This window comes from bacterium (assembly GCA_013360215.1).
Taxonomy (GTDB): domain Bacteria; phylum CLD3; class CLD3; order SB21; family SB21; genus JABWCP01.
The window spans coordinates 1-57,671 of the sequence record JABWCP010000003.1 but is presented as its reverse complement, the minus strand read 5'-3'; the positions used below and the strand labels follow the sequence as shown (position 1 = coordinate 57,671).

Here is a 57,671-nt window from a genome sequence, read left to right as displayed (position 1 = left end):
ATCAGTTTACGGATTTCAGGGTCAACGATCTTGTCTCGTATCATAGCGGGAGTAAGACTTCCGATAGGTTTTCTAACTGTGTAAAAATGTTCGTCTCCGAATGGAGATTTTCTTTTCCCATATACGGTTTCTTCGTGAAGCGTACCCCGAGCGGACACACCTTGTCCGGTAAATTTTTTCCCATCTTTAACTATTTTTTTCTTAGTTGTAGATAACAAACGATGTCTGTTCTTGTGAGAAACAAGTATGCTTTCGACACTTTGTTTAGCCTCATCAAGAAAACCTTTCCATGGTTCAGGAAAATTATGATTTTCATGGCTTTTTCGATACTTATTCCAAGATCGAAGTTCTTGAAAATGTGAATTTTTACTGCACGCGATAACGATAGCATCTACAGCATGATGTCTGTGATCATCGCGGCTTTTCTTATTTTCTGACGGATTCAAAATAGAATTCATACCCCAGTAGTGTCGCAATTCTGCCGTCAAGGGGCCTTTGGTAACCAATATGTTTTTGCATACATGACTAAGGTATTGTTTGGCTTCACGGCTGATATAACGCGTATCATTAAGCTGGCGGGCTATAAAATCATCCGGAGCGGCCATTTCTTCACGAATAAATCGTTTATATTTATACATTGGGAGTAAGTCATACGCTCTACGCTTAACTTCATCCCATTTTTCGAGGTTCTTCCCGTAATACTGATATGGCGTTAGATCGCCCTTATTTCTATTTTCATTGGCCTCACATAAGGTCTTATTGGCCATAGAGTCATCTAAAGAAACACTCCACGGAATAATATGTTCAATCTGAAACTTGTTCCCAAAAAGATCGGTAACGCTTATTTCTTTACCCGTATAAGGGCATTGTTTTTTGCATTCTTCCCATAGCGCATATTTTTGAATATTGTCACGAGATGGTAGTTCACCTAGTTTTTCAAGCTCAAGCTTGATCCTAGTATTTTCTCTTTCTCGTTGTTTGTTTTCAAAACGCATCTCGTCACGTTTTTTCTTTGGGTTTTTCAAATCACGAGCTAGTTCAATCCGGATTTCGGAGGGTCTTCCATATTGCTTAATAATGTGATTAACAAGATTACGTAGCTCATATAATGCTTGTTGAACGAGTGGATTGCGAAGGTTTTTAGGCTGGGGCAACTCTTCTAATTCAGGCTTTCTCAAAACCTCATCATCACTGTGATGATAAAGTTTTTTTAATTGGGTCGGAGAGAGTGAGAATCTTTTGATCAAATAAGTTATTATTAGCTCGTTTAGCCTTTCGTCGGTATTGGACTCTTTAAGATTGTTGATTTCTTCTATTACTTTATTTTTAGATTCTTCGCTCAATTCATCCCACAATAGCCCAAGGGCGTTTTTTATGCCGCCGAACAAAACAGCTGTCGAATAAATAAAGCCGATGCGTAGGAAGGGCAAAATATTGTTGAGCGCTTTGCGACTAAGGTTGGCATAATCATCTTTAAGATGTATTTTGGAAAGCTTTTCAAGCTGTTCATCTGACAAGCCAAGCACCTTTGCTCGATCGGACCATCTGTGAGAATTGGAATTTGTTTCTCCTTTAAGCCATTCATTTTCTTTGGCAATAAATAAGTTATGCCAAATAGTTTCTTTATCATCTTCAGTCATGGCATTCCATAATTTGTTTCCAAAGACCTTGATCAGCCCGGCATGTGTGGGGTTTGCCGGTACGGTGTGATCGGGTACGTAGTTATATCTATATAACCTCTTCTTATCAATTTTGTTGAGTATTTTTTTGAATTCGAAAGCTTTTTCGGAAGTATTGATAACATCTAAGATAGCGAGTCGCTCTTCTGTTGAAAAATTGATGATTTCACCGTTAGAGTTCCAGCGCTGTATCGAATTAATAAATTGCCATGCGCGAAATTCTTCAAAAGGAAGCGCACTGGAGGGGCAGCGTGGTTTCTTTTTTTCAAGCGTACACTTGCCGATAAGAAATTTCTGCGATCTTAGTGGGCGTTGGAAGAACAAAATCCCCTTTTCAGGATGTCCTATCGTATCACGAAGTTCATTATTTAAGGCGGTGGGATAATACTTTGATTGAGCTTCCCATACGATCTGAAATTCGTGAATATACATATCACGGGTTGTATAACGATTACGTATCCTTTTCAGTTGATTGTAAGGTTTCTTGTCAGGAACCAATGAGGCAAGGTAATTCCCAAGGGTTCCATGTTTTGCTATGAAATCACTTGTTTCATTGATACCCGTTTTTCCGATTTTTTCATCTCCGTCAAATATGCTTCCTTCATTTTTATCATTGGCCGTTTTTCGACTGCTTTTGAAGCCTCGGCGTTGCGAAAGGTGATATAAGATTCTGCCTATTTCGTGAAGTGATAATTTTTCCTTTAACGCTCGCGACCTGAGTTCGTATGGATTTAGCGCATGCCAATCGGTTAACGTATCGCCATTTGGACACAATTCATTAGCAATCAACGCTTTTTTAAGTATTGATTTCCGCATCTTTGTTCTGAAATTATTTCGACGCGCTTGGCGGGCTAGTCTTCGTGATTCATTTTTTGACACTTCAGAACCCTTAGTATCCCTATTGATGCCCTCCGGAAAGATACGAACACCGGTTTTTATGATTTGCTTATGTTCGTTATCAACTAAGGCCCATCCGATGGAATTAGTGCCTAAATCCAACCCAAGAGTTTTTCCCATTTTTTCCTCCATAGAGTATTGACAAACGACGAATCTGATATTATCTTAGTTTGTGATCAAATCACACCTTTGAAATCTTTTCACAATAAGGCTATATGCCGCAGATGAAAAGTCTTGGGCTCTGCCTGCGAAAGCAGTAGAGCCTTTTTTATTTTATTGACGAATTGATTCCTCTCCGTTTCGATTAAGAGATTTCTTCACTCGGAGATATTTTACTGAGAGACCTATTAATGTATATCGTGAAATCGGGCTATGCAAGTAAATCGTGCGCGATTTATACCAATTGAAAATAAGGGATTTATTTAATCACTAAAAGAAAATTGGATAATTAAAACCGGGTTTTTTTTATTGGCTGTCGTTTCTATACTACGTCGTATATAACTCTAAGGCCTTTTTTTGTCAGAAATTGACATAAAATTCAAACTATCGTGGTGTATTTTTTAATAAATACGATGCGAGATTTTTAATTGAGAGAAATAAAAAAGCCATGCATAACAGTATTATGCATGGCTTTGGGGTGCCGAAGGAGAGACTCGAACTCTCACTGGGTTTGAGCCCAACTGGATTTTGAGTCCAGCGCGTCTACCAATTCCACCACTTCGGCGTTTTATCGTTTCAAAAAACGTGGCATGAATATAGCCAGTTTTCCATTTTTTGCAACAGATTTTTTATGTTTTACGTCGAGTCCATTTATAGCGACATCCAGTTGCGTGAAAATGCCGAACGCATTTCCGAACACATCATACAGGGTATATGGAATTACCTGTTTTTGCGTATGGATGATCTGACGACCGTGGAGGGGCATAAAATTCGCATTTTAGACAAAGGGCGATGGCACAGCGGCAGTGGGCCGGACTTTCGTCAGGCGACTTTGCGCATCGGTGATACGATATTGTGCGGCGATGTAGAAATTCACTGGCAAACCACAGACTGGCTCAAACACGGCCATGAACGCGATCCGGCTTATTTTCGAGTGATCTTACATGTCGTGTACCGTCACGATAAAGATCTGCACCAAGGGGCACCATACACGCTGGAAATCAAAGATCAACTGAGCGATACTTTGAAAACGCTGACGGAAAAGGTAATGCTATTGGATGCGGATCAGGATACTCTTTTTTGCAGTGACTTTGTGTCGTCCATCGAACCTGAATTTGTAACGCAATGGGTGCAGGAAAATGGTGCGCATCGGCTGCGCCGGAAAACCGAGCAACTCAAAAACTTACAAAAAGAAAAACAGTGGCCGGATGAGCAGCTTCTCTACTATGCTCTGTGTGATGCGATGGGCTTTACAAAGAACAGGCTTCCTTTTTGTATGTTAGCCGAACGTGTGCCTTATGATGTAGTGTATGCTTCGGCAAGTGGTGTAGATTCATCGGTCGCGCTGATGCGTGTGCAAGCGCTGCTGATCGGTGCGGCGGGTTTGCTTCCGGATGAGGCGACAATGTCAGCCGATCCCAAGTTGTGGCCTTATGCAGGGCGATTATGGGATTTGTGGTTGGCCTTATCTTCGCAGTACCAAATTACTCCGTTGCATGCCGAGGTTTGGATACGCGACCGGCTTCGCCCGAAAAATTACCCTCTTCCGCGCATGGCCGCTCTTGCGGGATTGCTTGTAACTCATCTCAAAGACGGTTTGAGTGCTGCTGTGGTACGACTATTTTCTCAATGCGACACGCCGCCAGTAATTCTCAAAAACTTACATCGTATTCTAAAAGTCCGTGCCTACGGTTATTGGGGGGAACACATTTGGTGGAATGTCCAAACGAGCCGCGCGTATTCCGATCTGATCGGAAAGCAACGCGCATACGAGATCATCGTCAATGCGATCGTTCCGTACGTCACGCTGTACGCACAACGCCGAGGGGATAAACAACTGCATGATACCGTCATGACGTGTATGAAAACGTGGGCATCGTACGAACACAATCATATCATCGGCTGGATGAGGAAACGCTTACCGGGCATGCCGGATCGGATCAATGCCGAATATGCGCAAGGGCTGATCGAACTGCATAAAAAGTGCCGTGTGCGCAATTGCAGTGATTGCCGCATATTCCAACGCATGGTGTATTCGGATTTTATTTAGCGTGCAGTTTCAGATCGTATTTATAGCGATCCACGAGAATGCGTTTGATATACGTTTCCGTTTCAAAAATCTCCACCACTTCCGGCATGATGTCAGGTTCCTCGTTGTTAAACGCTTTCATCCAAAACGTGGCGCGATGCGGCCCCGCGTTGTATGCGCCCAATACAGCCGGTATATAATTTTTATACATATCGGCAAGTTGCCGGAGATAGTGGGATCCGAGGTGAATGCTGACGTCCGGTTCATGCAAAGACGAAGGTTGAAAGTCGGGCATACCGGTTTCTGCCGCCAGCGCTTTGCCCGTAAACGGCATGATTTGCATCAAACCGATCGCGCGAGCGGGGGACAATGCGTACGTGCGGAAAGCGCTTTCTGATTTGATCAATGCAAAGATCAGAGTTTCGTCCAGACGATAGGCTGTCGCATGATGCCTAACCAACGGACGATAGTACAGCGGATAAAACATGCGCACGTCGTCATTGTATATTTTATAATAGCTGCGGTATTTCTTTTTCAGAGCAACATTGACATCCACGGCCAGATCGTATGCGTGCAGGCTTTCCAAATAATCACGAAATTTTTCACCCCGATCGCGGCGGGTGATGTAGTCATTCACCAGCGGCTCGGCTTCCTGTTCCCCCCACGCCACTTCACCGATTCTAATAGCCATCGCTACGCGGTCCAATCTCGGATCATTACCGATATCGGGGATGCTTACGGGGTGGAATAATTTTTTGGTCTTGTTGCCGCTATCGGTCGTATCGGTAAAATAAAAAGCGCGCAGGTCATGCGAAGTCAAACGCATGTGTGCTAATGTGGTATAGTATTCATCCCCTTTGGTGTGCGTAATACTTTCGTACAACGCTTTCGCTTTTTGTATGTCATTTTTTTTGGCGTACGCGCGGGCGATCCAGTATTGTGCGCGTGTTTTTTGAGACGGCGTACTGCGCATATATTTTTCCCAATAAACGATCGCGCTGTCATACGTCCCGGCGACATACCAATTGAGCCCTTCGCGAAAGCGCGATGCGACGGCATAGTGCGAACGTTGGGAGGCGTTTTGATATACGGAACGGTATCCGTCGTTGACTTCACCGATCGCGGCGGAATCGAAGTGTATCGCACGGTTGTTGGCCATTTCAAAACGAATATACGACGACCATGCATCGTTGAGTTTTCCGTGCTGCAAGTATTGGCCGTACGCGTGAATGGATCGTTCGATTTCATCCGCATAACGTGCTGCGCGACCCATCTGAAAAAGCGCTTCCGCAGACGCATGATCCGACCATAGATTGGCAAAACGCGGCAACGCCAAGTCGTACTTTCCTTGAGCGAAATAAATGCGCGCCGTCATAAAATCTATTTCTTTATGAGCGAAATCATCTATATACCATGTCCTTAAAGCGGCGATCATATTGAGCGCTTCGGTATGATGACCTTGCATCATGCGCACCTGCAATGCATTGATCAAGTCATCTACAGGGGGAGGATTGTTTTTGGATGGATAAAAACTAAATAATTGCGGCCAAGCCTCGTATGCCTCTTGTGAGTAAGGGTATTCGTTTTGTAAACGACGTAAAATCGCCTGCGCCTGTTCGTTTTCACGATTGCGTATAAAAAAACGTGCTTCTCTTTGCAGGAGATCGGGTTCCCACTGCATTTGCAATTTCGGATAATCCGACAGAATGCGCCGCAGATCCGCCATCGTCGGTTTCCATGCCCCGTCATCTTTTTGAATATCAGTACTCTTCAGCAGGAGATAATACCCATGCGGAATAAGAGCGGACTTGGGGAAACGGCGCAACAACTGGCGTGCAACCGACCCGGCTTGATTCGTACTATCTACAGCCAAATATAATTCACCGAGAGATAAGAGCGCAAAGTCGCCAAACGCCGAGTCGGTCGCGGTATGTGAAAAATATTGGATGGCCTTTTCCATCTGGCGAAGACCGCGATACGTTTTGGCCAATTTGTACTGAAAAACAAATTGACGATACAATGAAGGCTCGATTTCCCCGGCAAAAACAAAATGGCGTAATGCCGATGCATATTCACGCTGCTCTAAAAGTTCAGAGGCTCTTTGAAGGTAAAAAGACACATCGGCCGCGGAGAGATCATCCGTCTCGGAAACTTTTAAGGAATGGCCATGCTGTGCCATAACGGGTAATACCATTCCCAAAAGACTGATTCCTATAACCCATCGCATGGGTTGTAATATATATTGTGTGGTCATACAAAAAAGTAGATGTTCGCGAACTTTAATTCAATGCGAAAGCGGTAAACAGTCCATGTTATGATGACAAATAAAGAGGTGAATTAAATTGCACAAATAACCTAAATATTCTATTTTGCGCCACTATTTAGGAGTATTGTATGAAGCGTATTTTGTCGGCCATTGCAGGTTTTTGTTATCGTCACTCTACGTCCGTTCTTATAGCCGTCGGGCTTATAACTGTTGTCTCTACATATTACATGATGCAGATCAAAATAAGCACTAATAATTTTGATCTGTTGCCGCAAAATTCCAAACTCATCAAAGAATTTTGGGAAGTCAACGAAGATTTTGGTGCGCAGGAAACACATATCCTGCTTATCGAAACCAACGATTCATTGCCCGCCGAGCCGGAAATCATCAAAGATTACGCCGAGCGGTTGGATGCGGCCTTTATGGCATCGGGATTGGTCAAACAAGTCAATTACCGGATCACGGACGATCAAAAATCGTTTGTCGAAGATTTTTTTATTCGCAATGCGTTGCTCTATCTTTCACCGCAGGATTTGGATTCGGTCGTGCGACGCTTAGATGATGCCAATATCGAAAAAGCCATTCTCAACGCTAAAAATATACTCAATGCGCCGATTCCGCCGGATCCTTTGCTGAAGCGTGTTTTACGCGAAGATCCGCTGCTTTTGTCCGAACTGTTCGTGCCGTATATCGAAAAAATGTTGGGCCCTCAAAATGCCTCGTTAATTCGAGAAAAAGAGAGCTACTACATGTCCAAAGACAAACGTACGCTGCTCATGTTCGTCAAACCGGACGGCGTAGCGAATGACACGAAATTTTGCGAAACGATCGTAGGACGCAGCCGCGAAATTACCGATTCGCTTATCGTAGCGATGGGTGATAACGGTAAAAAACTCTCCGTGACTTTGGGCGGTAACTATGTTTCGTCCCTCGCCAACGCCAATGCCGTCAAACAAGGTCTGATCAGCAGTTCGTTTATTGTGATATTATTAATTCTTGTACTCTTCTTTTTTTTCTTTGGTAATTTTCGTTCGCTGGCGTTTATCATGATACCGATACTTGCCGGTGTGACGTGGGTATTTTGTTTTGCCGATCTGATGTTTGAAAAAGTCAATATCATCACGGCGGCAGCCGGTGCGATGTTATTGGGGCTTGGGGTAGATTATGCGATACATATCTATAATCGCTTTGTCGAACAGGAAACGCATGAACGCCATAATACGGTTGAAAAAAATCTGGATATCACGTTTCGCGAAACCGGTACCAGTGTTTTTTACGGTGCTGTCAGTACGGCATTTGTTTTTATCGTACTCATGGTTACTGAATTCCGCGGATTGTATGAACTGGGTTTTCTCGGCGGGGTAGGCATCCTGATACTTTTTGTTGCGGTTGTGATTGTCATGCCGGCAGAGATCAAGCTTCGTAAACGTAAAAATCCGCGTGTGAATTACCTTCAAGGCGCGTTCAGCAAATTGCTTGGATTCAATTCACGGTTTGTTCTCCAACATCCGAAATACATCGCTACAGGCGCACTGATCATAACGATATTTATGATCGGCGTTTTAACCGGAGTCGTACCCAGTAAAGATGAAGGCCTTGGCGTCACATTTGACGATAACATCGAAAATATCCGCAGTAAAAACGATGTTGATCTTCAGATGATCCGGCGCTTGGAACAAAAATTCGGCTCGCACTTTAAGCCGATCAGCGTTGTCGTTTCGGCGACTTCGGATGATGCGTTGATCGCCCGTTTGCATAAGCTCAATGCCAAATTGGACGAATTGACGGCCAAAGGCATGATCAAAGAATACAACTCCATGCTGCGTTATATTCCCTCCATCGAGCAGCAGAAGCATAACCTTGAGGCCATTCGCAATCTGGACGTCGAGAGTATTCTCTTTAAAATCCGGTTGGAGATGAATAAAAACGGACTTCGGATGAATTATTTCCGTCTCGACCGTTTGCGCGATATGTTGCAGGTGCGTGAGCCTATCACGATACGCAACTTCGAAGACGAAGGCTTTAATGAAATCATGAAACATTTTTACGTGGAACGTAACGGCGTAAAAAAAGTGGTCACCCAAGTTGATTTTACAGGTCAGTCGTATGAAATCGATATCGTCAATCAATTTGTGGATGAGTTTAATCGCGACGAACAGATTCGTAATGAAAACGTTATCATTACGGGTATCCGCGTTGTGACGGCTGAATTTCTCACCCTCGTAAAAAAGGATTTTCAAATTGCCGTGATTGTTTCTTTGACCGCGATATTGCTTTTAGTGATTGTGCATTATCGCAAATTTCGCGCGGTACTCGTATGCATGGTTCCACTTACATTTTCATTGCTCACGATCATGGGTGTGATGCGGCTCATGGGCATCAAGATCAATTTTGTCAATATGATCACGCTCCCGCTTTTGATCGGGAGCGGCGTGGACTACGGTATTTATATTATTTCGCGGTATCTTGAAGATCACAGCCACGATGTGTATGCGGCCATTCACGAAACCGGCCAATCACTTTTTCTGAGTGCGGCGACTACAGTGATCGGTTTTGGTTCATTGATTTTCGTGGACAACCGCGGGTTGGCCAGCCTGGGTTATATGTGTTCGTTTGGTATTATTATCTGTTCCGCTTCGTCCCTGATTATCCTGCCGGCGTTATTGCGTCTGTGGGGTAAAAAAATATGGAAGGAAGCGCGTGAGGAAGAATCGCCGAATAAGGACACGATGATCAAAAAAGTAACAGCGGCGCATGCGCCGGAAAAAAAATGACACGCATTTTGATTGTTATGCTGGTGTTTGTCGGTTGCACGCCTCAACCGATCTATCGTGCCGTGAAAGCCGATGGGCAAAAGACGTCGGTGAAAGCGTCTGAAACGCATATGCCGACCGCATCGGTAAGTGACTCATCCGCGACCGGTGCAAAGAAGGAACCGGCAAACATCGAAGAAGCGATGATGGCAGAGATCAAAACTTGGATAGGTACGCCTTATCGTTTTGGTATGGAAAAAAAATCAGAGGGTACGGATTGTTCAGGATTTGTCGGCGCGGTTTTCAGAAAAGTTCGTCAGATCGAATTGCCGCGGCAAGCTGCGGACATGTATGCCAAAGGAACACCGATCACACGCAATGAATTACGATTTGGCGACTTGGTTTTTTTTCAAAATACCTATAAAGGTGCCGTCGGCGCTTCGCATGTAGGTATCTATGTCGGAAATAACCAAATCGCTCACGCTAGTACGACGGTCGGCGTAACGATTTCATCGCTGGATGAGTCGTACTATGAGAAGCATTATTTGGGATGCCGCAGGATTTCGCAATGATTTTGAAATTGATTTGAAGTGACTACGTAGATGTCGGTCAGAAAATAGTGAACGCATCTTAAATTCGCTTTAGCCGTTTTACCCGGTCTTTAATTTCAGGCCTTCGGTTTGAGAAGTTGATTGAGCACGCGGGATAGATCGTTGATGAAATAGGGTTTGGGCAGAATGCCTTGGAAACCGTAGCGTGTATGATCAGCCATGACAGGATCATTGGAATAGCCGCTGGAAACAATGCCACAGACAGCCGGATCGATGGACAAAATCCGCGCCATCGCATCTTTACCACCTAACCCTCCTGGAATTGTGAGATCCATAATAACCGCGTCAAAAGTCTTATTGCGTGCGCGTGCATCTTCATACAACGCGACGGCTTCTTCGCCCGATTTGGCGGAGACCGCATCAAATCCCAAGTGGTTGAGCATATTGGAAGCCATTTCACGAATAGACTCTTCGTCGTCCATGACCAAAATGCGGCCATTGGATAAAAGCGCCTGCGGCTCCTGCGGGCGTGGCTGCTGAACGGCAAACTTGGATGCCGGGAGATATAGCGTAAACGTCGTACCCACGTTGACTTTGGAGTCCACCGTGATCGCACCGTCGTGATTTTTGATGATCGAGTACGACGTCGCAAGACCCAAACCGTTGCCGGTTTGTTTGGTGGTAAAATAGGGATCAAATATGCGTTGCAAATGTTCTTCGGAAATTCCGCAGCCGTTGTCTTCGATAGCGATTTTGAGGTAAGAGCCGGGCTTGAGTTGCATACCTTCATGGTGAGACTGGATGGCATGGTTTTGTGCAAGAATACGGATAATGCCGCCATTGGGCATGGCTTGACGCGCATTGATGATCAAGTTATTGAGCACTTGGCTGATCTGACCGGCATCCACATCGGAAGGATACAGATTATCCTGAATGAAAAATTCGCAACGGACATTGGAACCGGCCGACGAAAATTGCGCGGATTCCCGTAACAGATCGGCGATATTGGCGGTTTTTTTGACCGGCGCGCCGCCTTTGGAAAATGTGAGAAGTTGTTGCGTCAGTTCTTTCGCGCGCTCGGATGCACGTTCGGCGCGGCTCAAAAGTTCCTGAGCCTTATCTTTTTGTGCGGCCGCGATCTTAACTTTAGCCAAAGAAATATTTCCCATAATGGCCGAAAGAATATTATTGAAATCGTGCGCAATACCGCCGGCCAGCACGCCGATTGATTCGATTTTGCGGGACTTCAACAGTTCCTGTTCCATTTTGATGCGGTCGGTGATATCGGAAAAAACCATCACGACACCCTGCATCGCACCGCTCATATCGCGGATCGGTGAAGCGCCGGCTAAAATAGAACGCGGTGACTGATCGCCGGCAACTTTATAGGTAAATTCGGACGAGACGAAGGCTTGCTGCTCGTTCAAAACGACATCCACCGGATGCACTGCTTTGTTATCTGCGGTTTCAGATAGAAGAGGAAAAACGGATTTGACCGTTTGACCGCGTGTGGTCGAAAGTGAAGTTCCCAAAATACGTTCCGCGCTGGGATTCATTAGCATAATACGCCCTTCCGTGTTCGTGGTGATCACGCCGTCACCGAGCGCTTGCAACGTTACCAAAAGTCGTTCTTTCTCTTCGGAGAGTGCGCGTTCCGTCAGTTTACGATCGGTCACATCGCGGGCGTTCATGACGATCGCACGTACGTGCGGTTCTTTCAAAAGATTTTTTGCGGTACATTCATTCCATCGCCAGGAACCATCTTTGTGCATGGCACGGTATTCGGCGATTAGCGAAGTGCCGGGTGCCTCGATCAATTGTTCAAATACTTCGGCGATGTGGTCTTGATCTTCGGGATGGATGGAATCAAAAATATTTTGCCCGACCGCTTCGGCATCGTCGTATCCTAAAACGGAGTGCACGCTGAACTTGATTTGTCCTTCAGCGTCGATCAGCGTGATCGCATCGGAATTATTTTCGATCAAGGCGCGGAATAATTCGTCTTTTTCGCGCAACGCCGCTTCGGAACGCAGCCATTCGGTGATATCACGGTAATTAAAAACGATCGCATTGACATTGGGGTCGTGCAGCATGTTTTTTGCAAGCCCTTCGATCCAAATGTAGTTTCCGTCTTTGTGGCGAATGCGCATTTCGGTATAAGGCGCCATGCCTTCTTTGGCCTGGACTTGCTGAAAATACTCTAACGCCTCGGCGCGATCCTGCGGATGAATGAAGTCAAAAAAATTCTGACTGACAAATTCGCTGATGTTATAGCCCGTGACACGGTGCGTGGAACGGCTGGTGAAAAGTACGATACCATAGGGATTGATCAGAGATATCGCGTCGGCGATGTGTTCGACCATGGCGCGGTATTGGCGCACATGCTCGCGTAAGGCGTCTTCGGCGCGTTTGCGGCGTGTGATAATGCGCGAAGCGATTTGTATGTGCACGGGTTTTTCGGAATTATCAAAGATCGGATTCCATTGTGCTTCGACAAACATCAGTTTCCGGTCTTTAGCCATGATACGATGTTCGACGACCATGGCGTTGCCGGTATGAATCACTTCATAAAAAGTTTGTTTGACCTTCGGCAAATCTTCCGCCACGATTTCATCAAAAAAAGATGAGCCTTGCTCCACCTGATGTGTGTCCAGATAATCGCCATACGATGGACTCGTGTAGATGCGTCGTCCTTCGATGTCTATCACCGTGATCAGATCCCGTGTACTTTCGGCGATGCGACGAAACTGCTCCGGCGCCATTTCAAAATGTGCTGTGATAGGAACGGCGTTATTTTGGATGAAAGTTTCGGCCCGCTCCAGAACGTGATCGAGGTCTTCGATTTTATCTTTGAGCACATAGTCAAAAGCGCCGGACTTCATACAGCGAACGGCCACGGCTTCACCATTGTGCGCCGTGACAAAAATAAAAGGAGCTTTAGGCGCTAAATCGCCGGCCAGCGTAAGAGCGTCAATACCGTTGAGATCGGGGAGTGTGTAATCGGCTAAAATAATGTCGGGCTGAAATTCACGCAATTCGCGAAGGAACACCGCTTTGATGTGCGCACGACGCACTTTGACCGTGATCGAACGACGGCGCAGACGTTTTTCCAAGGCATCGGCGTCCGACGCCACGGCATCCAAAATCAGAATTTTCATTAGACGGTGTTTAAACGATTAATTGGAACCATTGTATCGCCGGTCAATATACACGCAAAGGGCGTACTTAGGCAATATAAAACTACCTCCGAAATACCGTTGTAAAGCCACAGCGCGATACTTACTTGAGTATGGCCCGCAAGAGATTGAGGAATTCCCGTCCGTCGTTTTGTACCAACCGGAAGTTTTTGTACGCGCTTTTATAGGACGGATTGATTTCGTAAGCTTTTTTGAAAGCACTCATGGCCTTAATAAAAAGGTTGCGGCACTGGATCAAATAAACCACGCCGAGCGAATTATGCAAATCGGCAAAGTGCGGATGTTCTTCGACGCTTTTTTCAAGCCGCGCACGGTATTCGCCCAGCACTTTTTCGTCTTTGCCGGCACCGCCAAACAAAAATTTGAGATAAAAACCGTGCATGGTTTCGTCGAGATTCGGCGTTTGTGTGGCTTCGCGAATATCTTTCAAAGTTTGTATCGCCGCCGAAAAATCATTGTCCTGTATCTGGCGAATGGCTTTTTCAAAGCGAAAACTGAAGAAACGATAATTGATAAATTCCGTGCGGGCGTTCATCAGTTTTTGAAGTTCATTGATCACGCGCGTCGGTTTGATGGAAGACGGCGCAAAAACGGCGCTTTGAAACCGTTCGGCGTGCATGCGCAGAATCACCATGCCGATATTGAGATGCACTTCAAGATAATTAGGGTTGATCTCCAATGCGGTTTCGTAGGTCTGGAGCGCCGTATCCAATTCGCCATTGAGCGCATAAGCGAGGCCGAGACTATTATGCAAATCCGCGTAGCGCGGTTCCAGCGCGATCGCTTTGTGTAAGACCTCGATGGCTTTTTGCGTTTCTTTTTTTTCTACAAACGCTAAACCCAGATTACGATACGACTCGACCATTTGCGGATTGATGGTTATGGCATTTTCAAACTCGGCAATGGCCTCATCCACCAAACCTTTGTGCAAAAAAAGCAAGCCGATCTTATTGCTGGAGACGGCGTGTTTGATGGTTTTGATGCGGTCGCGGATAAAAAAAAGCAACTCGATTTCCCACGCGATATCCTGATGAAATGCCGCTACGACATCGCGAAAGCGATCGGTATCTAAATATTTATACTGTTCCGGATCGAGTTTTTTTTGATGAACGGTGACGATACGGCCGGAATCAAAAATTTCCGCTTTGACCAAAAGGGAGGATAAATTACCGGCTGTTTGTATATGAAAAACTTTTCCGCCTGCATATACGTTGCTATTGACGCCTATTGATTCCATAGACACCTCTGCTGATAACATTTACATACGATTTTAACATAGTGAAAACCTGACCACTACGGTATGATATTAGGCAGCAGGGCAGCGCATACACAATACCCTAAGCAGGGTATATTGAAAACCTGATCAAAAAGGGTAAAATGATGAAATTATATGGAAGCTTTTTCGGAGAGACGTGTCTTGATTTTTTCCTGAAATGCAAGAAGTGCCGCCGCATCGAAGATCTGAATTTTGAGACCTGCGATGATACCTACGCCGTCAAAGACGGGCTGATAAACGATAGTCACTTCTTGTTGCCCATACGCAGCGTTTCGTTGTATCGGTTGTCCGTCAAGTGCGCGATAAAAGGCTTCCTGCATGGGAAGATCTTGTTCGAATAGTTTGAACATACTTTGGCCTTGCCATTCGCTGCGGTACGAAGGCAGCATCAGTGTGCGATCCCCTTCGATCTGCGTGATGACACCATACGCGTCGCAGTCAAAGGTAAAGAGCGGTTGCGGCGCAGAGCGCATTTCTTCGGCCGCTTCGGCCAAAAGCATATCTTCGATGGAATAACCAACGCATAAAATCGTCAGTGCTCCGCCGATGATGCGCGTCTCCATGTGGGTGGCTTGTCCGTCAATAAGGAAACGAAAGGCGGTATGCACGGGATGTTCCGGTAAAGCCTCTTGTATACGGCTTTCAAAGGCCGGTTGATCATCGGGGTGAATAAGCTGACGGATATCATAACCGATCGTCGTGTAGCGCGGTTTATTAAAACGTTTTTCAAAAGCGGTATTCACGGATTGAATGGCCATTTCCCGGTTGATCGTAAAAGCCCACTGCGGGATTTCTTCCAGTGCACCCTTGAGTGCGATTTCAGGAACGGGCACTTCCTGCATCACAGGGATGATTTCCGGCGGCGCTTTGAAGGCAATGATACGTGATTGATCGTCGCCTTCGGTTAACGACGACGCCGACACTTCAAATTTTTGTCCTTCCGTATAACGTTCGTTGCGTACGAGTATGGTAAAAACTTCACCGGAGCGGGCGCGTTCGAGCAGTTTTTGGCTGTCGATGGGTTGTTCGCTGCCGTCCAGAAATACGCCGTGAATGCCCGACCACAGGCTCAGCGATGTTGGGGTCCCGGCCGTTGTCATGATATCGCGCGCCACATCGTTTTGAAAAGGAAACTGACCCGACGCGTCCACGATCATCGCACCGTCGTGCGCCGTTTGTACGATGGTTTCGATCATACGAAACTGACGTTCGATCGTGTCCTGAAGTTCTTTGTTTTTTCGATCGGCCGTTTCTTGCGAACGTTTTTGTTTGGTGACTTCGTGGATATGGATGGCCGTACCATTGACTTTGTTATTGACCAAAACCGGGTTAAATGACACTTCGGCGAGCACAAGCCGGTCAGGTAATTGGAACTGCTGTTCGATCATAAATTTTTCGCCGCGCATCGCACGCGTAAGTACGATCACCCACGCCGCCTGGGCATCTGGCTTCAGATGATCGATCATATTGGAACCGGGATGCAGTTCGATCTGATGGCGGAGATGAAACAGCCGTTTAAACGGCTCGTTGATCAGCAGCACTTTGAAATGCTCATCGACTGTACAAACCCCATCCGGCGTATTGCCTAAAATGCCGGATACATTTTCATTGAGCCGGTACAAAAGTAACGCGAGTTTTTTATTGCGTTGCAGACTGTAACGGTAAAAAACGGCGATAACGCTGATCAGAATCGTGATCGCGCTGGCGATGATGAGAAATTTGATCGCCGTGTGCCAGTCCTGACTAAGGGATTCCTGATAACGGATACTGCGCGTGCGGAGCTTTTCAGCAGAGATACCGAGCGATTCGGCGGCACGATGAATTTCGTCAATCATTTCGCCGGTGAGGTTTTCTACCCGGATGCTATCGGGAATGATCGTAGCGCGTTTGAATTTTCGTTTATGAATACGCTGGTAGAGATTGTCGATACGGGGCAATGCATTGCGCATATCAAATACCGACGCATCCGTCCAATCTACGCCGAGCGAGGCTTGCCAGGCTTTTTGATAGATACGGTTCCAGTCATCAAAACTCGTGTCGGTGGCCGCTAAAAATTGATCGGAAATAACTTCTTCAAGACCGTACACGGCTTGTTGCAGTTTATATATACGGGCGATTTTATCGGTATGCGATTGGATCTGCGTCTGATTTTCCGTCATGGAGCGCATGAGGAAAAAACACCATACGATGAATGGAATAGGAAACAGCGCGACAAACGCCATAAATAACCGGTTACGGACTTGCTCCGTCATGCCATATCTCCATCTGAGCGCGGGAGTCGGATCGTCGGGGTGCGCGTTAAAATTGTAATTCGGTCGGAATCAAAAGTAGCGAAGAAACTTGTTTTTCAAAAGTAAAATCTTTAGTTATGCGTAATTATTTTAACGAAAGGAAAACGTTTTGGATACGCACGAAACATGGATGGCGATGGCGTTTAAAGAAGCGGAAAAAGCGTACGCCAAAAATGAAATCCCGGTCGGCGCCGTAATTGTCTTGGAAAACCGCATTATCGGGCGCGGTCACAATCAGGTGGAGATGCTTCAGGATCCGACGGCGCATGCGGAGATGATCGCGATGACGTCGGCCGTGGCTACGATCGGTTCCAAATGGTTGTACGGCGCTACGATGTACGTCACGCTCGAACCGTGCTCCATGTGTGCCGGTGCGCTGGTCCTGTCGCGAATGAGTCAGCTTGTTTTTGGAGCGGGTGATCCCAAAACCGGTGCCTGCGGTTCACTGCACAATATTGTGCAGGATGAACGCCTCAATCACAGGATCGAAATCCTTCGCGGTGTTATGGATGCGAAATGTTCGGCCATACTTAAAGATTTTTTTGCCAAGCTACGCAAACCCGCCCCGCAGGATAACTAACCAAGCCTACGTCGTTTTTTTCTGTATGAACCCAACCCCATACTCATGGGGTTGTGCCCTCCAATACTTGGCTGTATCTTACAGCACGCAAGTTCTCATGTCTTCAAGAATAATCTTAATGGTTCTCATTTCGTGAAGGAGGTCGTATGACAATTCGAAGCGTGCTCTTATGGTGTTGTTTTGTTCTGTGTTTACCCGCAGTGCAAGCGCAAAAAGTCAAACTCAAAACCGGTTCAGTCAAAGAAAAAAAAGACGAAAAGAAGGAAAACAAAACTGAAACGACATCATCCGGCGCGTTCAAAGTGGGCGATGTAGCCGAAGGTCTAGAAACGGATGGTAAATGGTATAAAGTGGATATTCTTAAAGTTGAAGCCGATAAATATTTTATTCACTGGCAAGGCTATAAGTCAACTTATGATCGCTGGATTGAAGCAGGTAAAGTGAGGGCGATCGGTTCTTCCGGAAGTGCCTCCGCTAACGCGAGTATGTCCGCGGCTTCTACCGCTTCGGGAAGTAAAACCAAGGTGTACGGTACCGGAGACGGAGGATTCAAAGTAGGTGAATATGCGGAAGTGCTCGACCGTGACGGAAAGTGGTATGAAGCGGAAATTCAAAAAGTAAATGAAGGTCAACCGAACGAGTATTTCGTAAAAATCGAAAATTATAGCGGATTTTGGGTGAAGGAATCCAATGTGCGGGCGAAAGGCTCCGGTGCATCCAGCGAGCCCGTCGGATTTAAGGTTGGCGACGTCATCGAAGCCGTGGATTTTGGCCAATGGAATAAAGGAACCGTTCAAAGTATTCGCACCACCAACAGTGGAAATAAAATGTTTACGGTTGCCTTTGATAACGGAGGTTCTAAAGAATTTACAGAAAACAAACTTCGCGTCATACCGGTGTATAATTTCAGCGGGTCCAATTATAAAACGGGTCAATATATTCGTATATGGTACAGCGGCAGAGATTCGTTGGACGCGCCGATCGTGGACATCAAAGATAACAAATTACTCATCAACTACGGCGGATATGGCGCCAAGTGGTTTGATTTTGATGCAAAAGAAATAAGAAATGATGCGCGTACCGCGGCTATCGCGGCATCCAAAGCCATGGAAGAACAGTTTTTTCAAGATTGTAACAAATATTCCGAAGCGATAAGGATATTCGGTTACCTTTACAATAAAAAACATGACACGCAGTTTGTGTTATACAATCAGGGTTTGACTTCACCGCGTCCCTCCGACGTCGGACCGATGCTCAAACAAATGAACGAACTGGATGCGCTCATCAAACGTAAATATCCCAATATTCAGAATACCGAACAAACATGGACCACGGAACTGTCCAAAAATCCCGGACATTGGCGCGTGATCGCCGAAGAGCGCAATGAATTGGCTCAGAGTGTCGTGACAGATATGATCAAAGATAAGATCAGTGAGGCGACCCGAATTTTGACTAATTATGAATTTCTGAAAAACCATGAAATCGGTGAATTTGAAGCGGGTAAAGGAATCGGTGTTACATCAAGCCTTCAGGATATTTTGGATAATAACGGCGCCGATTTTATGAAAAAAGAAGAAGAAAAAATAGCCGATGTCATCAAAGCGGCGCAGGAAGCTAATCTCGGTCAAAATGAGATCACCGCGTTTCGGGAATTCCTAAAAAAATTATCCGCCGATGTGAAGAGCAAATTCCCATCGTCGCTCGTATCGTCGCAATTTAATCCGACATTACATGATGCGGCAGCGGAGGCCTCGGCTAAAGCGTATGTCCAAAAAACTTATAGCGGCGCTGCTATTTTGAAAATCGGTGTCATCGGTAATCAGGTTATCGAAAAAAATAATCTGGGAATACCGCTGTACCGCTATAAAAGAGTCGGTGTACTATTCAGAGATTCCCAAGGTCGTTGCCGTTTTGTCCCGGCGTATTACAGAGAAGACTATGCGGGCGGAGGAGCGTATGGTACGCCCTATATCGAGCATCACTTTACGTACTACCAAAGCTGCAATTGAGTGTTTCTGAAAATTATTTTAAAAAAACAAAAGACCTGCTCTTTCAAGCAGGTCTTTTTATTGGATCAATTGTAAGTGCAACGCGTGAAATTTTTATTTGCCTTCGCGTTTCATTTTTTCAGAAAAGTATTCAATCGTTTTTAGCAATCCGGTTTCGATATCTACAGTAGGCTCCCAGTTCAAAAGCCGTTTGGCTTTGCTGATATCCGGGCGGCGAACCGTCGGATCGTCTTTAGGTAAAGGACGATATACGATTTCACTTTTGCTATTGGTCAGTCGGATGATAAGCTGAGCAAACTGAAGCACCGTCATTTCGTGCGGGTTTCCGATATTGACGGGATAGTGTTCGCTGGATTGACTCAGGCGATAGATGCCGTCAATCAAATCGCTGCAATAGCAGAAAGAGCGCGTTTGTTTCCCTTCGCCAAAAACGGTAATGGGCTGATTGCGAATTGCCTGATTGATAAACGTCGGCACAACGCGCCCGTCATTAGGGCGATTGCGCGGTCCGTAGGTATTAAAAATCCGTACGATGCGCGTATCAACTTTATGAAATGTATGATAGGCCATCGTCATCGCCTCGGCAAATCGTTTGGCTTCGTCATATACGCCGCGTGGGCCTACCGGGTTGACGTTGCCCCAGTACTCTTCATGTTGCGGATTGATCAACGGATCGCCATATGTTTCCGAAGTCGAGGCGAGCAAAAAACCGGCGCCTTTACTTTTGGCCAAACCCAGCGCTTTATGTGTCCCGAGCGAACCCACTTTAAGCGTCTGAATGGGTAATTCTAAATAATCAATCGGGCTTGCGGGGCTTGCAAAATGGTACACGAAATCCACAGGGCCTTCGACGTAAATATAGTTGGTCACATCATAATGGATAAACGTGAATCGTTTATCGCGGATGTGCGAAATATTATCCACGCTGCCGGTGATCAGATTGTCAATGGCGATGACTTCATGTCCTTCGGCCAAAAGCCGGTCGCAAAGGTGAGAGCCTAAAAAACCGGCGCCGCCGGTAACGACTATTCGCATAGCGGTGATCCTAATTAAGGTTTAACCATTTTTTAAAAATTTGTTCTTGTTGTGCCGTCGGCTCACTTACGCGCTCTAAACGATACCGCGCCGGCATTTCGGAGGGCGTGATGACGATTTCCTGAAGTTGGGTATCCCGTGCTATTAATATGCGGACGGAGGTTCCGATCTTCTTTTCATTCAGACGAGCTTGCAAAGTTCGCGCGGTTACACGAATACCGTCCACGGCGAGCACTTCATCGTTCACATTGAGTCCTGCATGCCATGCCGGAGCATCTCTAACAACGGTACGTATCGTAAATTCACCGTTATTTCGCGTTTCAAAACCATAATACGGGGCATCGGATTTGATTTCTTTTACGCGCAAGCCGACCGTTTGTAATGCCGCATTATAATCTAATTCGGCCGTACCGCGAACGTAGTTTTGAAAAAACATGTCGAGGGATGTTCCGGCCAAACGTTCGGCGGCTTTTTGAAATTCTTCCGGTGTAAAACCACGCCCGAGTTTCTGATCGTATTCAGTCCAAAGCCAACGCAGCAAATCATCCAAACTTTTTTCGCCGCGCGTGGCACGCAGGATTTCCATATCCAGCATCAGGCCGAGCAGGGCGCCTTTAGTGTAATATGAAATGGACGAATTCACCGAATTTTCATCCGGCATGTAATATTTGATCCATGCATCCCAACTGGCTTCTTCGACACTGCGAACAAAACGTCCGGGTGCGGATTGGACTTCCTGAATATTACCTTCGATGCGACGCAAATACTGATCTACCGTATAATATCCCGCACGCCGTGTGATCAGATCATCATAGTATGCGGTAAATCCTTCGGCAATCCATAACAGTTTAGTGTAATTTTCTGACGTATAATCAAACGGGCCGAGTTCTTTCGGGCGGATACGTTTGACATTCCAAAGATGAAAATATTCATGCGCGGTGAGCGACATAAAGCTATTATAACCTGCCGCATCGGCAAAAGACCACGAATCCATGCCGAGCGTCGTGGAATTGGCATGCTCCAGTCCGCCGCCATAACCGGGTACGCAGTGAATGATGAATACATACCGTTCGAAAGGCAGTTTACCGAACATGGCTGCGGTTGTTTCAGCAATTTTTCGCATGTCTCGAAGCATCGCTTCGGTATCGTAGTTACCGATGCCGTAGATGGCAATTTCATGCGGCACGCCTTGCAATTCAAAATTTAAAATTTTGTGGTTACCCATTTCGATGGGGGAATCCACAAGGACATCATAATGATCCGCGACAAATCGGTGAGTACTGCCGGATACCGGTTTGAGGCCGGTCGAAATATGCTTCCACTCTTTGTAAAGTTCTATCGTCACGGTATGGGTCAGATTTTGGTATCCGTCGGCATACATAAAAACACTGGCGCCATTGACATAACCGTGCGAGGCATCCATAAAGCTTGTGCGGACGCTGAGTTCGTAGGCATATACGGCATAATTTACGGCGACATTTTCCGTTTTACCGGAAAACACGCGCCATGTGTTTTTGGAAATTTTTTCAACGCGCAGAGATTGCGAACCCGACGTGGCGCGCACGTTTTCCACGTTCCTTGAAAACTCACGCACTTTGTATGAACCGGGCGTCCATACGGGCATAATAATGTCAATGTAATCTTTTTTTATGCCTTGCATCGTCATCGTCACTTCGAAATAGTGCGTATGCGGCGCGGGCATGCGCAAGGTGTATTCGATGGAGGGTTTATTCATGCTTGCACGTCCTTCGCTCGCAAGCCCGGCCAGGAGCAGGCCTGCGCACATAACGATCCGATAATTCATGCCGTCGTTCCTTCATGAAAATAGTTAGGTTCATTTCAGATTTGTTTGCGGAGACGCCCCGAGGGGATCATCATTTGCTCGCGGTACTTGGTGATCGTGCGCCGTGCTATCGGCGTACCGCGTTCGGTAAGGACCTTAGCCAATTCTTCATCGCTGTAAGGATGGCGTTTGTCCTCCTGATCAATAACCTCTTTCAATAAAGTTTTGATCTGTTTGGTGGAGACGTCTTCACCGTCGCTGTTGGTCATGGCCGTGGAGAAGAAATATTTTAATTCGAATACGCCGTAATCGGTCTGGACGTATTTACCGTTGGTCGCACGGCTGATCGTCGAAATATCCATACCGATACGTACGGCCACATCTTCAAGTTTCATCGGCTTGATGTGGTGGACGCCTTTTTCAAAAAACTCCTGCTGCAGTTCGACGATGGACTCGATCGTACGATAGATCGTATCCCGGCGACGGTAGAGCGAATTGATAAGCCACTTTGCGGCTTCGAGTTTATTCTTGATGAAGTCTTTGGTTTCTTTGCCCGTTTTATTGCGCTCCAGCATCATCCGTTTGTAAGCATTATTGATACGCAGATGGGGCACATCGTAATCGTTGAGTATGATTTCAAATTTGCCGTCGATTTTTTTGACGGCGGCATCGGGCGTGATATAGTTTTGTTCCGGCGTAATATATCCTTCGCCGGGTTTGGGATTGATCGAAAGTACTTCGCTGATGCTGTGTTTGATGGCGTCTATGGGAATATTTAGCATTTTAGCGACTTTATCGTACCGGCGATTGATAAAATCTTCATAGGCTTCATGCATGATGCGTATAGTGATATCCGTGCCGTTTTGATAAAATCCGTCCGATTCTTTACGCCGATACAGCTGGATCAGAATGCACTCTTTGAGATGGCGCGCACCGATGCCCGGCGGATCAAACGTATGGATGGTTTTTAATATTTTTTCGACGGCTTCGGCCGTGGTTTGAAATTCATCCGCGACGAATTGTACCGCATCAATTTTAGGTGTTGTTTTTTTTCTATGTGTCGTTTTGCGTTCAGATTCTTCCGCGGGTTCGTCCGGTTTATCGGCCAGCAACGTATCGTCACGAAATTCACCAACGGCTTCGGTAAAGCGCTGCACTTCATCGGCGATCGGTGTTTCGCCGGTGAGCGGATCATCCATCACAAAATATCCGTCTTCATTCAGATTCCAGATGATATATTCCGCGATACGGCGTTGTTCTTCAGTCAGCGAAGTCCACCGCAGTTGTTCGAGTAAATGATCGCTGAGCGATATTTTGTCCGGTTGGATCCATTCCTGATCATCGTCGTCTTCGCCCTGGCCGCGGGGCATTCGTATCTCAAACGAACTGTCGTCGTTGAGGATTTTGGCCCAATCGACTTCTTCTTCCTCTTTTTTCTCTTTGTCTTTTTCTGCCTGGATAGCAACTTCTTCCTCTTTGGCCACGTCTTCGGGTTTTTCCTGTTCCTGTTTCAGTTCAGGTTTTTCTTGCGTCTGTTCGAGTTCCATTTCCTCGTCTTGCAGTTCTTCGAGTTCCTGCGATTCTTCGAGCAACGGGTTTTGTTCTAGCTCCTGTTTGAGCCGTTGTTCCAGCGCGGTGATAGGTAACTGCAGCAAGCTGGATAGCATCACCTGTTGTGGTGACAGCTTCATTTGCTGGCTGAGTATTTGTTTCATCCCCTGTGCCATAATCCTGATCTAATCCCTCAATTTGAATTTATCGCCGAGATACAATTTACGCGCTTCGGGGTCGTCGGCCAGAAATTGTGCCGTTCCGCTTTTGAGTACGCGTCCGTCAAATAGCAGGTATGCGCGGTCGGTGATGGCCAAGGTTTCGTGCACGTTGTGATCCGTGATGAGAATACCGATGCCGCGTGATTTTAACCCTTGCACGATGGACTGGATGTCCTCAACGGCGATCGGATCAATGCCGGCAAAAGGTTCGTCCAGAAGAAGAAAGCGCGGATTGGTGACCAGGGCACGTGCGATTTCGGTGCGCCGCCGTTCGCCGCCGGAAAGTGCATAACCTTTACTCTTGCGAATGTGCGTGATGCGCATGTCTTCCAGCAGTTGATCAAGCCGCTCGCGACGGGCTTTCCGTTTCAAGGGCAGCGTCTCGAGGATGGCCATGATATTATCTTCGACGGAGAGCTTTCGGAAAATGGAAGCTTCCTGCGCAAGGTAGCCGACGCCTAATTGTGCACGGCGGTACATGGCGATCGTGGTTATCTTTTTTTCATCAAGAAAGACCGAGCCGTGATTAGGCTTGATCATACCCGTAATCATGTAAAACGTAGTGGTTTTTCCGGCGCCATTAGGACCGAGAAGTCCGACGATTTCACCCTGCGTGACCTGTACGTTCACGCCATTGACGACGGTGCGGCTGCCGTAGCGTTTGAGCAATCCCTCGGCACGCAATGTTTTTTTCTGATCCGATTGGTGATCAATATAATCGGCCAATGCCGGTAAACTGGGTTGTTCGTGTTGTACGGTTTCGCTCATGGTTTTTCGATTCGATTCTTCAGGTTTTCGGGAAAATAGGTGCCTTCGGCTCCGCCATCCACGCGAAAATTACGTAATTTTCCTTTGGTATCAAAAAACAAACTCATGTTAGGACCGGATATGCGATTGGCGCCCTCCCGGCCTTCGAGATAATATACATTATACGCATTTCCCTGCGCTTCCATCACATCCAGGTGTTTATCTTTGACATGCATGGTGATTTGTTTGGCTTGGAGCGTATTGACCATCGTGCCCAGCGTATCCACCGACGAAGTGGCTATGGCATTTCCGATGACATACATGGTTTCGATCGCGCGTTTGCGAAACTGAACGATCATCGAATCACCGACCATACGGTTGAGTGCATAATCGGCGATCGGTTCTTTCTGCAGCGTCAGAAATTCTTTTTTGGTGTGATAACGCGCTTTGCCGGATGTGGTTCGAAGTTTTTCACGTAAAAATTCCACGCTGTCGCGCACATCGACGAGATGGCTGTCCTGATATACTTCGACGAAAAGCCCGCGCGCCGTGATTTGTTCATCCGGCGAAAAACGCACGGGTTTACCGGTTACACTGTCACGCGGCGGCTGGGTATATATGCCGCGACTCAGGCGGGCGATATTTTGACCTTTATAATGGGTACTGTCAAATTGGATCATATAAGGGTGTCCGGTCGCGTTCGCATATCTACGTTTAGCATCATAAAATCCGCGTTCGCCATACATGGTCATTTCTTCTGTGCTGTCGTAAATCACAACCTGACCTTGCGCCGTTAATTGTTCGCTTTGGGTAAAGTACACGAGCGAATCGGCCACCAGTGTCGTTGCGCGATCTACGAAAATCACATTGCCTTCGCATACGGCTCTTTTTTGCCGGGCGTAATAACGCGCTTTTTCGCAGTAAATCGTACGGTGGCGGTCATTGAGCACCACGTTGCCGATGAGGATCGCCGTCTGCATTTCGCGAAAAAAAGCAGCCTGATCGCACGTCGCCGTCAATGTGTCATGCGAAAAACGTACGTCGCCGCGTGCCTTCATCACATCTTTGCCGTCAATGCGCTGGTTTTCGATTTCGTCGGCCTCATCCAGTTTGAGCGGCTTGTAATCTTCATTTTGCTGTGCCCAAAGAGAATGCGCCACCGCGAAGAAGCATAAGAATATGATGAAGTAGCAAAAGGATCTCACGGACGCTCCTTGATCATGGCGTCCATCTCCTTATCAAGCTCCGTATCGTTACGGCGTGTAGTCTTGGGCTTGACGGTACCTGTACGCAGATCAATATCCCGTGCCGAACGACCGCTTGCATTTTTCATTTTCCAGTTGGTCAAATCTTTATTGGATTCGAACTGGTACCCGCGTAACGTATCCTCGTCGGTCGTCATGGTGACGAGTCCGTCGGCGAAAATGCGTTGTTTCTGATGATCCCAATAAATTTTTTCGGTTTGCATGGATACGCCGCTGTCGGAAACGATCACGACATTGCCATAGGCGAAAAGATTATTGGTATTGGAGCGAATTTCGCCGCTGTCCGAAGTCAGTGTCGCGCTGTGCGTGCCTTTTTCAAAAAACTCCACGCGCAGTCCGTTTCGAAAAGTCGTCAATTGTTTGGTATCCCATTTCTGCATGTGTGCAAAATGTAATTCTGCGTCTTTCACGCCGCCCGAGCTAAACACGGCCACCGAGTTCCAACCTTCCTGCCCGGGGCGGTCCGGTTTTTCGCCGGCCGGCAGGTCTTCTTTTTCAGTCAGCGCTGTACAACTCAACAAAGTTGTGTACGTTATAATGAACCAATATTTCATAATCGTAAATACGCCAAAGTTTGAAGCGTCCGCAATTCGTCAATATGACGTTGCAAGTGCTGAAGTAATACCTGAAATACTTCCTGAGTACTGCGTTCGCTGATCGTCAGATTATACACGCCGCGACCTCGGCACCGCGCCAGATGCGCCATCACGGCGATACTTTCTTTGGATAATGCCGGCGTATCGTGTACGTGAAATTCACGCGGACATTCGCCGCAAACTAATCTTCCGCGATCGGAATTGAAACGCAGGATGTCTTTATTCTTAACACGGTTATCGCAAAAATCACAGTTCTCAAAGTCCATCGTAAATCCCAAATTATCGGCCATCGCCATCAGAAAAAAAAGCAACCCGTTTTTAGGACGCTGCTCTTCATGCAGTCCGGCGAGCGTTTGCAGGATCAATTCGAAAAATCCTTGATGCTCTTCGTTGCCGTGCACGACGCGGTTAGCCATCTCCAAAATTGCCATCGCGATATAGGTGCGGGAGAGATCTTTTTGAATATGAGTAAACCCGCGAATAACCGACGCGTCGGATATATAAAACATATCCCGATTGGCGCGTTCGTAATAAATGACCGAGATATGATTAAAAAGCTCCAGCGCTCCGCCGTATTTGCTTTTGGTGTCGCGCGCCCCGCGTGCGATAAGACTAAGTTTGCCGTGATCTTTGGTCAGCGCTGTGACGATCTTGCTCGTTTCGCGATACGGCATTGACCGCAATATCACCGCTTCTGTGGTTATTATCGCCATGTTTTAACATACTACTAATGTGAATTCTTTTGGCTCGCTTTTTGCTCAAATTAAGATATTTCATTCACGAGCTAAAAGCAACGATGATATGTAGTATTGGCTCAGAATTTGCCACATTTTAGAATTGAGTTAAGTGGTTAAGTTTTTATTCGTTTTATGAATTGGCAATTAGCTTTTATTTATAAGCGTGGTGTCATTAACTGAATATTTGACGCTTGGGTTTGTTTTTTTATATACGTAAACTTTTGTAAACATTAAGACTTGCATGTATTTTAGTGAATACGTATTTTTACAGGTAACCAAAATCTCTTCATGGGAACTTTAAATTGATTTAAAATTATGCGGGAAAAAATTTCATTACTTTTTTTTACGGGTGTTTTGTTCGCCTTAGGATTTTTTTTGTCATCCAATACAAAATTATCCACTAAACCTCGGGATGGTAAAAAGGGAGCACGTATTGTTTTTGCATCGGAAACATTAGACCTTGGCGTAATACGGGAAGGCGATATCGTAGATGGTGTTTTTTCTTTTTCCAATGCCGGCGATGACACACTCAAAATTCAAAACGTCAAAGCATCCTGTGGTTGTACGGCGGCTTTACTCAGTTCCGATATCATACCGCCGAACGGTAAGGGCGAGATCAAAGCAACCTTCAATTCACGCGGCAAAGTCGGAAACATTCACAAAACGATTACTGTTTTTTCCAATAGCGCCGATAATCCCGTCACCCAGCTCAATCTTGTCGTCAAAGTCGAAGGTAACGGTTCCGCTCATACCGGCGGGATGAAAAAATCCAGCGCCATGCATCCGGAAGTCGAAGGCGATATGCACGGTTCGTATTTCGAAGGCAAATGTGCTAATTGCCATGTCGAACCCGGTGTTGGAAAGTTTGGTAAAGATTTATTTGATGTGTCGTGTGCGATGTGTCACGGTGCAGACGGTCGCGGCGCCGTAGCGCAGCCTTTGCGTGGCGGTGAATTTCTCAATCGTGCGGATGCGTCGCTGCTGCAGGAGCGTATCGCCAAAGGATCGCCGTCCAATGTCATGATGCGCGGTTTTGCCAAAAGCGCCGGAGGTCCGCTGGATGAAGCACAGATAAAATCGCTTGTAGAATATATCGGAAGTTGGAAACATAAGTGAGTTTTGTATGAAACCGATCAAAGTTTTAGTGGCCAAACCCGGCTTAGACGGTCATGACCGTGGTGCCAAAATCATTGCCAGCGCATTGCGGGATGCCGGCATGGAAGTCATATATACCGGTCTGCGTCAAACGCCGGAGATGATCGTGCAGGCGGCGTTGCAGGAAGACGTGGACGTAATTGCGTTAAGCATTCTTTCAGGTTCGCACATGACCCTCTTTCCTAAAATAATGACACAAATCAAAGAGGCCGAACTCGATGATGTGTTAGTTATCGGCGGAGGTATCATACCGGATGAAGATGCCGCCGCACTGGAGAAAACAGGAGTTCAAAAAATATTCGGTCCCGGCACATCCACATCGGATGTCGTTGATTTTATCCGTGCGTGGTACGAAAAAAGTTCGCGCCGCGTTTTGGTCTGAGTCCTTTCTTTTTACGGTTCTTAAAAATTAAACGATGCCTTTTCCGCGTCTAACCAAACTGCAAGTCAAAGAATATTCCGAAGTGCTCGACAAACGCACCCGGAAACAAAAGGCATTATTTCACATCGAAGGTGTCAGGTTATTTGAGGAATTTTCATCCTCCGGATGGGAAGCCGAATGGATCGCCGTGGACACACCCTTTTTGGAAGCTCATCCGCAGGCTGCGGAATTTCTGAAGAAGAAATTTGGCGCTAGCACATGGTTAGCTTCCAGTCTGGATATTAAAAAACTTTCGGATACGGAGCATGCCCAAGGTATCGTCGCCGCGATAAGAAAACCTGCTGCGATAGACGAAAATGGCAGAGCATCTTTGGGTAATGTCCTTATCCTTGATCAGATCGCAGATCCCGGTAATCTGGGAACGATGTTGCGCAGTGCGGATTGGTTTGGCGTGGACCATGTGTATTTGAGTCCTTCCTGCGCGGAGGCTTTCAGCCCTAAAGCCGTGCGGGCCACAATGGGTAGTATCTTTCGTTTGCATATAGTGGAAAATGCTTCACTCCGTACAACGATCGAAACGTTATTGAAAAAAAAGTACACCGTTTTGGCGGCGGATATGCATGGCGAAAAAATACCGCCGAAGATGCTCGCGCCCTGGGCGTTGATCATCGGAAGCGAGGCGCACGGATTGTCCGATGAAGTTCGATCCGCGCCCATTCAGCTGATGGCCATCGAAAAATATGGCCGCGGTGAATCGTTGAATGCGGCAGTATCATGCGGCATTTTGCTCCATGCACTTACACGATCATAAAAACAAACCGGCTTGTCATCTCAGACTCCGTTTCTGAGTATTCAAAAGAGCTAATCCGACAAGCACATAAATAAAAATTATGGCATTAACACTTATCAAAAACGGCACTGTGATTACGATGAATTCCGCCCGGGACATCGTCAAAGCCGATGTTCTCATTGACGGCGCCATCATTCGCAAGATCGGAAAAATTCGCGTACCGTCCGGATCCCGCGTGCGGGTCATTGATGCCCAAGGCTGTATCGTTGCGCCCGGCTTCGTACAGACACATATTCACCTTTGTCAGACCCTGTTCCGTAATTTAGCCGATGATCTCGAACTGCTTGATTGGCTCAAGCTTAAAATCTGGCCTTTCGAAGCGGCGCATAACCCGGCTTCCATCCGGCTGTCGGCAGAAATGGGGTTAACGGAATTGATTCGCGGAGGCACGACGACGATCATGGATATGGGCACGGTGCATCATACGGATCATATTTTTGAAGCGATGGACCGTTCCGGAATTCGTGCGTTGTGCGGCAAAGCGATGATGGACGACTGTCCCGGTGCGCCCAAAGGGTTGATCGAAACGCGGGCATGGTCTGTCGAAGAGAGCCTGCATCTCATGCGATACTGGCATCGGCGCTCGGACGGGCGCCTACGGTTTGCCTTCGCGCCGCGCTTTGTGCTCTCGTGCAGTGAAGAATTACTTTGCGAAGTGCGTGACTTATCCGAAGAATACGGCCTGCTGGTGCATACGCACGCGTCTGAAAACCGCGGCGAACTGGCCGAAGTGATCAAAAAATGCGGCACGCCCAATGTCGAATATTTTCATGATATACGCCTCACCGGCGAGCGGCTGTGCCTTGCGCATTGCATTCACCTCAATGAAACAGAACGCCATATCCTGCGTGATACCGGCACCAAAGTGATGCATTGCCCTTCGTCTAATCTCAAACTCGGCTCGGGCATAGCCCATGTTCCCGAATTGCTGGGTCTTGGTGTGACGGTATCCTTAGGTGCGGATGGCGCTCCGTGCAATAATAATTTGGATATGTTTCAGGAAATGCGACTGGCTGCACTTTTGCAGAAACCGCGTCTCGGCCCGCGCTCGATCACGGCGGAAGAAGTGTATACTATGGCCACTTTGGGCGGTGCAAAAACATTGGGTTTGTCGGATGAAATCGGAAGCCTTGAAACCGGCAAACGCGCCGATCTGATCATCATGCAGTTGGATGAAATTCACTCCCGCCCGGAGGAAAACCTGTATTCGCAAATTGTCTACTCAGCCAAAAGTACGGATGTCCGTACGGTCGTGGTGGATGGAAAGGTGCTGATGAAAGACCGGCGCATGGTAACTTTGGACGATGAATCGGTGCGCCACCGCATCGGACCTGAATTGAAAAAACTATTAAATCGGATTGCCTAAAAAGTTAAAAAAAACTTAACCGGAAAGGTACATCGCATGTATAATGTTCTTGAAGTTATCACAGCGGATAAAGGCATTATGAGCGAATATTTTATCCTATCCTGTATCGAATTTTTTATCTTACTGATCGTATCCGAGCGGGTTTTAGCGGCCCGCAACGGGTGGGCCAATCCCTCGATCTGGCGCGACAATACACACATTCGTATGTGTTATCTCATTCGTAAGTGGTCTATTCCTTCATTATTTCTCATACTCAATACCATAGCCGTTTCGTCGTTTGCACACCATGCTCACGAACTGGCCGAACTGTTTTTTATGAACGTACTGGTATTAATGTCGTCGGCGGTGCTGGGGCTTTTGTTGGGAGAATCCGCCGTGCAACGGTATCGCGTAGGGCGTTAGTTTTTTAAACGTATTTTGACATCGGCCGCATATACTTTTATTCGTTTTCCCTCATTTTCTACGACCAATCCTCCGTCCGGAGCTAAGCCGACGGCTTTAGCTTCCATCACACTATCTTGCTGAAACACGCTGACCATGGCGCCAAACATACGGCAGTAGGATTGCCATTTGATCAAAATTTCACGGCTGTCTGAACTGAAATTAGATTGCAGTGCGGGAATCAAATTTTGTAATAATTGAAGGCGATGTACGGGTGCGGCGTGAGCCTGCTGAAGCGAGATCGCCGTATCCGATAAGGCGTCGGGAAAACTCTCTTGCGTCACATTGATGCCGATGCCGACGATAATCCATGGTTCAGAACCGGTTGTAACCGATTCCAGTAAAATGCCGCAGCATTTTTTTTGGCAAAGCAAAACATCATTGGGCCATTTGAGCTCGGGGCGAAGACGTGTAGTCTGTTCGATGGCTTCAGCGACAGCGACAGCCGCTGCAAAAGAATAGGCAAAATGTTTATCCGGCGACAGCGAAGGTTTGATAAGCAGGGACATCCATAAACCTGAACCGGGCGGTGATTCCCAAGTGCGTCCCAGGCGTCCTTTGCCGGCCGTCTGGGTATCGGCTATGACGAGGCATCCGTGTTGCGCTTTTTCATCACGCCAGAGTTGTTTGAGGTATTCGTTGGTCGAACCGATCGCGTCCAGTGTGATGATGGTGTAACCGGTCGTATGAAAGTTGCCGCGGGCGAGCGACCAGTTTTTTATGTTATCCCAGTCATGATTCAACGGTGAATACCTGATTTTTTACACGAATGATCTGCGCAAGAATACTGATCGCGATCTCTTCCGGAGCGTCGGCATGAATTGACTCGCCAATCGGGGCGTATATACGTTCGAATAATTTGTCTTCAAATCCGTCGCGCTTCATATTTTCAAAAACGGTGTGGATTTTGCGTCGGCTGCCGAGAAAACCGATGTAGTGAGCGCGGCTGCGAATTACGCGACGGAGTGCGGCTTCGTCCGTGATATAACCTTTGGTGACGATGCACACAAACGTGTCATCGCCCGGCTCGGGCATATCATGGTAGTCGGCCGCGACATGATGTGCACGCACGTGCGGCAAGTCATGCGGCGTACGTGCGTATTCGGCACGATCTTCAAAAAGATTGATCGTGAAATGCAGCGGTGCAGCCGCTCGCATCAGAGCTTGCCCGATATGACCGCCGCCGATAATCCAGAGTTGAGGGGTATTGTGCATCGCTTCGATTAAAACCTCCACACTTCCGCCGCACACGGCACCGATGGCATGCTGACCGTCGAGTGTGAACGCATATGTGCGGGTTATGGGTTTGCCGGATTGTAAAACTTCTAAAGCGTCTTTGATTACCAGAGATTCGAAAAGTCCGCCGCCTATAGTAAACTGTGCCGTGCCATCCGGAAAAATGAGCATTTTGGCACCGGCGGCGCGCGGTGTAGAGCCGCTGGCACGTACTACAGTAGCGATAGCGATGCGGTTGTAACGTTCGAGCGCTGTCAGTGCGGCATGGAGGAAACCTTTCATGAGGCGCCGGTCTCCGTATGTTCGTCGTGCACATAGCGGCTGCTCACCAGCATCATCAGGCCGATACTGCCAATGACCAAGCAGGTGTAAAAAATACTGCGCATGTAGTCCAGAAAAAATGTTTTTACCACACCCAATATGATATTGGCCGTGTCGGTGTTCATAGGTTGTTTATTAATCGTCGCAGGCCCCTCTATCTTAAATATATCCGCATGGGTCGGGTCCTCAAAATATCGGATTCCAAACCATACACCGCCACCCAATAAAAGCCCTGTGAGTATCAGAGGTAAAGCCGTGCGCACGAGGAGTTGTTTTTTGTTGTTAAAATTGATCACCACGAGTATGAGCATTCCTGCAAAAAGCAGGATGATGCTACCTAAACGGACATTGCGCATCGTAGTGCCCGCTTCAATAAAGTCCTTATGCTGCATTTTCGAATTTTTTTCATCCATCCACTGTAAATAGTAGATGGTATCCGGTAACGCCGTGAGTCCTTGTGAAACTTCCTGGCGTATGATAGCGCGCACCTCCGAGGCAAGTGACTGCGGCGGTTTACAGTCCAGTTTTATTTTATCCAGCGTAATTTTGCCGTTATTCCGCATATACTGTCCGGCCATAGCAAGGGTTTGCCGGGGTGAACATTCCGGCAAAGCATCCATCTTGTTTTCGATGATCTGTACCAGATTTTCGAGCAACAAATCTTTTTTATCGGTGATGATGACATAACCGACATGATCATTTTGGGAAGGTTCTGCATTAAGCGGGTTGATCAGATCAAGATGCGCCGTGCGGAGGGACGTGTAAAACCAATCCTCGGCAAAGGTTTTAGTCATCAACCGCTGTATTTCCTCCGTGCTTAACGCCAGCGCCGTAGATTCGAGTTTTTTAAACTGCCGATGCTGCGTCACATTACGTGTAGCCTGTTGTATCAGTTTACCGTACAAACCGGACTGACGTACGGTTTGTTCGATGCTGCCCGTGTCCATGATATAATGAAAAAACCGTTCGACGGGGATCAACGCGCATGCGGCTATTATTATACACATGGCGATCACGTATGAAAAAAAGGAACGCATAACTACCGGCCTTGTAAATTGGGATAATCAAAATCAAACCGCGCTTTGAAATACCATCGCGTACATACAAAAAGAAAGATCAACAGGATAATATAAAAAGGAAAATACATCGCGACTAAAGAAGTAAAAGAAAATATGCTGAATTTCAAAGCACGAATTGCATCGGGTTTTGTTTTACGAATGACCATAAAAATAAACATCGGGATGACGGATACCAAAACGACGAGCAGCACGTATTGGTCCAGAATGAAAGCCGTGATAGCTGCTATACAAAAAAGAATAAATGCCGTATACATACTAAACGTAACGCCGTATCGCACGGTGAATGTTTTTTTGGATGTAGCCGCATCGCCTTCCGTATCGGGGATCATTGTGAGAACGCAAAGCGCTCCATTGAAAATAAAATAGGGAAACCCCGTTATCAAAAATAAAAGCCAGGATTGATCGCTCAGTGCCCATCCGTAAGCCAACGCAAAAACGCCCATACCGGCATTCGCTAAAAGTCCCGTCACGGCCCGATCTTTGAGGCGAAACGGCGGGAGATTGTATAAAACCGCAATCAAAAGCCAGCCGAAAAAATGAACGACCAGCATGCGTTCACCCCAAAATGAAGCCATCACTAAACAACCGACGGATAATAAAATGGCTTGTAAAATAAGTATGCGGGGATTTACTGAACCGTCGTGAAGAAAAAAAAGTTTTTTATTAATACGATCGGTTTCGATATCGCGCAGCTGATTGACCAAAAATCCGCTGCCCATCAGCATGGCCGTGGAAATAAAGAGTCCCATCATATCCGGATACCATAACCCGTTCCATACCGGCCAATGCTTTGCTTGGCCTGTAGCCGCCATATATCCTGCTAATGTCGTAGTCCAACCGGGAATGAATAAAATAGGTCGGAGAATGAAAAAATAATCAAGGCGTCGAAGTGTTTTACTCGAGGATGCAGGCATTTTTGAAGGAATTTTTTAAGAAGAGTATAGAAAAAAAGAAACGAATGTGCAAAATCAAAAGAGGAAATATCCGGAATTCGGGGTAGGCGCTATTCGCTGAAAAACATCAGGATAAACAGTAGATAAAAAGAACGGGAGAAATTAAAACTCGATTAGCAATATTGTAACCGATGTAATGCTTCAGCCTTTGGTGCTCAGGATTAAAAGGTAAAACGCGACAAGCAGCATGATAAAAAGCCCGATTGGAAAAAGAATCCCGGTAATACCCATCAGTATCGAAGGTGCATTGAATATCACGGCAATCGAGGCAATGATCAGCGCCAGTATCATAAATCCCAAAGCCCGTAAAGCGACTCTGCCCTTGCTCGCCATTTCGTCTCCTTGAATGTTTTCCGACATGATTTCCATAGTATGCATCATCTAATTCTTGTACAGAAGTTATTGTTTTTTGCTCGGTTTATTTATTAACAAATGTTATGCCGCATTTTTCGGTACGCATAAGTCATTTTATTTCAAAGTCTTATGGTTATTTTACATAAAGATGTAGTATTGAGTTAATGTATCATGACGGGAGGACTGTCTCATGCTGGGGCAATAGTTCGTTTAAGCTGTGATTGAGAATAGAATGGGTTATTGTGAGGTTTTTTGATCGAGAAGAGGTATGAAGTGCGATCTATCGATCAACTTGTCAAGCGAACATACCCCATTACAGCTCAGCCTTGCTTTTTTGCATGCCCGTTCTTAGGTTGGCTATATGGGAGACACCAAACTGCGTCAATTAGACTTTCATCTGTATCATCTTCCTCGGCTCAATCGTACGGAAGCGCAGGATACGCTTGTTCCGAACGACGCGGTCGAGTCCGTGCAAGCCATCTTTTTATCGGTGTATCGTACATACAAGTCGCAGAGCCGACGATGGATTTCGGTGACGCGCATCGAAGTGTCATTTTATAACTACACACAGTTTAAACATACGATGCAAATCCGGGATCATACGGCTCGCGTGCGTATCAGCGCCATTGCGCGTACGGAACCGGCGCAATTTTTTGAAGCATTGGCGCATGTGCTGTGGTCCAAAATTTTTGGCGTGCGTTGTCCGGATACGATCTTGCAGTATTACAAAGACGCGGAATGGCGTCTGAGCCGGGAAAAGGAAACTGGAACTAAGCCTACAGTCAAACGGTTTGCCCCGCCAAAAGGACGGGTGTACGATCTCGCGCAGATTAAAGATCAACTGGATGCCGTGTATTTTGATCGGAATATGGCGCAGGTGCAGATCGGATGGAGTTTGCAAAAAGCACGAACACGCCTTGGGCACTATGACCGATCGGCACAGATGATCATTATGAGTCCGGTGCTGGATCACCCGGACGTTCCGCCGGCTGTCGTCACGGCGATCGTATATCATGAAATGCTGCATCACAAGCACCCCGTCGTGTATGACGAAGGGCGGCAGATCATTCATTCGCGCGCATTTCAGCAGGAAGAAAAACGTTTTGTGCACTACGCGGAAGCACAGCACTGGCTCAAAACGGAATATCCTCAATTTCTGACGCGTCGCCGCGGCCCGCGTTGGTTCAAATCTTGGTTTACGTAAATTCGTATGGCCAAAAAACTACTGATCACCGGCGGTACGGGTACGCTCGGAAGCCATTTGGTACGTCAGGCTATCGCCTCCGGCGCGTGGGATGAAGTCCATGCGACCAACTATTCCCAGCGTCCCAATTTTCACAAGGTCTTTTGGTACCCGATGGATGCACGCCAACCCGTAGGTGCAATCATCGAGCGTATCGCGCCGACACATATTCTACATACATTGGCATTGGCATCGCCGGATATTTGTGAAAAGAATAAATTAGAAGCCTGGCAAGTCAATGTATCTGTTACGCAAAGCCTTGCGGAGTACGCCGCGCAAAACAAAGCGCGACTGATCTATACGTCGACCGATCTGGTGTTTGACGGGGTGCAAGGAAATTACGCGGAAAGCGATACGCCGCAGCCGCTCAATTTTTATGCAGACAGCAAGCTCGAAGGGGAACAGGCCGTACGCGAAGTGATGAAAGACGGTCATTTTGTAATTGTGCGGTTAGCCAATCTGTACGGTTCCAATCTCAACGGTAAAGAAAATTTTTTCACAGAAATGACCAGGGCATTGCGTCAGTCGTCGGAATTGAAATTGTTCACCGATCAAATCCGTTCGGTGATGTCGGCATCCAATGCGGCGGCTTGTTTGTTGGAACTGGCGGGTTTATCGTTTGAAGGGCTTTTGCACTTAGGCGGCCCGCAGGCGGTGAGCCGTTATGAGTTTGGTCAAATACTGGCGCGTGCGATGCAGGTTAAAAATCCCAGCATTAAAAAAATAACAATGGCACAGATGCCCGGCGGCGCCAAACGACCGGCTAATGTATCGCTGAAAATAACGCAAGCGCAAAACATATTAACGACGAAACTGCTCGCACCGGAGGAAGGGCTTAAGCGGGAGATCGAAGGGTATTGATAAACCTGCGACTAGCGAAGATGTTTAGCTTTCAACGCCATATCTTCGATTTTTTTGTGCAGCAGTTTGCTGGCTTCTGTTTTATCCGTGCCGCTCAGATTTTCGATCAAGCTTTTATAGCTGCGCAGGACATTGGCGACTACATTTTTCGCCTCGATGCGTTCACGTTCTTCTGAACTCGGATCGGCCGCCACTTCCAGCGTTGTCAGGGCTTCTTGGATTTCACGTGCCAGCGTTACACATTGTGTTTTAAATTCGTCCGTCATAGCCGTTTCATTTCTCATGAATTTTGATAAATTTAGCTACAGCACCGCGCATTGTCAATTCGGAATTGTTTTTGTTGCGCGGAATGCCGATCGGATTTTGCAGTCGCACCATAAAACAAAATACCGCTTTTGAAATCATTATTATCCGCCATCCGGCTCCAACATTTTTACGGGATCGCGCTTCGTCGCACGGGAGGTGACATCTGGGAAGATGCGATCACGCACGTCGCCGTAGCGCAATTTATCGATGGAAAAATCACCGTCGTATTGGACGAAGCCTGCGCTTCCGATGATACGCGCGAAGCGGTGTTACGCCGTTTACAAGATACGATCGGGGATGTGCCGCTAGTTTTATTTTCGTCGGCGGACATAGATTTTTTGCACGCGTCATTCCACGCGATGTATGATAATAAAGATCGTGCTTCGCCTTTCCTGATGAATGAATGTTGGGATTTGCAGCGGTTGGCTTCAACACTTTTGCCGGTGATCTCATTTGCTACGCTCGAAGAATTGGCGGTGTACTTTACTTTTCCCGAAGGTGAAAACCCCGCGTCGAGCGAAGCCGTCATATTGATCTTTTACCAGTTGATCGAATCGCTTGCACGCATGGAACCGCGTATCGTTTCGCAGGCCAACCGCTTTTTGGAGCACAGTAAAAGCCCGCTGAAACGCATTCTGCGCGGTTTGGCGGACTATATTCGGGATGGTAAAAATATTCATTTCATTTTCCCCGAAGTGCAGTGGCCGACACCAGCACCCAATGTAATCGGTGTGGCCGACGGGGGCTTTTTTTCCGATACGATCCATTCGGTTCCCGACAGCGACATACGCCGTTTTTTCTCACCGCAAGGCGGACTGAGCCGTAGTATGGAAGCGTACGAAGAGCGCGCCGAACAAACGCGCCTCACGGTTGCGATCAATTCCGCATTCAACGCGTCGCAGCATATTCTTGCAGAGGCGGGTACAGGTACCGGCAAATCGCTGGCGTATCTGATCCCGGCAATCCACTGGGCATCGTACAATAACGCTTTGGGTGAACAAGTCGTTATCAGTACGCACACCAAAAATCTTCAGGATCAACTTTTTTACAAAGACATTCCGCTTCTGGCTCGCACGCTGCCATTCGGATTCCGCGCCGTGTTGCTCAAAGGTCGGAGCAATTATATCTGTATGAAAAAATGGACGCACATCACGGCCGATGCCGGTAGTCATGTACAGCCGCAGGAGCGTGAAAAATTATTACCGATTTTGTTTTGGATTCATAGAACCCGGACGGGAGACATCAGCGAATGCGTAGGATTTCAGGCCGAGGCCAATCCCGGCGTGTGGCACAAACTCGCCTCCGAAAGCGCATATTGTCAGGCGCAGCGCTGCAGCCGTTCCGAAGATTGTTTTGTTCGTAAAATCCGCGAAGAAGCCAAACAAGCGCATGTCGTCGTCGTCAACCATGCCTTGCTTTTTTCCGATCTTGTTTCCGATAACGCGATATTGGGCGATTACCATAACCTTGTGCTAGATGAAGCGCATAATGTCGAAAAAGTGGCGCAGAATTATCTCGGCGCCGAGTTTTCGCTGTGGGCGGTGCGCGGTCTGACTTCCAAGCTATACGAGCGCGATCAGACGGAAACCGGCGTATTGATTCAGCTTCGGCAGAAGCTTCAGAAAAGCCGTTTGTCGGATGCGCTTCAGTCGGCATTCTTATCACAGATACAGACGGGGACGGATGCGTGCGTACAGTTTTGGCTCGCGGCGCAAGCACTGTTTCAGCGGTTGACCACCGAGGCGCTGCGCAAAACAGAATTTGCCATGCAAGGCGATAAAGCCGTGCGCGGAGAACGCCGCGTGCGTTACGGCCCGACAGACAGTTTGCTGTTGCGGGTTGCCGATGATGTGGATCTGATGCATGAAAAAGCAGTCAAGCTGCATCAGGCGTTGGATGTATTGAGCGAAACGATGCGCCAGTGGCCGACGGATGCGATGGACGGTGCAGAAGAAATGCGTGATCTTATTATACTGCGCACGGATGAATTGGATGCGCTGCTCAAGACCGTGGATTTTCTGACGGAAGGTGCAAATAAAGATTATGTGTATTGGTACGAAATGCCACCCAAGGAGCGTTCTTACGACATGCGGTTTTATGCCGTGCCGCTCAATATCGCGGATATTTTACGAAACACACTTTTAGAAAAATTAAAAACCTGTGTATTTTCGTCGGCCACATTGTCCGTGGCGGGGCAATTTAATTATTACAAACGCCGTATCGGTTTGGATGCGATGCGTTCAGAAAAAGTGCAGGAATTTACCGCCGATTCGCCATTTGACTATAAAAATCAAAGCCGCATTCTGGTGCCGACATTTTTGCCGGAACCGCAATCACCGAAGTACAACGACGCGTGTGCCGAACTCCTGAAGCGCATTACGCTCGAAACGCGGCGCGGCATGCTGGTGCTTTTTACGTCGTATCAGATGATGAACAGTTGTTATTATCAACTGCGTGATCCGTTGAATGCGGCAGGTATTCCGCTTCTCATGCAGGGACGCGATGCGTCGCGTACACAACTGACGGAGCATTTTCGACGGGAACGCGTGTCGGTACTTTTCGGAACGGATAGTTTTTGGGAAGGTGTGGATGTGCCGGGAAGTGCTTTGGAAATTTTGGTTATTACCAAGTTGCCGTTTGAAGTTCCGTCCGATCCGCTGGTGGCGGCCAAGATGGAGCGTATTGACGCGCAAGGCGGAAAATCATTTTTTGATTATTCGGTACCGGAAGCGGTGATCAAATTTCGCCAAGGGTTCGGCCGATTGATTCGCAGCCGCTCGGATCGCGGCGTTGCTCTTGTTTTTGATAATCGCGTGGTAACTAAAAGTTACGGATCGTATTTCATGCGTTCACTGCCGGTTCAGGCTTTGCGGATGCCAAGTGAAGAGGTGCTGATGAATAATCTGACGACTTTTTTTTCGATTACGTAAGATATTTTCCGCTTGGGAACGATTAACTGTGTAGCTATGCCTTTCGATCAAAACCGACTCACATCACGGCCAAAAAGAAACGCTTTGGCCCAATCAAACAACACCATGGCTTTGTTTTTTAAACTGACGAGTTTGGTCAGATACGCGGATCTCCAGAAAATCCATGTTGCAAAACCTTGCGAGGTGGTCGCATCAAAATCGGCAACGGCCCGATTATCGCCGATATACGCCAGCATGCCCAGATGTTTATAAACAAACGGTTTTAATGATTCCGCCGATTTTCCTCTGGCAAGCTGATTGAGATAGTTTGCCAAATATTTTCCGCCTTGATTAGCCACCTGTGCCGTCGCGATCAAAGACTTTTCCTCCGTCGTAGCGCAATCGCCGAGCGCATAGATATCGGGGTTATCTTTGACCCTAAAAAAAGAATCCACCAAAATGCGTCCGGCACGATCTTTAGGGCATGATAAACTTTGCACGAAATCGGTTGGCCCGTTGCCGGTGGACCATACCACCAACCCATGCGAAAATTGGGTGCCGTCGTGCAATGTGAGTTCTTGTGCCGTCACTTCTTTGACTGACTTGCCTGTAAGAATGGTAACACGGCGACGATTGAAAAGTTTGATGGCATATTCCGAGACGGTATGATCAAAAGCGCTCAGGATTTGTTTACCGGCCTCAATAAGAGTGATTTTAGCCATACCGACAAGATGTGGAAATCCCTTTTCTAATTCTTCTTCCAAAAAATCGGCCATTTCTGCGGCGAATTCGACCCCGGTCGGGCCACCGCCAACGACGACGATGTGCAGCAGACGTTGCATTTCGGCCGCGTCCAAACCGGGTGTGGATGCGCGTTCGAAATTATCAATGATACGCTGGCGAATGCGCCGGGCATCGCGAAGTTCTTTGAGAAAATAAGCGTATTCCGCTACACCGGGAATTTTAAACGTATTATTTACGGCTCCGACCGCGATGACTAAAGTATCGTAATGCAGTTCAAAGGTTTGTGCATCGGCGCTATTCCGGCAAATGACGGTGCGCTTTTCGGGATGGAGAGCTGTGGCACCGGCCTGATAAAAAGTAACATCTTTACGTGCAAGCCGTACGGGTTCGATGATGCTGCGAAATTCGATCGTGCCGACGGTAGTGCTCGGCAGCAGCGGCGTAAATAAAAAATGATTACGGGTACTTACCACGGTGACATCGTAGAGATCCGAACGAATGCCTTTCATAAGACTGAATCCACCGAATCCTGTCCCTAGAATAAGCAATTGCTTTTTCATGATAGGTTACCGAATAGCTTTGAAACTGGAAATGACTTGATCGAGTAAGGCTTCCGAGGCGTCGCTGTCCACACGGCTAAAACCGCTTTCAAGCATATAGATTTTGTCTTTGTATTGACCGACGCCGATACGGATATACGTGGAATAATTATTTACCGTTTTGATACCGATCGAAAATTTGAAATCAATATTATTGATTTTGCGGGCCTCGTCGCGGATAAATTCTGAATTGAGCGAGCCGACTTTGAGGTATTGCAGAACAATATCGGGATCGGATTTTTTTTCGTTTTCAGCGACCGTAATAAAAAAATAAATCTCGCTGTCCGGGCTGTAGCATTCGATAAAACTCTTTTCCCCGTCCGTATTGATACTGATCTGCCAGTGCGGTGGCGTCTTAAATTCGATACGATACGGCTCAAACCGATGCGTTTCCCACGATGTTTGCGCGGTAGCCAAAGGTGCGACGCAGCAAAAGATAAGAATAGTCGCCGTGTAGATTGTTTTTTTCACAAGGCTTTTATCGCTTTCAAAACATCCTCCGCATGCGTTTCGGCATGAACTTTATCGAACACAAAGGCGATGTTTCCTTTTTCGTTGATAATATAGGTTGTGCGTAAGACCCCGTGATACGCGCGACCAAATAATTTCTTTGGTCCCCATACCCCGTATGTTTTGATCACGCGGTGCTCCGTATCGGTCAAAAGCGGGAACGGCAATTCGTGTTTTTTAGTAAAGTTCTGATGCTTTTTTACCGAATCCGGGCTGATACCGAAAACGGCAATTTTGTTTTTTTTGAAGGCCGCGTGGGCATCACGAAAACTGCATGCTTCGATCGTACAGGTCGGCGTATTATCCTGCGGGTAAAAATAGAGTACCACCATTTGGCCTTGGTAAGCTGAAAGCTTTACCACATTACCGTGGGTATCCTCTAAACTAAAATCAGGAGCCTTGGCGCCAAGTTTGAGCAATGCCATGAATTAATCGTTTTCCGTAGTTACGATCCATTCCAGATTATCAAAACGTGTGTCGGTATAACGTTTTTTTACGATCAGAATGGCAAGTTTTTTGTAATCTTCTTCCGACATCTTTTGTACATCATCAAATTCCGTATAGCTGCGACGGATAAAGTCGAGGTTATTGCTTTTAAATTCTTCGTTGATGCCGTTTTCGGCGTTGGTCACGCGAATAGTCATGGGGATACTCCTTCAAATCAATCCGTTATGTTATTCAATACTATTTTTCAATTCCGCATACCGGCCTTCGCGCAGAAGTTCGCGATAGTGGCGTGCATCGCGGCGATGACGGTGCGCATAGCGGTCTTGCCAGGGCAGTTCAGCTGCTTTGGTAAACGCCGAATCGGCTTCTTTCCATCGCTCGATCAGCACCAGCGTGCGTCCCAATTCTAAATAATGCCGCGGTTCGTCCCGATGCAAACGTATCGCGCGTTGAAAGTGTTCGATACTGCGCGATATGGCGGCCGTGCCGTAGGCTGTTCCCATAAGGCGGGCCGTCGTACGCGAAAACCACGACGCATTGGCGACAAAACGATTCCATAAACCGAGAAGATGTTCGGCTTCATCGGAGAGCGAATCCAGAGCCAGCGCACGTTCTGCCGCAAAACGCATTTCCGCTAATAAGACGCTATGGCGCGAACCGAATTCGTCCATTGCCGCACGTTCGGCCGCGGTGGCCAAGGTCAACCACGCCGCCAACGACGAAGAATCGCAGCTTACGGCGACACGCGCCCATTCAAATGCTTCGGCGTAAAGTTTTTCCTGCTCTTCGCATTTGGGCAAATCGTTGCCCAGTGCAATCGTCTGCAACGCCAGTTTCCACCGGGCTTCGCAGTTAGCCGAATCTTTTTGAACGACGTGACGGTACGCGTCAACGGCTTGTGCCGCATTGTACTGCGCGGCCAGCGAATCGGCGCTGCGCATCCAGGTATAAGGCGTTTGCGCGGCCAAGTCTGACAATATGAAAAAGAACATCACGACGGTCATATAGTACCGTCTTTGGGCCCAAAAGGTTGGGGCCTTTATCCGATCTGCAAAAAAAAGTTTTTTCATACGAATATGCCTTGCGATGGTAGCAAGAATTTAATGGAAAATCAAGCGTTGGATTTGTGTGGATAAAGGACAATTCCATTTGAATTTTATGGCGTTTTGGTTTATTATCACAGCCCTGTAAAAACATCAGGCACCATAGAGGAAATGAAGAATAATAACATGGAAGAAACGACGTTTACCGAAAAAGAAATCAGCGAACTTGAAAAATTTGGCATGAACTCCTGGTTTGTGGAAGAGTTGCTGGCCAGTTATAAAAACAATAGCACGATGGTCAACGAATCCTGGCAGGATTTCTTTGATCGTATGTCTGGCAAACCGGTAACAGCCAAACCGGCGGAAAGTTCTAACGGCAACGGGTCTTTGATGGCTAACATTCCAATGCCCAAACCGGCCGCCGGAGAAGAAGCCGTTGTGCTGCGCGGCGTCGGCGCGAAGATCGTTGAAAACATGTCGTACAGTTTGAGTCTTCCGCTGGCTACGTCGTTTCGCACCATACCCGTAAAAATCCTCGAAGAGAACCGCGCCATTATTAATAATTTTTTAAAAAAATCCAATCGCGGTAAATTATCGTTTACTCATTTTATCGGGTGGGCTATCGTCAAAACGCTCAAGGCGCATCCGGTGATGAATAATGCCTTTACCGTGATGAACGGCGAACCGCATGTCATACGCAAGCCGCAAATCAATCTTGGCCTTGCCGTAGATCAGGAGAAAAAAGACGGTAGCCGTTCTTTGATCGTACCCAATATCAAAAATGCCGGAGCTATGAATTTTGTTCAGTTCTTTGCGGCGTATGATGACATTATTCGCCGGGCGCGTGCCAATAAGATCGAGCCGGCGGATTTTATGGGCACGACGATTTCGCTGACCAATCCCGGCACCGTAGGCACGGTTTCTTCCAACCCGCGACTCATGGTCGGACAGGGTGCGATTATCGCCACCGGTGCGATTGATTTTCCTGCGCAATACCACGGCATGCCGGAATCCAATCTTTCGGCGATGGGCATTAGTAAAGTGATGAATGTTACCAGCACCTACGATCATCGCATTATTCAAGGCGCCGAATCGGGGCTTTTCCTCAAAAAACTGCATGAACTTTTGCTCGGCGAAGACGGTTTTTACGATGAGATTTTTGAGGCCTTGCAATTGCCCGTCAAACCGGCGCAGTGGCAGGTGGATAATTATCCGATGGCGTTCGGTAAATCGCAGGATTTTGAACTGATCGAAAAGCAAGCGCGTATTTTGGAGATGGTCAATATGTTTCGCGTGCGCGGCCACTTATTGGCCAATCTCGATCCGCTCACGCCGCAGATGCTGTATCACCCGGAATTGGATTCGCAAACTTACGGTTTTACGGTATGGGATTATGATCGTGAATTTATTACCGGCGGCTTAGCGGGAAAAAAGAAAGCGACGCTCAAAGAAATTCTCGACATTTTGCATCAAACGTATTGTGACCGCATCGGCGTGGAGTTTCGTCACATTCAAAGCCCTGAAGAAAAGGCTTGGCTGCAGGAACGTATGGAATCTTCCCGCAATACCGGCAAATATTCCAAAGAAGAAAAAAAGCAAATTTTGAAAAAACTCATCGAAGCGGAAAGTTTCGAGCGGTTTTTGCACACCAAGTTTGTCGGCTCGAAACGGTTTTCGCTTGAAGGATCGGAAACGATTATCGCTGTGCTGGATGCGATGTTGCAGTGGTGCGGAGACGACGGCGTCAAAGAAGTCGTGCTGGGTATGGCGCACCGCGGCCGGCTCAATGTGCTGGCCAATATTATCGGCAAATCGTATCAAAAGATTTTTTCGGAATTTGAAGGCCATCACGATCCGCATTCGGCGCAAGGTTCCGGCGATGTGAAGTATCACCTCGGCGCGACCGGTAATTATCCCACGCGCAGCGGCAAATCGGTAAAAATTTCCGTCGCACCCAATCCGAGCCATTTGGAATTTGTCAATCCGGTTGTCGAAGGCATCGTGCGTGCCAAACAAACGCGTATGCCCGGCGAATACAATAAAAACGTAATGGCCGTTTTGATACATGGAGATGCGGCATTTGCTGGACAAGGCGTCGTTGCGGAAACACTGAACTTGTCTCAACTCAAAGGATACCGCACGCGGGGAACGCTGCATCTGATCATCAATAATCAGATCGGATTTACCACCACGCCCGAAGCGGCGCGTTCATCCACATATTCGTCCGATGTGGCGCGTATGGTGCAAGCACCGATTTTTCACGTCAACGGCGACGATCCGGAAGCATCGCTCTGGGTTACGCAGCTGGCGTTCGAATACCGTCAGAAGTTTGAAAAAGATGTCGTGATTGACGTACTCGGCTACCGGCGTCACGGCCACAATGAAGGCGATGAACCGGGCTATACGCAGCCGGTCATGTATAAAAAAATCAAAGATCACGATTCCGTCAAAGAGCTTTACGGTGCGCGCCTGATCGGCGAAAAAGTCATCACGGCGGACGAATTTAAAGCCATGGAATCTGATTTTTACCAAGCGCTCAATACGGCGCTTGATGCGGCCAAACAGAAAGCTATCCCGTACCAATCGGAAACGCCATTGGCGATTTCTGAAGAAGCCGCGCAGGCGGCACCGACTTCGCAGGGAACAGCCGTATCCGGTGAATTGCTTGCAAAGGTCGTCGAAGGCCTCACGCGACTGCCGCACGAATTTACGTTGCATCCCAAATTACAATCGTTTATAGATACGCGCAAAAAATTCATGCATGACGACAGTGTGACCGTGGATTGGGCGTTCGGTGAAGCGTTGGCGTTCGGCACGCTGCTGATGGAAGGTACGCCGATTCGCCTTTCGGGAGAAGATATTTCGCGCGGTACGTTTAGCCATCGCCATCTTGCGCTGACGGATATGAATACCGATCTCGATTATATTCCGATGAATTTTATCGAAATCAATCAATCCAAAATCGAAGCGGTGGACAGTCTTTTGTCGGAAACGGCCGTATTGGGTTTTGAATTTGGCTATTCCATTGCCGATCCGCTTACGCTTGTATTATGGGAAGCGCAGTTCGGAGACTTTAGCAATGTGGCGCAGCCGATCATTGATAATTTTATCGCGAGCTGCAAATCCAAATGGAGTCTTTCTACATCGCTGGTGATGCTGCTGCCGCACGGCTATGAAGGGCAGGGTCCTGAGCACTCCAGTGCACGTCTTGAACGTTACCTGCAACTCTGTGCGGAGGATAATATGATCGTTTGCAATCTGACGACACCGGCGCAGTATTTCCACGCGTTGCGGCGCCAGATCCGTCAGAAAACGGAAAAACCGTTGATCATTATGACGCCCAAAAGCCTCCTGCGTTTGCCGGATGCGCGTTCATACAAACACGAATTTACAAACGGCACGTTTCACGAAATATTGGACGATGCGACGGTCACGGATCGCCAAGCTATAACGCGCGTAATTATTTCGGCCGGCAAAGTGCATTATGATCTGGCTAAATTTCGCACGAAGAATAACCGCAGCGATGTCGCGTTGGTGCGCTTGGAGCAGATTTATCCGTACGATACGGATACTATGAAGCGTATCCTCGCGTCCTACCCCAATGCCGCTACGGTGGCGTGGGCACAGGAAGAGCCGCGCAATATGGGTTCGTGGAATTTTCTGTTAGAGCGTCTGGCGAATGATCTGACGGCGAAACAAAAATTAGTTTACGCAGGACGCAAAGCCAGTGCAAGCCCCGCCGTCGGTTCGCTCAGCGTGCATCAGGCCGAGCAGGAACAGCTTGTGCGTGATGCGTTTGAGCTATAGTGCGATATAATTTTTAACGTTGTTTTAGGCAGGACTTGAAAATGCAGGATTATCGTTTCAGTGAATTATTTGAAGCGCAGAAGAAGCATTTTCAAAATCATATCAAGTCATCCCGCCCCGATGCGCGTATCGTCAAACTCAAAAAAATCCGCACATGGATCACAACGCACGTGCAGGATATTCGCGATGCGATTTACGAGGACTTTCGTAAACCGTCCGTCGAAGTGGACCTGACGGATATCCGTCCTGTGTTGATGGAGATCGAACATGCTCTCGCTCATATTCGTTCCTGGATGGCGCCGCGGTACGTATCCACCCCTCTGCTTTTTTTCGGTACACGATCCAAAGTCGTGTATGAACCCAAAGGCGTATGTCTGATTTTAGCGCCGTGGAATTTTCCTTTTATGTTGTCCGTAGGGCCGCTGATTTCCGCGATCGCGGCGGGAAATTGTTGTATTTTAAAACCTTCCGAAATGACGCCGCAAACGTCCCGGCTTATTGCCCGCATGATAGCCGAATTATTTGATCCCAATGAAGTGTGCGTCGTCGAAGGGGATCATGTGGCAGCGGAAGCTTTATTGAAATTACCTTTTCATCATATTTTTTTTACCGGCAGCCCGGCCATCGGAAAAAAAGTAATGCACGCGGCGGCGGAGCATCTCAGTTCCGTAACGCTGGAACTTGGCGGAAAAAACCCGGTGATCGTTGACGAAACGGCGGATATCGAAGATACGGTTTCCAAATTGTTGTGGGGAAAATTTATGAATGGCGGCCAGTCTTGTATGGCGCCTAATTATGTGTACGTACATCATACGATTTACACGGCATTTTGTGAAGCGCTGGTTGCCATGTACGCACGTATGTTTGGCGCGGCGAACGAGCCCTCGCCGGATGTAGCCAGTCTTGTGAGCGACCGTCACTATGAACGTATTGCCTCACTGATCCGCACGACCGTGGCCCAGGGCGCGAAAGTGCTTGCGGGAAATCATTCCGATGCTGCGCGACGTTATGTTGCCCCGACGGTGCTTGGTAACGTTACAACAGATCACGCGGTGATGCAGGATGAAATTTTTGGCCCGATACTTCCGCTGCTGGAATATACGCATCGTGATGAAGTGATTGCTTATATCAACACGCAGGAGCGGCCGCTGAATTTGTATATTTTCAGTACGGATATGACAAAAGCTGACGCGATCATCGCTCAGACCACAGCCGGTTCGACATGTATCAATGAAACCACACTCAACTTTGCGCATCCGGATTTACCGTTCGGCGGTGTGAATACCAGCGGTATCGGCAAAGCGCACGGATATTATGGATTTCTCGCATTCTCCAATGAGCGCGGTATTCTCAAACAACGACGCGGTTTGACCACGATGAAGCTTGTGTACCCTCCGTACACGGAGCGTGTAAAAAAAATCGTCAAATTGGTAATGAAGTATTTATAAGTTATTTCTCATTTAATCTCTTCGTAACGAAAACATTCTATTCTCATAACATGCGTGTTGTTTCTTTAAAAGAAAACACCGCGCATGAAACAAACAAAAAATTTCCCTCTCCGCGTACTCACGTTTAATGTCTGGGGACTCAAGATCGGACCGCTTCACATCGCACGTGATATTCAAGCACGTATGGATCGCATCGCTTCCGCTCTGCATCGATCGAAATCGGATGTCATTCTGTTGCAGGAAGTATGGTGTCCCTCTATTGCCAATTTTTTAATTCGCGAGTCGGGTTATCCGTACCATGTCTACCAGCCCGGGCGGGGCACATGGCGCGGTCCTTTGGGAAACGGTCTCTTGATGCTTTCACGGTTTCCGATCATGCATACCCAAACGTTGCGATTTCATCGTTTTACTTCGCCGGATGAATGGTTCGTCGGTAAAGGCGCAGTAGCCGCGGATATAGATACTAAACAAGGCATTGTGCGCGTGATCAATACGCACCTGGGATCCGGTAAAAAACCGTTGCATGTCACAATGCGTCTTCAACAATTGCGCCAGCTCCAAAGTTGGGTGGCCGGTTTAGAACATCATATTCCAAGCGTGATTGCCGGAGATTTTAATTTCTCTCCTTCTTCATTAGAATATTGTGTGTTCCGTCATTGGGCTATACATCAATTCCGCGAGTCGCTTACAGATACCTTTTCTGCGCGGCACGGACAGGCGGACGGCCATACCTATTTTGTAGATCGCTCTTATCATGTCAAACCGAAAATGCACGATCGCAATGAACGTATCGACTACGTGTTTTTGCTCACACCCAAACAAAGCCGGCTTGATCTGACTATGGTGGATAGTGAACGCATGCTGAATGACGCAGAACGTCCGTATTCGGATCATTGCGCCGTGTTATCAACCGTGGGAATCCGAATAAAACCGACGCTGCAAGAAATCATTGTCCATAATCCGATACCCATTAACGGAAACATGATCTCATGAGTGAACTGCAAACGGTCATTACCGTATTAAGCGGAGATTTTGAGACGTATGGCTACGCCGGTTTATTTGGATTATTACTATTAACGACCATATTCCCGTTACCGTTGCCGGAAGAACTAATGTGTATTACGACGGGTTATCTTATCGAACGCGGAATAATGAGTCCTGCGCCGGCCATTTTGACGTTGTTTGCGGGTATTGTGATAAGCGATGTGTATCAGTACTATTTTGCTCAGATTCTAGGCAACAAACTCATGCGTGTGCGTCCGTTTTCATGGATACTCAATGAAGAACGCATACGTAAAGCGGACGCGCTTTTTTTACGGCAGGGGTCTAAAGTTTTATTTTTTGGACGATGGGTGTACGGATTGCGTTCAAATATACATTTTGCTATGGGTCTTCTTCGTTTTCCGATTCGACGATTTATCGTTATAGATGCTGCGGTTGTGAGCATACAGTCGGTGTCGCTTGTGTTGATCGGATATTACAGTCCGATGTATATGAACCATTGGGCAAGTCACCTTATGACTCTGCAGCGGTGGCTCTATCCCCTGAGTATGATTGCTCTAAGCGTTGCCCTCAGCGGTATGATTTTCAAAGCATGGAAAAAAAGACAACGCGAAGTGATTTTATAAAAGTACTGCGCTTCTTATTAAGGATCGCATATTTTTATTGTCATTGTCAACGAATCAAGCGTGTCGTAAGAATACATGTAAATTCAATTATGAAGAAATTGATATGCGCCTTAGCGAGCTTGTATTCAGTCTCGCAAAGCCGCAAAGAGAAACGGGAAGTAAACTTTGGAAATAAGTTAGTGGCGCATGCTTGTCAAAACATAGCCAACGAATCAAGCGTGTCGTAAGAATACATGTAAATTCAATTATGAAGTCTTTTATAAAAAAACGCCCGACATTGTATCGGGCGTTTTTCGTTTAAGATTGTTGCGTGTGCGCAGCGACTTCTTTTTTGTATCGAATATAAACCCAAAGTAGCAACCCGATACCGGCGACAAAGGAAATAAAAAAGAGCGCGATGACATCGTTTTGCGGTTTGGTTTGTAATACCGCGTGCGTCCAGTTGACTTGTTTCAGATATTCCTGACGCAACAGATCGCGGCTGATGACTTTTTCTGCGATACCCACGAGCATCGCGGTGATGCCGACCCATCCGATCATGTTGTTCGCTTTGAGAAACGTTACGGCCGCAATAGCCAGTGTTCCGATGATGAATAATGCATGACTGGAAAGGAATAACATTTGTCCGGTGCCCTCCGTGAAGGCTTTACGCAACGCTTCCGGGATGGCAAAATAAAACATAAATCCGACAACGGTATTGGCGACGGTGCCGATGAGAAACCATGTTCCGCCCCAACGTTTCATAAACGAAGAAAGAGCGTTATCTTTTTTCTCACGCATACCAAGTATCAAAACCAACATACCCGCTACGGCAATGGCCGAAAATGCGAAATGCAGATAGCGCGGCATCAGGGTGGCTTCATCCATATTCCAATGATACCCTGTGCCGTTGGTTTGAGTATAAATGTCTAACCATTTTTGCGGTGTCTGCATGAGCGTGAGATTATTGACATAGATAAAAGCGATCAGAAAAAACATCACGCAGCTTATGATCATAAAGATATAACGCCGATTGGCCCATCGTTCAAATCCGCGCGTGTAGGCATACAAACTGTAATAGCCGATAACGATCAGAAACACGACGGACAGCCATATCCACGCCATCAGTACGGACGAGGTATAAAAAAATTGCCCGTATATCACTTGTACGAAAAGCAACGGTGCGATGCCCATCGATACCGTGAGCGAAACACTAAATGGAAGAATATGGCCTAATTTTTCCGCGAGATGGATATGGTGATCTTTGGTTTGCTGATTATTTGTTTTTCTTGAAATCCATTCGGATATCACTGTCATGAATGCGCCGCCAAGGAGTGCATTCATCAGGATGACGTGTAAAAAAAACGTGAGATACAGTAAAAAAAGAATCAATCCGATGTCGCCGGGTACGCCGAGCGGATCGGGATGAGGTATGGGGAGTTGGTTCTGCATACGCATGATTCCTGGGTTAGTTTTTGATGCTGGCGGTCGGTGCTGGCGCCGGCGTTGTTGTGGGTATGCTATCCGTCGGAGGCCATGGACCCGCGCCCACAATATCACCGATATAGTCCGCCAATGCACGGCGTTCCTGTTCATCACCCATAAAAGGTGGCATGATGCCCGTTGCCGGCAGCGTCGTTAGACGGCGAAAGATAAATTCACGATCCCAGCCTTTGGCCAAATCTTTCATCGAACGATAGCCGGTCGGTGTATGACAGCTCTGGCACTGCGCGAGAAATATTTTTTGCCCGACGGTTTTCATATTGGCCGGCGTGATTTCTTTTTCGGCGATCCATGGATAATGTTTGAGAATGCCGTAATTGGAAGAATCCGCCGAAGCTTTTTTCAAGGTGCCGTTGGAATACAAATAACCGTACACGGTGTACGGCTTACGAATCATTTCACGAATACTTTCCGTGGCACCGGTGACGATCAAACCCAGAATCAGTATCGCCACGCTAAATCCGAAAGTGAAGATTTTCGGATTGAAAAACGGACCGACCAATGCGATCACGTAGATCGTCACGGATAAAAGCATGGTTAACAAAAGTACGCGGGTCAACACGGAAAGATTGCCTGCGCCGATATTGGCGATACCCGTTTCCAAAAGTTTGGCCACATCGGCCGGGAGGCTTGTGAAATACCAGTATAAAAAGAACGGCAGCAGGAAAAACGAAGGCATAAGCCATTTGGCCGAATAATGCAATAAGCGGGTGCGCAAATTTTCGTCTTTGACGCGCGAGGATGTAAAAATCGAAAACACACCGGCAATCGTACACATGATCAAAAAGCGAACGATGACGGACGGGAAATACGAAGGATTAAAAAATCCGTCCCACACATTACCGGTCTCAAGCCATTTACCGGGCGTCAACATGAACGTCAGAATACCATTAATCACCAAGAGGGAAAATGCGGAGATGATAAAATACAGCCATGCTAACTTCACGTGAAATTGCGGCGAGACTTTGTCCCAGGAGTAGTAATAAAAAAACGCAATGGCGATTTCGACCACAAAGACCACCCATTCGATCGCCCAAAAGAACATAAAATTATGAATCAAAGCCTGGATCGAAGCGGGATTGACCAATCCGACGGCAAACCAGATACCGATGCCGCCCATCGCACCGAGTACGGTCGTAAGCAAAAGCAAAAAATTAGAATGGCTTCGAAGATAACCGATCATAGCTTGATCATTGCGCTTGACGGCTAACGCTTCTGTGACGGCCATATACAATCCGCCACCGATAGCAAAGTGGGAAATATAGACGTGCGTCATGGCGATCAATCCGATGATCCACCCATGTCCGACGCCGCCCACATTCCATACGGGATATTCAGGCATATACGAGCCCTTTCATTGAAATAAAATTTTCATTTCGAATAATGGCCCCACATCGTGAAGATGATAAAGCCGGTCAAAAATGCGATACCAAAATAGAATGTCGCCCGTGAACGCCATGCCGGCGCCGTACGCGAATCAATAAAGGGTATCGCGGCCCAAAGCGCACCTACCAAACTGAAGAGCATGATTCCGAAAAGTTCGCCTTCGATCGGTCCGATTTCCGGCGGGAATAGTTTGAGCAGCTGGAACATGGCGAGGAAATACCACTCCGGTTTGATACCTGCCGGAGCCGGTGCCAGAGGATCGGCTTCCGCGCCGAGTTCCCAGGGAAACATCACTGCCAGCAAGCCGAGAAAATTCATAACAATCAGCCATACATACACATCTTTGATCGCGAAGTCCGGAAAAAACTTCATGTATTTCTTTTTGTCGGCGGGTTGATTTTCAAAAAACTCCGGTGCGTGAATGCCTTGAAGTTGAACGAAAAGCAAATGCAAACCCAGCGTCATCATAAAAAGCGCCGGCAGCACCCACACGTGCAACGCGTAAAAGCGCTCAATGGTTTGCGTGCCGAGTTCTTTACCACCGCGCAGCATGTCCGCGATGAACCCGCCCATCACCGGGACGGCTTCAGTGGTCTTCACGCCGATCTGTGTGGCAAAATAAGCCAACTGATCCCACGGCAAAAGATACCCGCTAAATCCGAAGCCGAGGCACATGGCAAGCAAAATCATGCCCGTCATCCACGTCATTTCCCGCGGGTATTTGTAGGATTTCATAAAAAACACACTGAACATATGCAGGAATACGAAAAAGACCATGAGGTTGGCCGACCAACTGTGTGTGGAGCGGATCAACCAGCCGAAGTCTACTTGCGACATGATGGCTTGTACGCTGGCGTGGGCTTCACCGGCATTGTAGTGAACCATCAGCAGTACGCCGGTCACGATCTGAACGATAAACAAAAATAAGGAGATGCCGCCCATGTAATACCACACGCTGTGCTTGTGTACGGGTACTTCTTTATGTTTGAAAAAAGCGACTATCCAGCCTACGTCGTAGCGTTCCCGTATAAATTTGGGAAGAAACGCAATATTCGGATCGTCATGGTTTTTATTGGCAATTTCGTTGGACATAGTTTTTTTGCGTTTAGTGATGGATTAAACCCGATGAATCACGATTTCGTCTCCGTTGGTGACGACTTTGAACTTATCTAAAGGCGCCGGCGGCGGCCCGGCAATGTTTTTTCCGGTAAGATCATAGATGCCGCCATGGCATCCGCAAAAAATATGATTCTTGTCCGATACATACTGTACCGTACACCCGAGATGCTTGCAGGTTGCGCCAAGTGCCACCAATTCGCCCGCATCGTTTTTCAGCAAGAGTACAGGTTTGCTTCCAAATTTGACCAACTTGGCCCGGACTTTGTCAAAGTCGGCTACTTTACCGGCGACGACCGATTGTACGGCATTGGCCGTATCTTCTTCGACCCGCGGTTTCAGATAACGATACACCGGGTACAAAAATGCGCCGATCCAGAGCATAAAGCCGCCCGTAAAGACCGTGCGCATAAAATCCCGCTTGTCGGGCATATGAATATGCTCCGATGGATCCTTGGTGTCTTTCATAGACAGGTTCTCGCGTTAGGTTGTGAAACAATTATGTAGAAAGATTGGACTGATTCGGATCAAAAGAAGTGCGCCAATATAGATAGGCGCAACGGATGACGCAATAATTTTTTAGTTACTTAGGTAGTTTAAATTAATTTTATTTTTCTACTTGAGATTTTAAATATAATTTATGACTATTACGCGTCCTACAAGCGACGCGATAACACTGCTTGATATAATCGGTTTCACTAACCAATCATAAATAGAAAGTTTTTCCAATGGATCGAAAGATTTCCTTTGCACCGGTACAAGGCGCTTTTAGCCAGGTACTCAAGGAACGCGTTCAGCAATACTTTGCTGAAAAAGGCATTTCCATGCGCGGCGGTTTGCATATGGCTATCAAAAGTGGCTTTTATTTGAGTTTGGCTGTGATGACTTACGTCCTTATAATTTCCGGTATTTTATCGGTATGGGGGCTTTTGCTTGCAGCTATGCTCATGGGCTTTTTAGTAGCGTGCATCGGCTTCAATGTAGGGCATGACGCCATTCATGGTGCGATGTCACACCGTAAATGGGTCAACACGCTGATGGGGCTTACATTTGAAATTTTCGGTGCTAGTGTGTATTTGTGGCGCATGTATCACAATGTGATTCATCATACCTATACCAATATTCCGGGTGCGGATCGTGATATTGACGGTCGTCCTTTGATAAAACTCGCACCCAGCCAGCCGACGCATAAGATTCACCGTTTTCAGTATATCTACGCTTTTGCGGTGTATACGCTCACATCGCTTAATTGGGTCCTGCGCAAAGACTATCAGCGTATGTTTATGAAGCATAACGGTGTGTACACGACGAAACTGCCGTCGGTGCCGCTCATCGCAAGCATGTTTATGTTCAAGCTCGTGCATTTCACGCTATTTCTTATTTTACCCATTATTGTGTTGCCGGTTCCGTTCTGGATGGTGATCATAGGATTTCTTGTGATGCACATGACGACCGGTATTACGCTGGCATTAGTATTCCAAATGGCACATGTGGTGGAAGGTATGGAGTTTCCCGAGCCGCACGAAGACGGTATGCTCGAAAACGAATTTTTTGTACATCAATTGAAAACGACTGCTAATTTTTCACGTAAAAGTAAAATTGCTACATGGATTTGTGGCGGACTCAATCTGCAGGTAGAGCATCACTTGTTCCCGCATATTTGTCATACGCATTACCCGGCGATTTCGGATATCGTAAAACGAACCGCGCAGGAATTTGGAATACCTTATTATGAGAATAAGTCGTTCTGGTCGGCGCTGGCGTCGCATGTACGCCATCTGCGTAAAGTAGGATATATCCCTGTACAATTAGGGTAAAATTTTGAGATATGACTTAAAAAAAGTCATTACTTTTAAAATATTTTTCTTATCATTCGCCGCACCAACATGCGGCGAATTTTTTGCGTGTTGGCTCAGACGGATCGCATAACATCAAAAGATCATTATTATAGTTATAGGGGATAATTACCGTAACACTATGAATACGTATCTCAAAAATATAGTCGAGTATTATCACGCGACGGAAAAAGCTTACCATCTGCACTGGGATGTGAAAAACAGTTTATCCGTGCACTACGGTTATTGGGACGATAAAGTCTCTTCATTTTCCGAGTCGCTGCTTCGGATGAACGAAGTGATGGCAGAGGCGGTGGGGATTACATCATCGGATAGGGTACTTGACGCCGGTTGCGGTGTAGGCGGGAGCAGTATTTATCTTGCCAAAACCCGCGGCTGCCATGCGGTAGGAATCACACTTAGTGATAGGCAAGTTGCCCAAGCGGAGGCTTTTGCCAAAGACCGTGGTGTATCCGAACAGACGGAATTTAAAATCATGGATTATTGCCATACGGATTTTCCGGATGCATCGTTTGACGTGGTATGGG

The 57,671-nt window shown here is 47.1% G+C and carries 46 protein-coding genes and 1 tRNA gene (1 of these 47 running past the window's edge); 19 read left to right on the top strand and 28 right to left on the bottom strand.

All coding sequences use genetic code 11. The annotated features are described in order from the left end of the window. Positions 1-2,696, bottom strand: partial view of a type II CRISPR RNA-guided endonuclease Cas9 gene (gene cas9, locus HUU58_02850; GenBank protein NUN44593.1) — the 5' portion only. The gene continues 616 nt to the left of window position 1, outside the view; 2,696 of the gene's 3,312 nt are visible here — the first part of the coding sequence; it begins with the start codon at positions 2,694-2,696; its stop codon lies off the left edge, out of view. Between the two features lie 518 nt (positions 2,697-3,214). Then, a tRNA-Leu gene (locus HUU58_02845) sits at positions 3,215-3,300 on the bottom strand. 66 nt (positions 3,301-3,366) lie between these two features. Here HUU58_02845 and HUU58_02840 point away from each other — a divergent pair. Next, positions 3,367-4,785, top strand: coding sequence for a DUF2851 family protein (locus tag HUU58_02840; GenBank protein NUN44592.1), 1,419 nt, complete (start codon positions 3,367-3,369; stop codon positions 4,783-4,785). On the opposite strand, the gene HUU58_02835 is transcribed toward HUU58_02840, so the two are convergent. Beyond that, positions 4,778-7,018 (bottom strand): transglycosylase SLT domain-containing protein, encoded by a 2,241-nt coding sequence (locus HUU58_02835; protein ID NUN44591.1) that lies wholly within the window; start codon positions 7,016-7,018, stop codon positions 4,778-4,780. The genes HUU58_02840 and HUU58_02835 overlap by 8 nt on opposite strands. A gap of 140 nt (positions 7,019-7,158) precedes the next feature. On the opposite strand from HUU58_02835, the gene HUU58_02830 reads away from it, so the two are divergent. Further along, on the top strand, positions 7,159-9,804 hold the full coding sequence (locus HUU58_02830) for an MMPL family transporter (protein ID NUN44590.1): 2,646 nt from the start codon (positions 7,159-7,161) through the stop codon (positions 9,802-9,804). Continuing rightward, positions 9,801-10,355, top strand: a complete 555-nt coding sequence (locus tag HUU58_02825) for a C40 family peptidase (protein ID NUN44589.1) — start codon at positions 9,801-9,803, stop codon at positions 10,353-10,355. The genes HUU58_02830 and HUU58_02825 overlap by 4 nt, the downstream gene beginning before the upstream one ends. A 95-nt stretch (positions 10,356-10,450) precedes the next feature. Here HUU58_02825 and HUU58_02820 read toward each other — a convergent pair whose 3' ends face one another. From HUU58_02820 to HUU58_02810, 3 genes are all read right to left on the bottom strand, one after another. Then, positions 10,451-13,492, bottom strand: a complete 3,042-nt coding sequence (locus HUU58_02820; protein NUN44588.1) for a PAS domain S-box protein — start codon at positions 13,490-13,492, stop codon at positions 10,451-10,453. Positions 13,493-13,613: 121 nt separating this feature from the next. Further along, a complete protein-coding gene (locus HUU58_02815; GenBank protein ID NUN44587.1) occupies positions 13,614-14,768 on the bottom strand; it encodes a tetratricopeptide repeat protein in 1,155 nt (384 codons plus the stop codon). A gap of 149 nt (positions 14,769-14,917) precedes the next feature. Further along, complete coding sequence (locus tag HUU58_02810; GenBank protein NUN44586.1) at positions 14,918-17,059, bottom strand: PAS domain-containing protein; 2,142 nt, start codon at positions 17,057-17,059, stop codon at positions 14,918-14,920. 169 nt (positions 17,060-17,228) lie between these two features. Here HUU58_02810 and HUU58_02805 point away from each other — a divergent pair, with 169 nt between their 5' ends. Both HUU58_02805 and HUU58_02800 read left to right on the top strand, forming a co-directional pair. After that, on the top strand, positions 17,229-17,678 hold the full coding sequence (locus HUU58_02805; protein NUN44585.1) for a nucleoside deaminase: 450 nt from the start codon (positions 17,229-17,231) through the stop codon (positions 17,676-17,678). A gap of 146 nt (positions 17,679-17,824) precedes the next feature. Continuing rightward, the gene (locus tag HUU58_02800; GenBank protein NUN44584.1) at positions 17,825-19,687 is read left to right on the top strand and encodes a hypothetical protein; all 1,863 of its coding nucleotides are present in this window, start codon (positions 17,825-17,827) and stop codon (positions 19,685-19,687) included. A 93-nt stretch (positions 19,688-19,780) separates the two neighbouring features. Here HUU58_02800 and HUU58_02795 read toward each other — a convergent pair whose 3' ends face one another. From HUU58_02795 to recO, 7 genes are all read right to left on the bottom strand, one after another. Continuing rightward, positions 19,781-20,722 (bottom strand): SDR family oxidoreductase, encoded by a 942-nt coding sequence (locus tag HUU58_02795; GenBank protein ID NUN44583.1) that lies wholly within the window; start codon positions 20,720-20,722, stop codon positions 19,781-19,783. A gap of 10 nt (positions 20,723-20,732) precedes the next feature. Further along, the gene (locus HUU58_02790; GenBank protein ID NUN44582.1) at positions 20,733-22,424 is read right to left on the bottom strand and encodes a M61 family metallopeptidase; all 1,692 of its coding nucleotides are present in this window, start codon (positions 22,422-22,424) and stop codon (positions 20,733-20,735) included. A gap of 137 nt (positions 22,425-22,561) precedes the next feature. Then, positions 22,562-24,220 (bottom strand): RNA polymerase factor sigma-54, encoded by a 1,659-nt coding sequence (gene rpoN / locus HUU58_02785; GenBank protein NUN44581.1) that lies wholly within the window; start codon positions 24,218-24,220, stop codon positions 22,562-22,564. Positions 24,221-24,241: 21 nt separating this feature from the next. Next, positions 24,242-25,045 (bottom strand): LPS export ABC transporter ATP-binding protein, encoded by an 804-nt coding sequence (gene lptB / locus HUU58_02780; protein NUN44580.1) that lies wholly within the window; start codon positions 25,043-25,045, stop codon positions 24,242-24,244. Continuing rightward, the gene (locus HUU58_02775) at positions 25,042-26,229 is read right to left on the bottom strand and encodes a hypothetical protein (protein NUN44579.1); all 1,188 of its coding nucleotides are present in this window, start codon (positions 26,227-26,229) and stop codon (positions 25,042-25,044) included. Before HUU58_02775 ends, lptB begins: the two co-directional genes overlap by 4 nt. Continuing rightward, a complete protein-coding gene (lptC, locus tag HUU58_02770; GenBank protein ID NUN44578.1) occupies positions 26,226-26,843 on the bottom strand; it encodes an LPS export ABC transporter periplasmic protein LptC in 618 nt (205 codons plus the stop codon). The genes HUU58_02775 and lptC overlap by 4 nt, the downstream gene beginning before the upstream one ends. Then, on the bottom strand, positions 26,840-27,598 hold the full coding sequence (gene recO / locus HUU58_02765; GenBank protein ID NUN44577.1) for a DNA repair protein RecO: 759 nt from the start codon (positions 27,596-27,598) through the stop codon (positions 26,840-26,842). The genes lptC and recO overlap by 4 nt, the downstream gene beginning before the upstream one ends. A 399-nt stretch (positions 27,599-27,997) precedes the next feature. Between recO and HUU58_02760 the strand changes: the two genes are divergently transcribed. The 5 genes from HUU58_02760 to HUU58_02740 all read left to right on the top strand — a co-directional run bounded on the left by HUU58_02760 (position 27,998) and on the right by HUU58_02740 (position 31,777). Next, positions 27,998-28,738 carry a DUF1573 domain-containing protein gene (locus tag HUU58_02760; protein ID NUN44576.1) on the top strand — a complete coding sequence of 247 codons (741 nt, stop codon included), beginning with the start codon at positions 27,998-28,000 and terminating at the stop codon, positions 28,736-28,738. 7 nt (positions 28,739-28,745) lie between these two features. Further along, entirely contained in the window at positions 28,746-29,159 is a 414-nt protein-coding gene (locus HUU58_02755; protein NUN44575.1) for a cobalamin B12-binding domain-containing protein, read from the top strand. Positions 29,160-29,193: 34 nt separating this feature from the next. After that, on the top strand, positions 29,194-29,970 hold the full coding sequence (locus HUU58_02750; GenBank protein NUN44574.1) for an RNA methyltransferase: 777 nt from the start codon (positions 29,194-29,196) through the stop codon (positions 29,968-29,970). Between the two features lie 79 nt (positions 29,971-30,049). Then, positions 30,050-31,375, top strand: a complete 1,326-nt coding sequence (locus HUU58_02745) for a 5'-deoxyadenosine deaminase (protein NUN44573.1) — start codon at positions 30,050-30,052, stop codon at positions 31,373-31,375. A gap of 36 nt (positions 31,376-31,411) precedes the next feature. Beyond that, positions 31,412-31,777: a hypothetical protein gene (locus tag HUU58_02740; protein NUN44572.1), complete on the top strand. Its 366-nt coding sequence runs from the start codon at positions 31,412-31,414 to the stop codon at positions 31,775-31,777. On the opposite strand, the gene HUU58_02735 is transcribed toward HUU58_02740, so the two are convergent. The 5 genes from HUU58_02735 to HUU58_02715 form a co-directional block, all read right to left on the bottom strand. Next, the gene (locus HUU58_02735) at positions 31,774-32,559 is read right to left on the bottom strand and encodes a biotin--[acetyl-CoA-carboxylase] ligase (protein ID NUN44571.1); all 786 of its coding nucleotides are present in this window, start codon (positions 32,557-32,559) and stop codon (positions 31,774-31,776) included. The genes HUU58_02740 and HUU58_02735 overlap by 4 nt on opposite strands. After that, entirely contained in the window at positions 32,549-33,334 is a 786-nt protein-coding gene (locus HUU58_02730) for an XdhC family protein (protein NUN44570.1), read from the bottom strand. The genes HUU58_02735 and HUU58_02730 overlap by 11 nt, the downstream gene beginning before the upstream one ends. After that, positions 33,331-34,410: a hypothetical protein gene (locus tag HUU58_02725; protein ID NUN44569.1), complete on the bottom strand. Its 1,080-nt coding sequence runs from the start codon at positions 34,408-34,410 to the stop codon at positions 33,331-33,333. The genes HUU58_02730 and HUU58_02725 overlap by 4 nt, the downstream gene beginning before the upstream one ends. 2 nt (positions 34,411-34,412) lie before the next feature. Next, positions 34,413-35,366, bottom strand: a complete 954-nt coding sequence (locus HUU58_02720; GenBank protein ID NUN44568.1) for a UbiA family prenyltransferase — start codon at positions 35,364-35,366, stop codon at positions 34,413-34,415. A 180-nt stretch (positions 35,367-35,546) separates the two neighbouring features. Further along, on the bottom strand, positions 35,547-35,786 hold the full coding sequence (locus HUU58_02715; protein ID NUN44567.1) for a hypothetical protein: 240 nt from the start codon (positions 35,784-35,786) through the stop codon (positions 35,547-35,549). A 334-nt stretch (positions 35,787-36,120) separates the two neighbouring features. On the opposite strand from HUU58_02715, the gene HUU58_02710 reads away from it, so the two are divergent. Together HUU58_02710 and HUU58_02705 are read left to right on the top strand one after the other, a co-directional pair. Next, on the top strand, positions 36,121-36,963 hold the full coding sequence (locus tag HUU58_02710; GenBank protein NUN44566.1) for a hypothetical protein: 843 nt from the start codon (positions 36,121-36,123) through the stop codon (positions 36,961-36,963). A gap of 6 nt (positions 36,964-36,969) precedes the next feature. Next, positions 36,970-37,863: an SDR family oxidoreductase gene (locus HUU58_02705; protein NUN44565.1), complete on the top strand. Its 894-nt coding sequence runs from the start codon at positions 36,970-36,972 to the stop codon at positions 37,861-37,863. A gap of 11 nt (positions 37,864-37,874) precedes the next feature. Here HUU58_02705 and HUU58_02700 read toward each other — a convergent pair whose 3' ends face one another. Then, positions 37,875-38,129 carry a hypothetical protein gene (locus HUU58_02700; GenBank protein NUN44564.1) on the bottom strand — a complete coding sequence of 85 codons (255 nt, stop codon included), beginning with the start codon at positions 38,127-38,129 and terminating at the stop codon, positions 37,875-37,877. A 129-nt stretch (positions 38,130-38,258) separates the two neighbouring features. Between HUU58_02700 and HUU58_02695 the strand changes: the two genes are divergently transcribed. Next, a complete protein-coding gene (locus HUU58_02695) occupies positions 38,259-41,099 on the top strand; it encodes a hypothetical protein (protein ID NUN44563.1) in 2,841 nt (946 codons plus the stop codon). Positions 41,100-41,146: 47 nt separating this feature from the next. Here the strand turns inward: HUU58_02695 and HUU58_02690 are convergent, their stop codons facing one another. Genes HUU58_02690 through HUU58_02670 form a run of 5 tightly spaced genes read right to left on the bottom strand, consistent with a single transcriptional unit; the run spans position 41,147 to position 44,448 of the window. Next, the gene (locus HUU58_02690) at positions 41,147-42,382 is read right to left on the bottom strand and encodes an FAD-dependent oxidoreductase (GenBank protein ID NUN44562.1); all 1,236 of its coding nucleotides are present in this window, start codon (positions 42,380-42,382) and stop codon (positions 41,147-41,149) included. Between the two features lie 6 nt (positions 42,383-42,388). Beyond that, positions 42,389-42,892 (bottom strand): hypothetical protein, encoded by a 504-nt coding sequence (locus HUU58_02685; GenBank protein ID NUN44561.1) that lies wholly within the window; start codon positions 42,890-42,892, stop codon positions 42,389-42,391. Continuing rightward, positions 42,889-43,350, bottom strand: a complete 462-nt coding sequence (bcp, locus tag HUU58_02680) for a thioredoxin-dependent thiol peroxidase (GenBank protein NUN44560.1) — start codon at positions 43,348-43,350, stop codon at positions 42,889-42,891. Before bcp ends, HUU58_02685 begins: the two co-directional genes overlap by 4 nt. A 9-nt stretch (positions 43,351-43,359) precedes the next feature. Next, the gene (locus tag HUU58_02675; protein ID NUN44559.1) at positions 43,360-43,575 is read right to left on the bottom strand and encodes a hypothetical protein; all 216 of its coding nucleotides are present in this window, start codon (positions 43,573-43,575) and stop codon (positions 43,360-43,362) included. A 30-nt stretch (positions 43,576-43,605) separates the two neighbouring features. Next, positions 43,606-44,448: a hypothetical protein gene (locus HUU58_02670; protein NUN44558.1), complete on the bottom strand. Its 843-nt coding sequence runs from the start codon at positions 44,446-44,448 to the stop codon at positions 43,606-43,608. A gap of 159 nt (positions 44,449-44,607) precedes the next feature. Between HUU58_02670 and HUU58_02665 the strand changes: the two genes are divergently transcribed. From HUU58_02665 to HUU58_02650, 4 genes are all read left to right on the top strand, one after another. Then, positions 44,608-48,228, top strand: coding sequence for a multifunctional oxoglutarate decarboxylase/oxoglutarate dehydrogenase thiamine pyrophosphate-binding subunit/dihydrolipoyllysine-residue succinyltransferase subunit (locus tag HUU58_02665; protein ID NUN44557.1), 3,621 nt, complete (start codon positions 44,608-44,610; stop codon positions 48,226-48,228). A 41-nt stretch (positions 48,229-48,269) separates the two neighbouring features. Continuing rightward, complete coding sequence (locus tag HUU58_02660) at positions 48,270-49,676, top strand: aldehyde dehydrogenase family protein (protein NUN44556.1); 1,407 nt, start codon at positions 48,270-48,272, stop codon at positions 49,674-49,676. 84 nt (positions 49,677-49,760) lie between these two features. Next, positions 49,761-50,669 carry an endonuclease/exonuclease/phosphatase family protein gene (locus HUU58_02655; GenBank protein NUN44555.1) on the top strand — a complete coding sequence of 303 codons (909 nt, stop codon included), beginning with the start codon at positions 49,761-49,763 and terminating at the stop codon, positions 50,667-50,669. Beyond that, positions 50,666-51,304 (top strand): DedA family protein, encoded by a 639-nt coding sequence (locus tag HUU58_02650; GenBank protein ID NUN44554.1) that lies wholly within the window; start codon positions 50,666-50,668, stop codon positions 51,302-51,304. The genes HUU58_02655 and HUU58_02650 overlap by 4 nt, the downstream gene beginning before the upstream one ends. 297 nt (positions 51,305-51,601) lie before the next feature. On the opposite strand, the gene HUU58_02645 is transcribed toward HUU58_02650, so the two are convergent. Genes HUU58_02645 through HUU58_02630 form a run of 4 tightly spaced genes read right to left on the bottom strand, consistent with a single transcriptional unit; the run spans position 51,602 to position 55,756 of the window. Continuing rightward, positions 51,602-52,735 (bottom strand): hypothetical protein, encoded by a 1,134-nt coding sequence (locus HUU58_02645; GenBank protein ID NUN44553.1) that lies wholly within the window; start codon positions 52,733-52,735, stop codon positions 51,602-51,604. Positions 52,736-52,751: 16 nt separating this feature from the next. Then, a complete protein-coding gene (locus tag HUU58_02640; GenBank protein ID NUN44552.1) occupies positions 52,752-54,128 on the bottom strand; it encodes a cytochrome ubiquinol oxidase subunit I in 1,377 nt (458 codons plus the stop codon). A gap of 29 nt (positions 54,129-54,157) precedes the next feature. Further along, the gene (locus HUU58_02635) at positions 54,158-55,264 is read right to left on the bottom strand and encodes a cytochrome b N-terminal domain-containing protein (protein ID NUN44551.1); all 1,107 of its coding nucleotides are present in this window, start codon (positions 55,262-55,264) and stop codon (positions 54,158-54,160) included. Positions 55,265-55,288: 24 nt separating this feature from the next. Beyond that, the gene (locus HUU58_02630) at positions 55,289-55,756 is read right to left on the bottom strand and encodes a Rieske (2Fe-2S) protein (protein ID NUN44550.1); all 468 of its coding nucleotides are present in this window, start codon (positions 55,754-55,756) and stop codon (positions 55,289-55,291) included. A 260-nt stretch (positions 55,757-56,016) separates the two neighbouring features. On the opposite strand from HUU58_02630, the gene HUU58_02625 reads away from it, so the two are divergent. Continuing rightward, on the top strand, positions 56,017-57,105 hold the full coding sequence (locus tag HUU58_02625) for an acyl-CoA desaturase (GenBank protein NUN44549.1): 1,089 nt from the start codon (positions 56,017-56,019) through the stop codon (positions 57,103-57,105). A 160-nt stretch (positions 57,106-57,265) separates the two neighbouring features. Then, positions 57,266-57,671 (top strand): class I SAM-dependent methyltransferase (locus tag HUU58_02620; GenBank protein ID NUN44548.1); only part of this gene is annotated, 406 nt, incomplete at its 3' end.

Excerpts from the sequence above, each read along its gene's own strand:
- HUU58_02840 (NUN44592.1), top strand. The coding sequence starts at position 3,367 with ATGTTTTACGTCGAGTCCATTTATAGCGACATCCAGTTGCGTGAAAAT.
- HUU58_02835 (NUN44591.1), bottom strand. The coding sequence starts at position 7,018 with ATGACCACACAATATATATTACAACCCATGCGATGGGTTATAGGAATC.
- HUU58_02830 (NUN44590.1), top strand. The coding sequence starts at position 7,159 with ATGAAGCGTATTTTGTCGGCCATTGCAGGTTTTTGTTATCGTCACTCT.
- HUU58_02825 (NUN44589.1), top strand. The coding sequence starts at position 9,801 with ATGACACGCATTTTGATTGTTATGCTGGTGTTTGTCGGTTGCACGCCT.
- HUU58_02820 (NUN44588.1), bottom strand. The coding sequence starts at position 13,492 with ATGAAAATTCTGATTTTGGATGCCGTGGCGTCGGACGCCGATGCCTTG.
- HUU58_02815 (NUN44587.1), bottom strand. The coding sequence starts at position 14,768 with ATGGAATCAATAGGCGTCAATAGCAACGTATATGCAGGCGGAAAAGTT.
- HUU58_02810 (NUN44586.1), bottom strand. The coding sequence starts at position 17,059 with ATGACGGAGCAAGTCCGTAACCGGTTATTTATGGCGTTTGTCGCGCTG.
- HUU58_02805 (NUN44585.1), top strand. The coding sequence starts at position 17,229 with ATGGCGATGGCGTTTAAAGAAGCGGAAAAAGCGTACGCCAAAAATGAA.
- HUU58_02800 (NUN44584.1), top strand. The coding sequence starts at position 17,825 with ATGACAATTCGAAGCGTGCTCTTATGGTGTTGTTTTGTTCTGTGTTTA.
- HUU58_02795 (NUN44583.1), bottom strand. The coding sequence starts at position 20,722 with ATGCGAATAGTCGTTACCGGCGGCGCCGGTTTTTTAGGCTCTCACCTT.
- HUU58_02790 (NUN44582.1), bottom strand. The coding sequence starts at position 22,424 with ATGCCCGCGCCGCATACGCACTATTTCGAAGTGACGATGACGATGCAA.
- rpoN (NUN44581.1), bottom strand. The coding sequence starts at position 24,220 with ATGAAACAAATACTCAGCCAGCAAATGAAGCTGTCACCACAACAGGTG.
- lptB (NUN44580.1), bottom strand. The coding sequence starts at position 25,045 with ATGAGCGAAACCGTACAACACGAACAACCCAGTTTACCGGCATTGGCC.
- lptC (NUN44578.1), bottom strand. The coding sequence starts at position 26,843 with ATGAAATATTGGTTCATTATAACGTACACAACTTTGTTGAGTTGTACA.
- recO (NUN44577.1), bottom strand. The coding sequence starts at position 27,598 with ATGGCGATAATAACCACAGAAGCGGTGATATTGCGGTCAATGCCGTAT.
- HUU58_02755 (NUN44575.1), top strand. The coding sequence starts at position 28,746 with ATGAAACCGATCAAAGTTTTAGTGGCCAAACCCGGCTTAGACGGTCAT.
- HUU58_02750 (NUN44574.1), top strand. The coding sequence starts at position 29,194 with ATGCCTTTTCCGCGTCTAACCAAACTGCAAGTCAAAGAATATTCCGAA.
- HUU58_02745 (NUN44573.1), top strand. The coding sequence starts at position 30,050 with ATGGCATTAACACTTATCAAAAACGGCACTGTGATTACGATGAATTCC.
- HUU58_02740 (NUN44572.1), top strand. The coding sequence starts at position 31,412 with ATGTATAATGTTCTTGAAGTTATCACAGCGGATAAAGGCATTATGAGC.
- HUU58_02730 (NUN44570.1), bottom strand. The coding sequence starts at position 33,334 with ATGAAAGGTTTCCTCCATGCCGCACTGACAGCGCTCGAACGTTACAAC.
- HUU58_02725 (NUN44569.1), bottom strand. The coding sequence starts at position 34,410 with ATGCGTTCCTTTTTTTCATACGTGATCGCCATGTGTATAATAATAGCC.
- HUU58_02720 (NUN44568.1), bottom strand. The coding sequence starts at position 35,366 with ATGCCTGCATCCTCGAGTAAAACACTTCGACGCCTTGATTATTTTTTC.
- HUU58_02715 (NUN44567.1), bottom strand. The coding sequence starts at position 35,786 with ATGATGCATACTATGGAAATCATGTCGGAAAACATTCAAGGAGACGAA.
- HUU58_02710 (NUN44566.1), top strand. The coding sequence starts at position 36,121 with ATGGGAGACACCAAACTGCGTCAATTAGACTTTCATCTGTATCATCTT.
- HUU58_02705 (NUN44565.1), top strand. The coding sequence starts at position 36,970 with ATGGCCAAAAAACTACTGATCACCGGCGGTACGGGTACGCTCGGAAGC.
- HUU58_02700 (NUN44564.1), bottom strand. The coding sequence starts at position 38,129 with ATGACGGACGAATTTAAAACACAATGTGTAACGCTGGCACGTGAAATC.
- HUU58_02690 (NUN44562.1), bottom strand. The coding sequence starts at position 42,382 with ATGAAAAAGCAATTGCTTATTCTAGGGACAGGATTCGGTGGATTCAGT.
- HUU58_02675 (NUN44559.1), bottom strand. The coding sequence starts at position 43,575 with ATGACTATTCGCGTGACCAACGCCGAAAACGGCATCAACGAAGAATTT.
- HUU58_02670 (NUN44558.1), bottom strand. The coding sequence starts at position 44,448 with ATGAAAAAACTTTTTTTTGCAGATCGGATAAAGGCCCCAACCTTTTGG.
- HUU58_02665 (NUN44557.1), top strand. The coding sequence starts at position 44,608 with ATGGAAGAAACGACGTTTACCGAAAAAGAAATCAGCGAACTTGAAAAA.
- HUU58_02660 (NUN44556.1), top strand. The coding sequence starts at position 48,270 with ATGCAGGATTATCGTTTCAGTGAATTATTTGAAGCGCAGAAGAAGCAT.
- HUU58_02655 (NUN44555.1), top strand. The coding sequence starts at position 49,761 with ATGAAACAAACAAAAAATTTCCCTCTCCGCGTACTCACGTTTAATGTC.
- HUU58_02650 (NUN44554.1), top strand. The coding sequence starts at position 50,666 with ATGAGTGAACTGCAAACGGTCATTACCGTATTAAGCGGAGATTTTGAG.
- HUU58_02645 (NUN44553.1), bottom strand. The coding sequence starts at position 52,735 with ATGCAGAACCAACTCCCCATACCTCATCCCGATCCGCTCGGCGTACCC.
- HUU58_02640 (NUN44552.1), bottom strand. The coding sequence starts at position 54,128 with ATGCCTGAATATCCCGTATGGAATGTGGGCGGCGTCGGACATGGGTGG.
- HUU58_02635 (NUN44551.1), bottom strand. The coding sequence starts at position 55,264 with ATGTCCAACGAAATTGCCAATAAAAACCATGACGATCCGAATATTGCG.
- HUU58_02630 (NUN44550.1), bottom strand. The coding sequence starts at position 55,756 with ATGAAAGACACCAAGGATCCATCGGAGCATATTCATATGCCCGACAAG.
- HUU58_02625 (NUN44549.1), top strand. The coding sequence starts at position 56,017 with ATGGATCGAAAGATTTCCTTTGCACCGGTACAAGGCGCTTTTAGCCAG.